Source organism: Mesorhizobium sp. WSM4310 (assembly GCF_007003935.1).
In the GTDB taxonomy this organism is placed as follows: Bacteria; Pseudomonadota; Alphaproteobacteria; order Rhizobiales; family Rhizobiaceae; genus Mesorhizobium.
On the sequence record NZ_VFTA01000020.1, the window covers coordinates 1 to 57,301 of the forward strand.

The 57,301-nt window shown below is 62.2% G+C and carries 50 protein-coding genes; 22 read left to right on the forward strand and 28 right to left on the reverse strand.

The window, feature by feature from the left end; all coding sequences use genetic code 11:
• Positions 1-1,949, reverse strand: a 1,949-nt coding sequence (locus tag FJV80_RS20830) for an Ig-like domain-containing protein (protein ID WP_210251488.1), incomplete at its 3' end; no start/stop codon positions are given.
• A 322-nt stretch (positions 1,950-2,271) separates the two neighbouring features.
• Here FJV80_RS20830 and FJV80_RS20835 point away from each other — a divergent pair.
• Positions 2,272-3,216, forward strand: coding sequence for a transglutaminase-like cysteine peptidase (locus FJV80_RS20835; protein ID WP_142877292.1), 945 nt, complete (start codon positions 2,272-2,274; stop codon positions 3,214-3,216).
• An 85-nt stretch (positions 3,217-3,301) separates the two neighbouring features.
• Here the strand turns inward: FJV80_RS20835 and FJV80_RS20840 are convergent, their stop codons facing one another.
• From FJV80_RS20840 to FJV80_RS20855, 4 genes are read right to left on the reverse strand one after another with little or no spacing between them, the layout of a single operon-like run.
• Positions 3,302-3,943 (reverse strand): ribbon-helix-helix domain-containing protein, encoded by a 642-nt coding sequence (locus FJV80_RS20840; protein ID WP_179296549.1) that lies wholly within the window; start codon positions 3,941-3,943, stop codon positions 3,302-3,304.
• Positions 3,933-5,222 (reverse strand): HlyD family type I secretion periplasmic adaptor subunit, encoded by a 1,290-nt coding sequence (locus tag FJV80_RS20845; protein ID WP_095775447.1) that lies wholly within the window; start codon positions 5,220-5,222, stop codon positions 3,933-3,935. Before FJV80_RS20845 ends, FJV80_RS20840 begins: the two co-directional genes overlap by 11 nt.
• A gap of 43 nt (positions 5,223-5,265) precedes the next feature.
• Complete coding sequence (locus FJV80_RS20850) at positions 5,266-7,398, reverse strand: type I secretion system permease/ATPase (protein WP_142877293.1); 2,133 nt, start codon at positions 7,396-7,398, stop codon at positions 5,266-5,268.
• A 40-nt stretch (positions 7,399-7,438) separates the two neighbouring features.
• On the reverse strand, positions 7,439-8,887 hold the full coding sequence (locus FJV80_RS20855) for a TolC family protein (protein WP_095793678.1): 1,449 nt from the start codon (positions 8,885-8,887) through the stop codon (positions 7,439-7,441).
• A gap of 453 nt (positions 8,888-9,340) precedes the next feature.
• On the opposite strand from FJV80_RS20855, the gene FJV80_RS20860 reads away from it, so the two are divergent.
• A complete protein-coding gene (locus FJV80_RS20860) occupies positions 9,341-9,877 on the forward strand; it encodes a hypothetical protein (protein ID WP_095775451.1) in 537 nt (178 codons plus the stop codon).
• A gap of 88 nt (positions 9,878-9,965) precedes the next feature.
• On the opposite strand, the gene FJV80_RS20865 is transcribed toward FJV80_RS20860, so the two are convergent.
• From FJV80_RS20865 to FJV80_RS20910, 10 genes are all read right to left on the reverse strand, one after another.
• Entirely contained in the window at positions 9,966-10,541 is a 576-nt protein-coding gene (locus tag FJV80_RS20865; protein WP_095775452.1) for a hypothetical protein, read from the reverse strand.
• Complete coding sequence (locus tag FJV80_RS20870) at positions 10,538-11,128, reverse strand: L,D-transpeptidase (RefSeq protein WP_142877294.1); 591 nt, start codon at positions 11,126-11,128, stop codon at positions 10,538-10,540. The genes FJV80_RS20865 and FJV80_RS20870 overlap by 4 nt, the downstream gene beginning before the upstream one ends.
• Positions 11,112-12,275: an AAA family ATPase gene (locus FJV80_RS20875; protein ID WP_142877295.1), complete on the reverse strand. Its 1,164-nt coding sequence runs from the start codon at positions 12,273-12,275 to the stop codon at positions 11,112-11,114. The genes FJV80_RS20870 and FJV80_RS20875 overlap by 17 nt, the downstream gene beginning before the upstream one ends.
• A complete protein-coding gene (locus tag FJV80_RS20880; RefSeq protein WP_246689008.1) occupies positions 12,272-12,868 on the reverse strand; it encodes a TadE/TadG family type IV pilus assembly protein in 597 nt (198 codons plus the stop codon). The genes FJV80_RS20875 and FJV80_RS20880 overlap by 4 nt, the downstream gene beginning before the upstream one ends.
• 46 nt (positions 12,869-12,914) lie before the next feature.
• Positions 12,915-13,442: a TadE/TadG family type IV pilus assembly protein gene (locus tag FJV80_RS20885; protein WP_142877297.1), complete on the reverse strand. Its 528-nt coding sequence runs from the start codon at positions 13,440-13,442 to the stop codon at positions 12,915-12,917.
• A 4-nt stretch (positions 13,443-13,446) separates the two neighbouring features.
• A complete protein-coding gene (locus FJV80_RS20890; RefSeq protein ID WP_142877298.1) occupies positions 13,447-15,000 on the reverse strand; it encodes a pilus assembly protein TadG-related protein in 1,554 nt (517 codons plus the stop codon).
• Positions 15,001-15,072: 72 nt separating this feature from the next.
• On the reverse strand, positions 15,073-15,369 hold the full coding sequence (locus FJV80_RS20895) for a hypothetical protein (RefSeq protein WP_142877299.1): 297 nt from the start codon (positions 15,367-15,369) through the stop codon (positions 15,073-15,075).
• Entirely contained in the window at positions 15,356-16,801 is a 1,446-nt protein-coding gene (locus FJV80_RS20900) for a type II and III secretion system protein family protein (RefSeq protein ID WP_142877300.1), read from the reverse strand. The genes FJV80_RS20895 and FJV80_RS20900 overlap by 14 nt, the downstream gene beginning before the upstream one ends.
• A 56-nt stretch (positions 16,802-16,857) precedes the next feature.
• Positions 16,858-17,868, reverse strand: a complete 1,011-nt coding sequence (cpaB, locus tag FJV80_RS20905) for a Flp pilus assembly protein CpaB (RefSeq protein ID WP_142877301.1) — start codon at positions 17,866-17,868, stop codon at positions 16,858-16,860.
• A gap of 124 nt (positions 17,869-17,992) precedes the next feature.
• Positions 17,993-18,199: a Flp family type IVb pilin gene (locus FJV80_RS20910; RefSeq protein ID WP_142877302.1), complete on the reverse strand. Its 207-nt coding sequence runs from the start codon at positions 18,197-18,199 to the stop codon at positions 17,993-17,995.
• A gap of 539 nt (positions 18,200-18,738) precedes the next feature.
• On the opposite strand from FJV80_RS20910, the gene FJV80_RS20915 reads away from it, so the two are divergent.
• The 11 genes from FJV80_RS20915 (at position 18,739) to FJV80_RS20965 (ending at position 30,334) form a co-directional block, all read left to right on the forward strand.
• Positions 18,739-20,124, forward strand: a complete 1,386-nt coding sequence (locus FJV80_RS20915) for a CpaF family protein (protein WP_142877303.1) — start codon at positions 18,739-18,741, stop codon at positions 20,122-20,124.
• Positions 20,124-21,095: a type II secretion system F family protein gene (locus FJV80_RS20920; protein ID WP_142877304.1), complete on the forward strand. Its 972-nt coding sequence runs from the start codon at positions 20,124-20,126 to the stop codon at positions 21,093-21,095. Before FJV80_RS20915 ends, FJV80_RS20920 begins: the two co-directional genes overlap by 1 nt.
• A 9-nt stretch (positions 21,096-21,104) precedes the next feature.
• The gene (locus FJV80_RS20925) at positions 21,105-22,061 is read left to right on the forward strand and encodes a type II secretion system F family protein (RefSeq protein WP_185975242.1); all 957 of its coding nucleotides are present in this window, start codon (positions 21,105-21,107) and stop codon (positions 22,059-22,061) included.
• A 53-nt stretch (positions 22,062-22,114) separates the two neighbouring features.
• Positions 22,115-22,675 carry a tetratricopeptide repeat protein gene (locus FJV80_RS20930; protein WP_185975243.1) on the forward strand — a complete coding sequence of 187 codons (561 nt, stop codon included), beginning with the start codon at positions 22,115-22,117 and terminating at the stop codon, positions 22,673-22,675.
• Positions 22,676-22,683: 8 nt separating this feature from the next.
• The gene (locus FJV80_RS20935; RefSeq protein WP_142877305.1) at positions 22,684-23,223 is read left to right on the forward strand and encodes a prepilin peptidase; all 540 of its coding nucleotides are present in this window, start codon (positions 22,684-22,686) and stop codon (positions 23,221-23,223) included.
• Positions 23,224-23,720: 497 nt separating this feature from the next.
• Positions 23,721-24,863, forward strand: coding sequence for a hypothetical protein (locus FJV80_RS20940; protein ID WP_142877306.1), 1,143 nt, complete (start codon positions 23,721-23,723; stop codon positions 24,861-24,863).
• Positions 24,864-25,071: 208 nt separating this feature from the next.
• Positions 25,072-26,697: a DUF882 domain-containing protein gene (locus tag FJV80_RS20945; RefSeq protein WP_142877307.1), complete on the forward strand. Its 1,626-nt coding sequence runs from the start codon at positions 25,072-25,074 to the stop codon at positions 26,695-26,697.
• Positions 26,698-26,838: 141 nt separating this feature from the next.
• Complete coding sequence (locus tag FJV80_RS20950; RefSeq protein ID WP_142877308.1) at positions 26,839-28,233, forward strand: multicopper oxidase family protein; 1,395 nt, start codon at positions 26,839-26,841, stop codon at positions 28,231-28,233.
• An 87-nt stretch (positions 28,234-28,320) separates the two neighbouring features.
• The gene (locus FJV80_RS20955; protein ID WP_095790209.1) at positions 28,321-29,634 is read left to right on the forward strand and encodes an NAD(P)H-dependent oxidoreductase; all 1,314 of its coding nucleotides are present in this window, start codon (positions 28,321-28,323) and stop codon (positions 29,632-29,634) included.
• 65 nt (positions 29,635-29,699) lie between these two features.
• Positions 29,700-29,942, forward strand: coding sequence for a type II toxin-antitoxin system VapB family antitoxin (locus FJV80_RS20960; RefSeq protein ID WP_142877309.1), 243 nt, complete (start codon positions 29,700-29,702; stop codon positions 29,940-29,942).
• Entirely contained in the window at positions 29,942-30,334 is a 393-nt protein-coding gene (locus FJV80_RS20965) for a type II toxin-antitoxin system VapC family toxin (protein WP_095775472.1), read from the forward strand. Before FJV80_RS20960 ends, FJV80_RS20965 begins: the two co-directional genes overlap by 1 nt.
• A gap of 13 nt (positions 30,335-30,347) precedes the next feature.
• Here the strand turns inward: FJV80_RS20965 and proC are convergent, their stop codons facing one another.
• The 3 genes from proC to FJV80_RS20980 form a co-directional block, all read right to left on the reverse strand.
• Entirely contained in the window at positions 30,348-31,163 is an 816-nt protein-coding gene (gene proC / locus FJV80_RS20970) for a pyrroline-5-carboxylate reductase (RefSeq protein ID WP_095775473.1), read from the reverse strand.
• Between the two features lie 61 nt (positions 31,164-31,224).
• On the reverse strand, positions 31,225-32,550 hold the full coding sequence (locus FJV80_RS20975) for an O-antigen ligase (RefSeq protein WP_142877310.1): 1,326 nt from the start codon (positions 32,548-32,550) through the stop codon (positions 31,225-31,227).
• Entirely contained in the window at positions 32,519-33,517 is a 999-nt protein-coding gene (locus FJV80_RS20980; protein WP_142877311.1) for a glycosyltransferase, read from the reverse strand. The genes FJV80_RS20975 and FJV80_RS20980 overlap by 32 nt, the downstream gene beginning before the upstream one ends.
• A 171-nt stretch (positions 33,518-33,688) precedes the next feature.
• Between FJV80_RS20980 and FJV80_RS20985 the strand changes: the two genes are divergently transcribed.
• From FJV80_RS20985 to FJV80_RS20995, 3 genes are read left to right on the forward strand one after another with little or no spacing between them, the layout of a single operon-like run.
• The gene (locus FJV80_RS20985) at positions 33,689-34,861 is read left to right on the forward strand and encodes a glycosyltransferase family 4 protein (protein ID WP_142877312.1); all 1,173 of its coding nucleotides are present in this window, start codon (positions 33,689-33,691) and stop codon (positions 34,859-34,861) included.
• Positions 34,858-35,652: a WecB/TagA/CpsF family glycosyltransferase gene (locus FJV80_RS20990; RefSeq protein WP_095775477.1), complete on the forward strand. Its 795-nt coding sequence runs from the start codon at positions 34,858-34,860 to the stop codon at positions 35,650-35,652. The genes FJV80_RS20985 and FJV80_RS20990 overlap by 4 nt, the downstream gene beginning before the upstream one ends.
• Entirely contained in the window at positions 35,649-36,572 is a 924-nt protein-coding gene (locus tag FJV80_RS20995) for a DUF6492 family protein (RefSeq protein WP_095790176.1), read from the forward strand. Before FJV80_RS20990 ends, FJV80_RS20995 begins: the two co-directional genes overlap by 4 nt.
• A 128-nt stretch (positions 36,573-36,700) precedes the next feature.
• Here FJV80_RS20995 and FJV80_RS21000 read toward each other — a convergent pair whose 3' ends face one another.
• Positions 36,701-37,996, reverse strand: a complete 1,296-nt coding sequence (locus tag FJV80_RS21000; protein WP_095793650.1) for a lipopolysaccharide biosynthesis protein — start codon at positions 37,994-37,996, stop codon at positions 36,701-36,703.
• A gap of 200 nt (positions 37,997-38,196) precedes the next feature.
• Here FJV80_RS21000 and FJV80_RS21005 point away from each other — a divergent pair, with 200 nt between their 5' ends.
• The 4 genes from FJV80_RS21005 (at position 38,197) to FJV80_RS21020 (ending at position 44,599) form a co-directional block, all read left to right on the forward strand.
• Entirely contained in the window at positions 38,197-40,656 is a 2,460-nt protein-coding gene (locus FJV80_RS21005; protein ID WP_142877313.1) for a GumC family protein, read from the forward strand.
• 181 nt (positions 40,657-40,837) lie between these two features.
• Entirely contained in the window at positions 40,838-41,737 is a 900-nt protein-coding gene (gene folD / locus FJV80_RS21010; protein ID WP_095775553.1) for a bifunctional methylenetetrahydrofolate dehydrogenase/methenyltetrahydrofolate cyclohydrolase FolD, read from the forward strand.
• A gap of 64 nt (positions 41,738-41,801) precedes the next feature.
• The gene (locus tag FJV80_RS21015; protein WP_095775481.1) at positions 41,802-42,764 is read left to right on the forward strand and encodes a GlxA family transcriptional regulator; all 963 of its coding nucleotides are present in this window, start codon (positions 41,802-41,804) and stop codon (positions 42,762-42,764) included.
• A 170-nt stretch (positions 42,765-42,934) separates the two neighbouring features.
• On the forward strand, positions 42,935-44,599 hold the full coding sequence (locus FJV80_RS21020; RefSeq protein ID WP_142877314.1) for a VWA domain-containing protein: 1,665 nt from the start codon (positions 42,935-42,937) through the stop codon (positions 44,597-44,599).
• Positions 44,600-44,664: 65 nt separating this feature from the next.
• Here FJV80_RS21020 and edd read toward each other — a convergent pair whose 3' ends face one another.
• From edd to zwf, 3 genes are all read right to left on the reverse strand, one after another.
• On the reverse strand, positions 44,665-46,488 hold the full coding sequence (gene edd / locus FJV80_RS21025; RefSeq protein WP_142877315.1) for a phosphogluconate dehydratase: 1,824 nt from the start codon (positions 46,486-46,488) through the stop codon (positions 44,665-44,667).
• Between the two features lie 70 nt (positions 46,489-46,558).
• Positions 46,559-47,215, reverse strand: a complete 657-nt coding sequence (gene pgl, locus FJV80_RS21030) for a 6-phosphogluconolactonase (protein WP_142877316.1) — start codon at positions 47,213-47,215, stop codon at positions 46,559-46,561.
• Positions 47,197-48,669, reverse strand: coding sequence for a glucose-6-phosphate dehydrogenase (gene zwf, locus FJV80_RS21035; RefSeq protein WP_095790171.1), 1,473 nt, complete (start codon positions 48,667-48,669; stop codon positions 47,197-47,199). Before zwf ends, pgl begins: the two co-directional genes overlap by 19 nt.
• 308 nt (positions 48,670-48,977) lie before the next feature.
• Between zwf and FJV80_RS21040 the strand changes: the two genes are divergently transcribed.
• Positions 48,978-49,724 carry an SDR family oxidoreductase gene (locus tag FJV80_RS21040; RefSeq protein ID WP_095775486.1) on the forward strand — a complete coding sequence of 249 codons (747 nt, stop codon included), beginning with the start codon at positions 48,978-48,980 and terminating at the stop codon, positions 49,722-49,724.
• Between the two features lie 102 nt (positions 49,725-49,826).
• Here FJV80_RS21040 and FJV80_RS21045 read toward each other — a convergent pair whose 3' ends face one another.
• From FJV80_RS21045 to FJV80_RS21055, 3 genes are all read right to left on the reverse strand, one after another.
• On the reverse strand, positions 49,827-50,702 hold the full coding sequence (locus tag FJV80_RS21045; protein ID WP_185975244.1) for an SH3 domain-containing protein: 876 nt from the start codon (positions 50,700-50,702) through the stop codon (positions 49,827-49,829).
• Positions 50,703-51,060: 358 nt separating this feature from the next.
• Positions 51,061-52,347: an FAD-binding oxidoreductase gene (locus FJV80_RS21050; protein WP_142877318.1), complete on the reverse strand. Its 1,287-nt coding sequence runs from the start codon at positions 52,345-52,347 to the stop codon at positions 51,061-51,063.
• 116 nt (positions 52,348-52,463) lie between these two features.
• A complete protein-coding gene (locus FJV80_RS21055; RefSeq protein ID WP_179296552.1) occupies positions 52,464-53,900 on the reverse strand; it encodes a glutamine synthetase family protein in 1,437 nt (478 codons plus the stop codon).
• A gap of 143 nt (positions 53,901-54,043) precedes the next feature.
• Between FJV80_RS21055 and FJV80_RS21060 the strand changes: the two genes are divergently transcribed.
• Entirely contained in the window at positions 54,044-54,760 is a 717-nt protein-coding gene (locus FJV80_RS21060; RefSeq protein WP_095793643.1) for an HAD family hydrolase, read from the forward strand.
• A gap of 89 nt (positions 54,761-54,849) precedes the next feature.
• On the opposite strand, the gene FJV80_RS21065 is transcribed toward FJV80_RS21060, so the two are convergent.
• The 3 genes from FJV80_RS21065 to FJV80_RS21075 form a co-directional block, all read right to left on the reverse strand.
• Positions 54,850-55,293 (reverse strand): response regulator, encoded by a 444-nt coding sequence (locus tag FJV80_RS21065; protein ID WP_095775490.1) that lies wholly within the window; start codon positions 55,291-55,293, stop codon positions 54,850-54,852.
• A gap of 241 nt (positions 55,294-55,534) precedes the next feature.
• Positions 55,535-55,777: a hypothetical protein gene (locus tag FJV80_RS21070; RefSeq protein ID WP_006202762.1), complete on the reverse strand. Its 243-nt coding sequence runs from the start codon at positions 55,775-55,777 to the stop codon at positions 55,535-55,537.
• A 56-nt stretch (positions 55,778-55,833) separates the two neighbouring features.
• Positions 55,834-57,183: an isocitrate lyase gene (locus FJV80_RS21075; RefSeq protein ID WP_142877319.1), complete on the reverse strand. Its 1,350-nt coding sequence runs from the start codon at positions 57,181-57,183 to the stop codon at positions 55,834-55,836.
• Positions 57,184-57,301: the final 118 nt, after the last annotated feature.

The window sequence follows — 57,301 nt, forward strand, 5'->3', positions numbered from 1 at the left end:
GCGTTCGCCACGATCGCCGCGCCGCCTTCCGTCGCGGACTGACCGTCATTCACCGCAACCGGTATGTCGTCGTCGACATTGACCTGAACCGTTGCGCTCGCCTGGCTGCCGTCCGTATCGGTGGCGACCACATTGATGCCGGTCAGGTTGATGACGTTCTGCCCACCCGCGTCGGGATGCGGGAAGTTGTCGAGCAGCGTCACATTGACTGTGGCGAACCCGTCGGTGCCCGCCAGGATCGGCAGCGACGATGCGACCAGGTCGATATGGATGGCATCGACGCCGTTGATCGAACCGGTGATCTGCGTCGGGCCGACGAGCGTCCAGACGATGTCGGCGCCGGCAACCCCGTTGACGTCCGCCGTGATTCCGGCGACCGACGTGAACGCCATCCCGGTGATGTTGTCCGAACCGGCATGGAACGATACCGTTCCGCTGCCGTCCTCGACATTGGTCGCGGCCGCGCTGCCGGTGGCATTGACGGTGCCGAGCCCTGCCTCGTCCACGGTGATGATCGCGTTCGTCAGCACCGACGGGTCAACCCCGTCGCTGATGGTGATATTCAGCGTCGTCTGCGAGGTGTCGCCGTCGCCGTCCTTCAGCGTGTAGGTGAAAGTGTCCGTCACCGGCGAAGCGTTGCTGATGTTGGCATTGGCAACGTAGCTGTAGGTCCCGTCCGCGCTCAGCGTCAGCGTGCCGTACTGGCCAACGACATGGAATTCTCCGCCCACCACCGTCGTCGCCCCGGCGCCGGTGACGCCACTCACCGAAGCGCCATCGGCGCCCTTAGTGTCGGCGCCAGCCGGATTGCCGTCGCTGCCAAGCCCGGCAATCACGTTGCCGTTCACCGTGCCGCCTTCCGTAACGCTGTCCGTATCGGCAACCGCCGTCGGCACGTCGTCGATGATAGCGACGGCAAAAGTGGTACTGGCCGAATCGCCGTCAACATCCGTAACCGTGACGCTGAAATTGTCGGGAACCGTGTCGCTGGGATCAAATCCGGTTGTCTGATCGGGATGGGTGACCGAATGGGTGACCGTATAATCGTAGTCGATGTGGCCGGTGTTGGGATCGAAGGAAAGGATCGTGATGTAGCCGAACTGGCCTGGAATCTGCTGGCCGGCAGCGGTGACGGCGACGCCGTTGATGACGATTGACCCGACCCCATCCGGCGCGTTGACACTGATCGATCCGACCCCGGAGGTTTCCGCACTACTCGGCGCGTTGCTACCCGGCGACTGTGACGGGCCGCCGTTGAGGCCGGTTTCACTGGCCGCCTGGTCCGGGGTGAGCAATGACGTGGCCACCACCGAAACCGGCCTGTCGACCAAAGACGGGAACAGCTCGCGATGATCCGGCTGACCGAACGCCAGATCCGTCGGCGGCAATAGCGCCGAGAGACCGAATCCGTCGCCGATACCGCCGGGCGGAATCGAGAAGTCTCCGCCGGCACTCGAGGGTGAACCGCCAGCGCCTGCCGATATCGATCCGTCGGCGCCGAAGGCGACGTCGACATGACTTGCTTCTAACGCCGCGATCAAGGCAACGCGAGGCACTTCGACATCGCCGATGATGAAGGTCGGCACGTTGAGGGCGCCGTCCTTGATGACGATCACCGAACCGTCCGCCTGCTCGAGCACGAGGTTATGGCCGTCGACCTTGATGTTGTCGATCGAGACGTTGGCCGGAAGCTTCACCACATGGTTGGCGTCGGCCACATATTCGTGCGGCGCGGCTGCCGCCGGGGCCTTGGCCTCCGCGGGTGCTTCCGGTTTGACGGGCGTGCCGTTGCCGACATCGACGGGAACCGGTTCAGCGGCGGCCGGGGCGGCCTTTTGCGCCGGGCTGGCCTCCGCGACCTGCATCTGCGCCTGCGACGGCAGGCCGTTATGTTGAGAGTGCTCGTCCCAGGAATGAGAGACGGTGTCCAAATCGTTACTGGTGGTCATAGCCAAACCCCTCCGGCATTTCCCGGAAAGAGACATGGGCCACTTCTACTTTGCAACTGTCCCGCAATCCGTTTCATATATCCTGGTATGCAGGCTTCGGCATTTTTTATGCGTGGTAAACTCGAAACATATAACCTGATATACATTGGCCAATGTGCAATCCGCTTGGCGGGGTCTGGCTTTGGTCGCTTGGTAAACAGAAGTATAAATTTGTATAAAATTTTACACAAAACAACTGACATGAAGTACAGAAAACTTATCCACCTTCATTTCCAATAATTTGAGACGAGATTGGTAGCGTCCACAGTCAAAGGTGGGCGTTATGACAAAAGAAAAATCTGCCCTGGGGGCAACCGGGCTCAAAGCGCTGCTGCTGGCAATCGGCATTTTCGGCCTGTCGCATCCATCGCTCGCCAGCACGTTCCCAGCCGGCGCCGATCGTGTCGATTCGCTGCTGGCGAACGTCGAAACGCCTCCTGCCCTCGGTGGCATTTCGCTGCTGCGGCCGCAGCCTTGGCAGCTGGCCTCGGCCTACAGGATAGGCATGGTTCTCGGCAGCTACGGTCCAGCCGCCAGCGATCAGGAAACCGGCCTTTCGGCGGTGCAAGGCAATGCCGGTATCGATCCCATCCAGACGGCGGCGATCATTCCCGGCGTGTTCGGATCGGTTGCGCTGTCCATGCATAATTTTCCGGTCTCCGCGCGTTGGGCGCCGGTCTACAAGGCAATCGTCGACTGTTCCGCGGGCACTGCGTGCGACGGCAAGAACAGCATCTTCACCGCGATCGTCAACGCCGCCAGAGACAAGCGGTTTGTGGACAAGCTATCCTTCGTCAACTCGAGCATAAATCACGCGATCGCCTACAAGAAGGACAGCGTGGTTTACGGCAAGCTCGACTACTGGGCCAAGCCTTCCGAAATTCTCGAGCGGCGGGCGGGCGACTGCGAGGATTTCGCCATTCTCAAGATGGCGGCGCTGCTGCGTGCCGGCATTCCGGCGCAGAGCATGTCGCTCGTCGTCCTGCAGGATCGCAAGCGCGGTTTCTTTCATGCCGTGCTGTCGGTCAGCACCGGCAGCGGCGTCTTCATTCTGGACAGCCTGAGCAACGTCGTCTCGCGCGACAGCGATCTTCCAGACTACGTGCCATTGTACTCGTTCAGCACCGACCGCGCGTGGATCCACGGCACCAGGCCCGGCGCGGCCCAGGTCGCCGATATCAAGGGCGGACTTGCGACGGTCGCACCTGGCGAGGGCCTGCAGCCATAGCATAGCCAAGCGAAGCACCCGGTTCGGCACGCCTTCGCTCTCGTGTCGTCTCCCCGGAACTGGGGTCACTTTCGGGCGATAGGCACTAGCCGCCGAAAACGAAGGCCATCAGCAACTCCGGTTCGAGCACCGGCGCTCGCACCGCATTCAATTGCCCCCGGTAGCGGCGGTCGCCCGCGCCGATGACGAAACCGGTGGCGACCGGCGTTTCGCCATTGGCGTCGAGCCGCGCGAATATGTCAGCGACATTGAGATCCAGGGCAAGCTTCAGGTCGTGGCGCGCATCTTCGCTTGGCGCGACCGGCAATTGACGCCTGACCAGTTGCTGGAACGGCGCGTTGAAAGTCAGGATCCTCTTCGACGATGAGAGCGCAAAAGCCGGCGACGGGCAGGCGACCAGAATGGCGTTGATCGTCTTGATCGACGCAAGCCTTCGCAAGGTCTGGTTTTCGTCGGCCAGTCCGCGCATGCAGGCCACCCGGATTGCCGATGTCAGGTTTCCTGTGTGGGCATGGCTTTCGGCGATCTCGTCGATCAGCATGCCGATCGTGCATTTGCGGCTTTCGGCCATCTGCTTCAGCGTGGTCCAGAATGCCCGCTCCAAACGAATGCCGCGTCGCGTGCCGCCACGCGCCACAACCCGGAATTCCAGCTCGAAATCCTCAGTCGCCATGGGTGGCAGTAGCCGCTCGCGATCGGCGGCGGGAGAGCTGATGTTATCGTTCACTCATTGCCTCCTCGCGTGCCTTGTTGATCGGCTTCAGCAGATAGGTGAGGATGGTCTTGCGTCCGGTCTTGATATCGACCGAACAGATCATGCCAGGGATGATCGAATAGGTCTTGCCATCCCGTGTCAGCGTCGACCTCTCGGTTGCGACGCGCACCTGATAGTAGGGCTCGCCCGTCTTCTGGTCGACCAGGCTGTCGGCGGTGATGTTGGAGACCTTGCCCTCGATGCCGCCGAAGATCGAGAAATCATAGGCGGTAATCTTGATCAGCGCGTCCTGGTCCGGCCGGATGAAGGCAACATCGCGCGGTGAAACCCGCGCTTCGACCAGCAGGGTCTCGGATGTGGGCACGATGCCGGCCACGACCGCGCCGGGCTGCACGAAGGCGCCGACCGTGTTGATGTCAAGCGTGTTGACGATGCCGTCGACAGGCGAGCGGATGTCCGTGCGCGCCACCTTGTCGGTGGCGCCGCGTATGGTCTCATCGACGACCGAAAGATCGGCCAGCGCCTGGGTCAGGTCGCTCAGCGCCTCCTGTTGCAGCTGCAGGCCGAGTTCGTTGACTTGAAGCTGGGCTTCGGTGATGGCCGCCTTGGCTTTCTTGACGGTTTCACCGGCGAGGTTCAGCTGCCCATGCAGTTCGGTCTGCTCCCGCTCGACGCGGATCTGCTCGGTCCTGGCCATCAGCCCCTTCTTGACCATGGATTCGACCAGCGCCGTTTCCCGGTCGCTGACTTCGAGGTTCTTGGTGAGGCGATCGAGATTGGCGTTGGCTTCGTCCAATTCGTTCAGGCGCTGATCGAGGCGCGACTTGAGGACCGACAGCTTGACCTGGAAGTTGTCACGGCGCGCAACGAGCAGCTTCTGCTCGTTGTCGCAGATTTCCGGCGCGACCTTCTGGATTTCGGCCGGACAGGGAAATGGACCGTCGATATTGCCGGTCTGCTCGAATTTCAGCCGTGCAATGCGCGTCTGGAGCGCCCGTGCCTTGGCCTGTTGCTCGCCGAGGCTGGACGTGTTCATCGTGTTGTCGAGGCGGATGATGAGATCGTTCTTCTTGACGATCTGCCCGATCTTCACGGCAATTTCCTGAACGACGCCCGGCTCGCTGGCCTGGATGATCTGGGTCTTGGAAGCCGGTATGACCTTGCCTTCGCCGCGCGCGATTTCGTCGACCTCGGCAAAGGACGCCCAGGCGACGGAAGACACAAAGAGTGCCCCTATGATGAACAAGGACGCCGACGCGAAAAGCGGCGGCCGGTCTTCCCTTGCAAGCATGTCCTAACCCCAACGCATTGAATGCGTTCAATAAGTCTGTTTTTCAGGTGCTTGTTTTCTGCAGCGCCTGTATCACTTGGTCCTTTGGTCCATCGGCAACGATCTTGCCTTGCTCGATGACGATAAGACGGTCGGCCAGTTCGAGCATGCTGAAGCGATGGGTTGAAATGATCAGCGTCGTGTTCCTGTCGAAAGCCACTTTGAGCTGCTTGATCAGCTGCCGCTCGGAAGCCAGGTCCATCGAACCCGACGGCTCGTCCAGGAAGACGATTTTCGGTCTGGTCAGCAACAGACGGGCAATCGCCATCGTCTGCCTTTGGCCACCCGAGAGATTGGTGCCGCGCTCGCCGACATTCATGTCGTAGCCACGCGGGTGACGGGAGACGAAATCGTCGACGCCGGCAGCCTTTGCCGCTTCGACGATCTGCTCATCGGTCGCCTCCGGACATGCCATCAGGAGGTTTTCCTTGATGGTGCCCGAAAACAGATCGTTGGCCTGCGCGACGATCCCGACCGCGGCGCGAACCTCCGAAGGGTGGTATTGGCGGATGTCGATCCCGTCCAGCAGCAGCTCGCCTGACGTCGGCAGGAAGAGCCTGCCGATCAGCCGGCCCATCGTTGTCTTTCCCGAACCTATGCGGCCGATGATGCCGATGCGCTCACCTGGCTTCACCGAGAAATTCAGACCGGTCAGGACCTCGTTCTCGGAGCCCGGATAGACAAACCCGACATTCCTGAACACCATGGCGCCGTTGCGAATGGGCCGGTTGACGAAACCCACCGTATCCGGGCGATCCTCCGGCTGCGCCATGATCAAGTTCACCATGCGCAAGGAGAGCATGGCTTGGCGAAGCCTGGACAAGGTGATGGCGATCTGGCCGAGTGGAGACACCGCCCGGCCGGCCAGCATCACGGTGCCGATAATGGCTCCGGTGGAGACGTGTCCTTCCGAGAAGGCGTAGGCGCCTGCCACGATCAGGGCGACGGTGACCATTTGCTGGATGGCCTGCGTTATGTTGCCGGCCGCCGCCGAAAGCTGCTTGATCTTCTCGGATGTGTTGGACGCGTTCTTGGAGTGCTCTCCCCATTTTCGCAACAGATACGCCTCGGCCCGCAGCGACTTGATCGTCTCCAGTGTGGAGATGGATTCGACCAGCAGGGCCTGCCGTTGCGAGGCCTCGTTCATGGAGGCCGCGACACGCTTGCCGATGCGCCGTTGCGTGATCAGCCCGACGATCACGGAAGCCACGAAGGCCAGCGCCGGTATGATGACCAGCCATCCGCCAATCGCATAGATGACCAGGAGAAAGACGAACACGAAGGCGGTGTCGATAAACACGCTTATGGTGTTGGACGTGAAGAATTCGCGCACGAATTCATACTGTGTCACCCGATTTGCATATTCGCCTGTCGAGCCTGGCCGCGCCGACAGGGACGAGTTCAGCACTTTCTCGAACAGCAAATAGGAAATGCGCAGATCCGCCTTGCGCCCGGCATAGTCGATGAGGGACGCTCTGGCGGTCTTCAGGAGCAGGTCGAACAGGATCACCGCGGCGATCCCGATCGACAGCACCCACAGCGTCGATATCGCCTTGTTCGGCAAGATCCTGTCATAGACGTTCATAGTGAAGATCGGCGAGGCGATGGCCAGCATGTTGATGAAGATTGCCGCCAGGATAACCTTCGAATAGGTGCGCCAGAACGGACCCATCGTCCCCGTCAGCCAATGTCGCCGCTCGATCTTCGGCGCCGAACCGACATTCATCCCTTCGGCAGTGTTGGCGTATGTGATCGAGAAGGAAACGCCGCCACTGATGTAGCTGGCGGCCAATTCGGATTTCGTGATGGTTACGCGGCCGTCTTCCTGGGGAGCGGTCGTGAATGCGCCGTCCTCCGTTTCGGCCAGCAGGGCAACCGGCAATTGACTGACGCGAAACACGATGGCGGGGAGGTCGATGCGTCCCCGAAGAAACTCGCGATGGCTGAATTCGGTGATTTCGAGGCCGATGCGCTCGGCAATATGCCGGATGGCTTCGATGTCGATATGCATGTCCGACAGCGGCACGCCGGCGAACAGCACCGTTTGCGCGCTCGGCCTGCCGAGATACCCGGCAACGGCCGAGAAGCAGGCCTTGAACGCCTCCTTCGGGGAGAGGATGTTAGGTTGCTGGTTCACGATCTGCCCTTAGGGACTTTCGATCGGTCCTTACATTCGCTTACTTTTTCCTGACCGGTGCCAGGATATCGAATGGCAGGTCGTTCTTCTGTTCCGACGGCGTGCGCGCATAGGTTTCCGTGTCGGCCGTTTCCGGTGCGCCGAACTCGGTCCGCGCATAGGCCGCGGCCTGTTTTGGCGGGCGGATGTCCATCGTTTTCAGCAACTGGCCGGTGGCCGCGAGAAGCCGGTATTGGGCAAAGAGAGAGGCGTAGGATGCTGTGTCGGCCAGTGTCGCCGTGTTGAAACGCGTATTCTGCGCATCCAGCACATCGAGCAGCGAGCGCTGCCCGACCTTGAATTGCTCGCGATAGGACGCGACCAGCTTCTCGTTGGAAGCGGCCTGCAGCTTCAGCGTCTTTGCCAGGTCGGCTTGCCGGAAGCGGCGATCCCACGATGTACGAACGGCTTCTTCGATTTCCCGCAGCACCTGGTGCTGCGCAAGCCGCTGCTCGCTGGTGCGGCGGATCTGCTCTTGTTCATTGGCCTTGTCGATGCCGCCCCTATAAAGGTTCCACCGCAGCACCAGGCGTGCCTGCAGGTCGGATGTGTCGCCATTGTCACCGTCGATGTCATACCCAGCCCGAGCGACGCCTTCGGCGACGACCGAGGGGCCGTATTTCGCGCGAGCCGCATCCACCAGCGAGGCCGCGGCGGCGATATCGCTGTTGGCCATATGGACGCGCGGATTGCTCTCCCGCGCAAGGCCAATCGCATCGTCCAGAGACCTTGGCAGCGCGCCGGAAACATCGACCGGCCTCGATGCATTGGTCAACGGCTTCCCGACGGTCTTGAAGAACCGGATCCTCGAGGCCTCCAGCTCCTCCGACGCTTCCTGCATGCGGGCCTTGGCCGCGAACAGGCGCTCTTCGGCCTGTTGCCGGTCGGCCTCGTTCAACCCGCCGCCAGCAATGCCTTCCTGGATGTCGTGGAGGATTGCTTGGTGGAAGCCCAGGTTCTTCTTTGCCTCTGCCACGATCGAAGCCTGAAGCATGTATTCGAGGTAGTCCTGGACAACCGAGAGTCCGATGAATTCAGACCGCTCCAGCACACGAAACGACGCGCCGTCGACGCGCGAGGCCTGGCGGTTCAATTCGGCCCGCCTTGCGCCGCTGTCGTAGAGCGTCTGCGAAACCGTCAGATCGGTTTCCGCCGGATAAAGTGCGTCATGCTCTATCGAGAGCGCGCGCCGGGAGGAATTGTCGAGACGGCGAGCCCCGGCCGACGCTTCCACGTCGACGCTGGGAAGATAGAGGCCCTTGGCCTGACGCAGCTCGAACTCGATTGCTTCGCGATTTTCTATGGCCTGGCCGATTTCGGGATTGGATTCGACGGCGACCGCCATCGCTTCCTTGAGCGTAAGCGCACTCGCACTTGCGCAGGTCAGCATCGAAGCCGCCATCAAAAGACCAAGGCGCTTGCTCACAGTCGAGATGCTTCTCGTATTCATTTTAACCCGCCCCAACATTTCCCCTGCGCCCTTTTGCCGGCGCTGATCCAAGCCTGACCTTGTCTCAGGCGACTATCCAACAATTTCAAGAAAATATGTGAGTTATTATTAATATAGGGGAGCCTGAATCGCTCATCTGAGCCATAAGGTTGGGAAATGTAGCAAAAATGGCACAAAAATGGGTTGGCTGCGGCTTCAGCCAATCGCCGCCTTTTGTGGAAAAGTCCAGGCGCACATACGGCTCGATGCCGGCAGAATCGTATGAAGCCTGCATGGGCCGGAAGGCAGCCGCGGAAATTTGGCGGCGTTCGGCCAAGATCATGCGACCACGGCATGAACGGCCGATACTGAATTGAGGGCTGCCCGAATGAACTGCCAAGCACGGCCATAGTGGCGCGTTAAGCCTCGCTCAATCTCTGCAATCTATGCTGATGCCAGATTGTAGAGGTTAAAATGAAGCGCAGGCCGATACTACTCTTCGCTTTTCCGGCTTTCATCCTGGTGGTTTTGGCCTGCGAGCGAATGGCGACCATGCTGCTCGGGAGCTATCCCGCCAGCCCCGCCATGTGGAGGATCTGGCTTGAACTGCGCCCCTTATCGGCGATGTTCTGGCAACAGATCGACCCGTATCTCCACGGTTCGATGGCCCTGGATGCCGTCATCCTGGTTGCCGCGGCACTCGTGTTCTGGAGCGCTTGCCGTGTGAGACCGGCGGCCGCCTTCTTCCTGGCCAACCACGTCGCCTTGCTCTTTGCCGGACTGATGATCGCGTCCAGCAGTCATTCGGAGACGGCGAGCACGGTCGCGGCATTTCCGATGTCCAACGGCCTCCAATTCGCCCTGAAGATCGATTTTACCTGGCAGAACAGCCTGGTGCTCGTTCTGGGCTTCGCGGCCTGCGCGTACTGTCACGTCGCGTTCCTTCGCGAGACGCGGCTGCGCGGTGAGGCTCTGGCCCTGCGTCTCATGACTTTGGGACGGGATCTTTAGTCTGGCATGGGGCGTTTCGAAAACGTCCGGACGTCGGCAACTGCATGAGGCTCGGCTCCGCCCGGCTTCACCGGAACCCCGATGCGCCTCAATTGATCTTGCGATAATAGACCTTGCCGTCCGGCGTTTCCGTTCGCTGGTAGGCGGGGTTCGGGCCAGGGGGCGCGGCGGCAACCCTTCTCTTGGGTGGCCGCGGCGTATCGGCAATTGCAGGTTCCGCCGCGACTTCGGTGTCCGGAGAAGCTTCCGCCACGGTACTCGTCGTGACGACGGGCTCCGGTGCGCCCGAGACGTCAGCGTCGCGCGCCGAGGGCAGGTTTTGTTGCAACCGGGCTATGCTGCCGTTGATTTCGTTGAAATTGCCCTGCAATTGGCTGTCCAGCTTTTCGAACCGGCTCTGAAAACCGTTGTTGACCGTGTCGAGCCGGGCGACGATCCGCTGCTCGAACGCGCCGAGCTCCTCGAGACGTCCCTCCACGGTGCGCAGGTCGCTGATGCCGCGATAGAGGTAGATGGCGGCGGTTGCGTTCAGTACGGCAAACAGGGTCAATCCAACGCCGACGACGACCGCCAGCCGCGACCGGCTCGCATCCCTGCCGAGCAGTTGCGGTTCAACCGGCTCGGCCGAGACAGTCGGTACATGCGGGTCGCTGATCGTCGTCATTGAACCACCACCTTGGTGCCAACTGGCACGCGCTTGAAAAGATCGATCACATCCGTGTTGGTAAGGCGAAAGCAGCCCGACGTGCCATCGAATCCCACGCCCGAGGGATCGTTGGTGCCATGGATGCGATAGAGCGTGTCGCGTCCGTCCCGCAGCAGATACAGCGCCCGCGCGCCCAAGGGGTTATAGGGACCCGAGGGCACCAGCTCCGGCAGTTCCGGTTGACGGGCGCGCATTTCCCGGGGTGGGCGCCACTGCGGCCATTCCGTCTTGGCACCGACCTTCACCACCCCGGTCCAGCCAAATCCGTCACGCCCGACGCTGATCTGGTAGCGCAATGCCTGGCCCTGGCGGGTCACCAGGTAAAGTGCCTTCTCGCTCTTGCGGATGATGATCGTTCCCGGCTGTTCGGTGGTCGCGAAGGCAACCGCCTTGCGCAGGCTGGGCCCCATCGCCGGCAGCGGCGGCCGATCCGAAAGCCCCGACCGCGCCTCGGCGAAGCCCGGGGCGCACATCGCCAGCACCAGGCCAAGCACGCAGGTGCCGGCCAGCCTGGGGACGAGGCCTTCTCTACCGGGCAGCGTCATCGAGCCGCTCTTTGAACATCTTCTTCAGATCCTTGTTGAAGCGCGCCCTGCCATCCACTTCGGAGGGCAGGATCGCCCGGTTCAAGGCATCGGTCAAAAGAGCGTTGTCCAGCGCGACCGATTTGATGTGCGGCGCCTTGAATATCTTTTCGAGCTCGCTGCGCGAAAAATGGTTCCCGAACCATTTGCGCTTGTGCTTGTTGGCGACGAGCGTGATGCTGACCGCATTGCCGCGCAGTTCGCGGATCTTCTTGTAGAGCCGCTTGCCTTGCCGCAGCGAAGCGACGTTGAGTTCGAAGACGATGAAGATCTCGTCGCTGGTCGACAGCACCGAATTGTGCCAGGGCGTTTCGATATTGGGCAGGTCGATGACGATGTCGTCGAAGCGGTAGGCGACGAGGTCCAGGAGCCGGAAGACGAAATCGCTGCCGTGCGGCTCGAAGGGCAGTTGCGGCCTCTCGAACGCATAAAGGGTGAGACCGGAGGGGCGCGTGAGCTTGATGACATCCATCAGCTCGACATCCAGCCTTTCCGGCTGATTGATAATGCCCGCCAGATCGAACTGGTTGAACAGATTGAGATAGGCGCCGCAATTGGCGCTCTGGAAATCGAGATCGACCAGGCAGGTCGAAGCCGCGCGCTCAGCCGATTTCGAGGCGAGGAATTCGGCCGCCGAAAGCGCCAGCGTCGTGGCGCCGGCGCCGCCGCTGGCGCTGATGAAGGTGATGATCCGGCTTTTGGTGCCCTGGTTGCCGGTATCGTGGAAGGTCACCGCATTGAGCAGTTCCTTGCCGTCGAGCGGCTTGTGCAGCCAGTCCGAGGCGTTCATGCGCACCAGCACGCGCGTCTGTTCCGACGGCAGCTCATCGGAAACCGCGATCAGCGGCACCGTCGCCCACAGCGCGCGCGCCTCGACGATGCCGGGCCTGCCGAGCAGTTCGCCACCGCCGAGATCGAGGATGACGATGCCGGGACGCGTATCGGCCGGCGGACCTTTGAGAAAATCATCCGTCTCGGAAACCCTGACGTCATAGATCGCCAGCGCATCGAGCCGCGTCGCCACGTCGCGCTTGAAATTCGGATCCGACGAGAACAGCGCCACCTGCTTTCGCTTGGTCGGAGTAACCTTGGTGTTGATGGCGTTCATGGCGCGGTGCTCTTCAGATCTTCGCCCGTGACCGTGCTCAGCATGGAGGGCATTGTGAGGTTGTTGAAACCAAGCAAGGCGCCGAGAAAGAAGAATTGGAATGTCACGCCCTGCAAACTGACGGTTATTGTTGGCACTGGCCCACCCGGACGGGTTTGATAACCCAATCCCGTGGCCACATATCGCACGACCACATTGGCGGGCAGGAGCATCGGAAAGAAATGGCACATGCCCGGCCGTTGTCCTGCGGCGAGTGGGGGGCAGGTGCCGGTGCCCGTCGCGTCTCCGCGAAAGATCTTGTTGAAATTGGCGGCGGTGAATGTTGCTGTGCATCCCGTGCCGACACAGCTGCACGTGCTGGTGGCGCCATTGCACGTAAAGTCGTAGTTGCCTACAGGGATCGGATCGCCTGGTGTTGTCGTCAGTCCAGCCGCCGCGATTTGGGGTGCGATCGGGTCAGAGATTGAAGCCATACGTGCCCCGATTTCCACGGCTTTGGTCGCGGAATTCCATTGATACCAAGCGTAGCCAAAATCCACGAAGCCGAGGGTCAGTATCAGCAACAGGGTCATGCTGATGGCGGCTTCCACCATCGTAGCGCCGTCTTCCTCTTTCCTGAACCGGGCTAATGCGTGCATCTCACCACCCGGTGTATCGTTCTTCGTGGCCGGCCGAAAAGGTGATGGGTCCCAGGCCGAGATAGTTGAGCAAGGAAGCGCCGGTATATGTGAAAGACGTTTCGAGCCGGACCACGCGGACGGTGGCGGTCGCGCTGTGGTAGTTCGCCAAACCAGTATTTGGGTCGACGGTTACCGGGATGACGAGATGGTTGAGATCGACCGTGACGGCTGCCGGCAGCCAACCCGTGACTCGGCTTGCAACCGTGCAATTTCCACCGCAGTTGTAAGATCCTGTGGCAGCGATGTTTTTTGCATAGGCGACGCAGTTGAGCGCCGTGTTGAACGTCTGGTTGCAGCGCGCTGCATAGCGAGCCCCATCATTGAGGCCAGCTTCAATTAGCAGCTTCTGGTGAAGAAGGTTTCCGAATTCGAAAACGCCTGCCGAAAGACTGATCATCAAGGGCGTAATCAACGTCATTTCGACAAGGACCGCGCCTCGCTCCTCGCGACCAAATTTATGGAATAATGACTTCAATACCGTCAGCATCACATCACCTGTAAAGCTGCGGTTCGTCGCGGAGAAAATTGTTGAGCGTGCCCTGGCCGGCGTGGCCGGTCACGTCGACCAGTTCGACGAATATGTCCGCGTCATAGTCGAAACAGGTCGTTCCTTTGCCGGTGCAGCGATCGGTTCTTATGGGTTGCGTGATGAAGAAACTGGCAAACGCCTCAACAGGAAGATTTGGCGTCTTGCCGCTAAGATTGACATTGGGATCCGCCTGCAGTGCCTGGCAGTTGATTATCGCTCCGTAGAGAAGCCGGCGATCAACTGTGGTTACTGCAGGCTGGCATTTGTTCTCGGGCACGCCAGTCTCTTTCGCGGGATTGGGAGACGGGTCGGCGATCAGATTATTACGGATTTCAGAACGATAAACCTCGTAGCGAGTCGGCAGATCGGTTCCGGTGCCCGCAATATCTGAAGGGATTGGCTTTGGATTGGCACTGTTTCCAATGCGGTGATTTATATTCCAATAGGTCGTGAAATTCCAAGTCCCATCTCCCATACGTCCACCTAGATATGGACAGTTTGCTGTAGCGAAACAGTTGTCCAATCCGAGGCTTTGCGTCTTGCCCGCTACGTCAAAATCGAAGTCGCTCAAGCCCGGGCAAGTGTTGCCGCTGTTATTTCGGTAGCCACCTTTGCGGACATTTGATGCAGGTCCAAATTCCGGAGTCTTGAAGGCATTGGGTGTACTTGGTTCTTCCATGCCGAAACGCAGATTTATGGCAGCCTTTACCTTGCCTGCCTTCTGGCCAGTCTCAGTAGTTACACCTCGCTTGCTAAAGCAAGCCTGCGGTTTCGATGACGCAAGTGCGGTCGCCAGATCTTTGGCACCGTTCCCGTCAGTGCTCAGGAAGCCAAAATTGCCGGGAAAATAGGCAGCTCCGCCGCCAACGGTTCGCAGTTGAATGAGCCGCCGCCGGTATCGCCTCTCCGCCACCGCCTGCTGCAGTGTGATACCCCCGGCATTGTTGGTGCCATTGACCATCTCGTATGGATTGCACATGAAGACGGGCGTCAGATCACACACAGCGCTGTTGAAGCCGGCGACGGCCTTGGCTCCGACAGTGAAGCTGTTGCTGGCGCTATTTCCAGAAAGGAACGACGCCGGAAATATCGCCGCGAAACCGGTCGGCGTTACAGTCACTTCTATAAAGCGGGCGAGGGTTGCATCAGTGGTCACGTTTGCGTTGGTGATAGGGTCGCTGTCATTGGCCGGCAGACTGCTCAGATAGCGCCAGGTAATGCCGCTCGACGCCAATGTTTGCTGGTTGCCCTGATCGGAGAAGCGGTATGTATTGTTGACAAGAGTGGCAAGAGCGCTGTCCGCGCGAGTGATCGCATCGGTCCCGCCATCGAGCTCAGCCGCTGCGGCGAGCGCAAATGCATCGGCGCCTTTTTGCAGGTCGTTATGCAGGCTGTTGGCGCGGGACATATCGATGACCAGCAGGGCAAAGCCGATAATCACCGGCAGCATGATGGCGACGAGGATCATCGCTACGCCGCGTTGATCGTTCCAGAAGGCACGAATGGTCCCCAACATGACCTTACTCTCTGCTTTCCTGCGCCAAGGCCCTCGCATGCCCGGCGCCCTCCGCATCCTTCCGTTTTCAGTTCACGGCGTCGTCGTCACACCGGATCCGCCGACATTGACCGTAATCGCCGGCGGCGGCGGTGGCGGCGGCGGATATTTGTAGGCTTGGGCAACAGCGGCAGCGCGCGTGCCATCGCCTTCGATATGCGTGTTCTTCGAAGCCGGGTTGAGCGGGTCGACCGTCTGCAGCATCGAATTGAACTTCTGCGTGTCACCGGCGGCCAAGGTCACCGTGTCGTAATGGTTCAGATAGTCCGCTGCACAGCCCGTCAGCAGGCCGGTGCACAGGATGAGGATCAAGGCGCTATTTCTTGACATAGAGCATCTTGTCCTTCGATTTGAAGTCCAGCATGTGGCCATAGGGGCCGGTGACGCCGTCGCCCGTTTCATATTTTCGGATCATGTCCTTGTTCACCTCGAGCTGGCCCAGCACGAAGAATTCCGGGTCGTTGGCCGGCCGCGTCTTGTCGAATGGCGTTGCCAGCTGCTCGCCGGGTTTCACCGGCCGCACGATGTGCGGCGTCACGATGACGACCAGTTCGGTCTCTTCCTTCTGGTTGCTCGAATTGCGGAACAGCGTGCCGATGACCGGCACCTGGCCGAGCCACGGCACCTGGTCCTGCAGCTTGGTGGTCTTGCTCGACAGAAGTCCGCCGACCGCGAAGCTCTGGCCGTCGCGCAATTCGACGACGGTCGACAGTTTGCGATTGGTGAAGATCGGATCTCCAGCGGTGGTGAAGCCGGTCAGGTCGCTGACCTCCGGCGAAAGCTGGATGTGGATCTTGTCGTCGTCAAGCACGATCGGCGTGAACAGAAGGTTGACGCCGAATTGTTTGTATTCGATCTGGACCTCGCCGTTTTTGTCGACACTGCGGATGGGGACCTGGCCACCGGCGTTGAAGCTGGCCGGTTCGCCGGAAAGCGTGGTGAGATTGGGATTCGCGAGCGTGCGCACCACGCCCTTAGTCTCAAGTGCCTCGATGATCAGATCGACCTTGATGTTGCTGTCGATGACGCGGGTGATCAGTGCTGCAAATGGGTTACTGTTTGAGAGCAGGCCGGAGAGCAGATCGCCGGGTCCGAGCACCACATTGTCACTGTCGACAGCCGCAACGCCCGTCCCTGTTCGGGTCGTGCCCCTGCTGTTCGTGCTCCTGATCGAGACACCAAGGTCGCGGCCGGCGTTGCGCTTGGCTTCCAGCACGCGCACTTCGAGATTGACTTGCTGGCTGTCGTCGACGGTAACTGAGTTGATGATGGCGTCGGGACCATATTGCTGCGCCACTTGCATGATGGCCGCCAGCGTTGCGCCGTCCTTGACATGGCCGCCAAGCCTGACCCTGCCATTGACCGAGCCGATTTCGATACGCGACCGCGGCGCCACCTGGCGGATTGCCTGCGCCATGTCGCTGACGTCGACACCGACCTCGATCTGGATGACGCCTAGCGAGCGCTTTTCAGGTGAGAACAGATTGACTGTTGTGGTGCCGGCGCCCTTGCCGATGACATAGAGCGTACGGTCGGTCATCGGCTGGGCATCGGCAATCTTCTCGTCGCCAACGACGATATCGCCCAGATTGGCGTTCACCTGGATGGTCACCGACTGCGACATCGGCAGGAAGATCTTATGGACGCCGGGATTCGATACGTCGACGAAGCGGTCGGCGGCCTCGGCCGAATGGTTCGATAGCGTTACTACCGCCAGACAGGACAACGCGGCCGCAGCCAACCTTACGCAAAACCCCTGCATCCCCGTCTCCCCACTGCTGCTACCGCTGGCAGCCCCACCTCATTAGCCGCATCTTATCATGGTTGTCGCGGCACGTCATATGTCTCGAGCTTCACACCCCGGAACACGCCTACTGACACATTCTTCGGTGGCTCGGGTTGCACGTATTTGACCACTTCCCGGACTTCCGGAGCCGAGGCAACGGCCGGAGCCGGCTTGACCTTGCCCAACTCGTCAAGGCGGCTCCCAACTCTTTCAACAGCCTGGGTTAGCCCGGCTATCTTGTCTTCGGCACTCTTGCGTTCAGCCGCTGCCTTCTTGTCGAGTTCGGCCTGCCTTTTGGCGACATCGTCAGGCGTATCGCCGGTCAAGTCCGAAAGCGTCACACGTTCAGTCGTCTCGCCCTTGCTGGCCGCCGCCTGGCGCAGCGCCAGCGACAATTGGCCGGCGCCTGCGGCCAATGTCAGCTTCTGCGCATCCTTGGTGCTGGCCTCCACCGTCACGGATTTCACAACGGTCGGGCTGTCCTTGCTCACATCGGCCACCTGGTCGATGGCGAGCACCTTCATGCCCTGCAGCAAGACATCGACGAAACTCTTGTCCGCGCCATCCTCGCCACGCGCGGTGCGCGTCAGAAGTATATCGACCCGGTCGCCCGGGAAGACAAAGCCGGCGACGCCGAGCACGTCGTTCACCCTGATGGAAACGGCTTTCATGCCGTCGCCGAGCACTGCTGAAAGCGTGGCGCGCTGGCCGGGACCTGTGATCTTGGTGGCGAGAATAGGTTCGTTTACACTGATCGTCTGAAGCGCCTGCCTTGTGCCTTCACCGGCCAAGGCATCCTTTGTCGTTTTGAACGCGCCTGCCGGTATCGCGCCTGCCGGCCAGGGAATTTCGCGCAGCTTGTCGGCGCTCAGCGCGTCGCCGAATTTCAGCGGCATTGCCGCGACCACAACCGTGTCGCGTTGCGTGCCGTTCGACTGTGCCATTGCGCTGCGCTGGCCGGCCAGCCAGATATTGACGAGCACGACCGCGAGCACGCCGAATATACTGGCTAGCACGATCATGATGAGTGTGTTGGCGCGCATTTACCCCGAGCCCCATTCAAACAAACTCACCGTAGCGCCAACAGATGGCGCTCAGCCTGAGGTTGCCTTGCGATAAAAGTTTCGCCAGGCCCGAGGATCGCCCCGGGACCTGGCGTATTCTAGTTCAGCAGGTCATGTTTGTACTGTTTGCGGTGTCGGTCAACAGATTGTTGCACAGCGTGGTCCACGAATTGGTGACATACACACCAACGGCGATGATGAACGTGATCGTCGCGGCGGTGATGATGCCGATCAAAATCGAATATTCGACCATGGCAGCGCCGTTTTCATCGTCGCGGAACTGCCGGGTCATCGTCATGAGCTTCTTCATGTCAATTTCTCCCTTTGGAGGTTGGAACCCGACGAGACAGAGCCAAGGATGAACCCCATACCCAAGCATCCCCCGTCATCTCGATCCTAGGTCCCGAGAAATTGCAGAGTCAAACGGGATTAACGGTTCCTTAACTTCCCAATACATGAACCTTCGAGTTGAGCGCGGCCTTAAATTTCAGCAACACATTGATTCGTCTAATTTTTCAAGCACTCTTAACCATTCGTTCACAATTATGTCCTCATGCTAATTGAGCCATGTCTATTTTAGCGGTATGGCATATTCCTTTATATCTAAGGGGTTGTAGCCAATTGTGGGATGGATGTCGGTGTTGGAGCCTGCAAGGGACTCTGGCGCTCCGAGGCTCGGTGCTCCACTCATGTTCGACGGCGTGGGGGCCGGAGACAAAAAAGATATCTTCTAGCGCTGCTTCTTAACTATGTTGAAAGTATTGGCCGACGTGTGGCATCCCGGCGCTTGTGCGTCGCTTGGTTAACGTTTAGTTTCCGCTAATATGTGCTGGAGGGGTATAGGGGATTATGCTGGGGCGGTTCATCAAGGGTGGCGAGGCGCGGGTCGAGCCAAGGGCTGACTCGATCACGGTTCTTCCTGTCGCCCCGGTGCCGTCGCCTGCGGCCGACGTCGGATCGCATGGCGACGATTTCCTGACGCTCAAGGTCGAGCTTCACCGTCACCTTATTGACCGCTTCAATCTGACCGCTCTTGAAAATGCCTCCAAGGACGAAATCCTGAATGAGATCCGTCCGATCGTTCGCGAGTTCGTGCGCAGCCGGAGCGTGCCGCTGAATGCCCGCGAGCTCGATCAACTGACCAGCGACACCGCCGACGAGATGCTGGGGCTCGGTCCGATCGAACCTTTGCTCAAGGACGACTCCATCACCGACATAATGATCAATACGCATGAGCGCGTCTTCATCGAGCGTCGCGGCATGATCGAGGAAACCTCGATACGTTTTCGCGACGAGGCGCATCTGCTCCGTATCATCAACAAGATCGTTTCGAATATCGGCCGGCGCGTCGATGAATCCTCGCCGATGGCGGATGCTCGCCTGGATGACGGTTCGCGCGTCAACATCGCCGTGCGACCGGTTTCGGTCGATGGTCCATTGGTGTCGATCCGCAAATTCTCCAAGAATCCTTATTCGCTTGAGCGTCTGATGGCGTTCAACTCGATTCGACAGCCGATGGTTGATCTGCTGCGCATCGCCGTGCAGGCGCGCAAATCGATCCTGGTTTCCGGCGGCACCGGCAGCGGCAAGACGACCTTGCTGAACGCGCTGTCTAGCTACATTCCATCAAGGGAACGCCTGATCACCATCGAGGATGCAGCGGAGCTGCAGCTGCAGCAGCCGCATGTCGGCCGGCTGGAGACGCGCCCGCCCAATGTCGAAGGCAAGGGCGAGGTTCGCCAGCGCGAATTGCTGAAGAATGCGTTGCGGATGCGGCCGGACCGCATCATTGTCGGCGAAGTGCGTGGTGAGGAGGCCTTCGACATGCTGCAGGCGATGAATACCGGCCACGAAGGTTCGATGACCACCATCCACGCCAACACGCCGCGCGACGCCATATCGCGATTGGAGCAGATGGTCGGCATGGCTGGCATGCCGATGAGCCATGACTCTATCCGCGCGCAGATCGCATCCGCGATCGACATCATCGTACAGACGCAGCGTCTTTCGGACGGCGGGCGGCGCGTCACCTCGATTTCGGAAATCACCGGGATGGAAGGCAATGTCGTCCAGCTCCAGGAAATCTATCACTTCGTCCGCCGTGACGTGACAGCCGAGGGCCAGATTGTCGGCGAGTTTCGCGCCACTGGTGTTCGCCCGCGCTTTGCATCTGAGGCCGCGACCCTCGGGCTTCATTTCGCTAAGGACGCCTTCAATCCGCAGGTACCCATCTAATGCCGACAGGACAGGCGCTAGTCTATTTCATATACGTTGTCGCGGCCGCCTCGGTCATCCTTGCCGGCGAGGCCCTTTACCTTTCGCTCGCCAGTCGGCGCTCGCATAGGGTCGCGGTCAATCACCGGCTGCGCCGCCTGGCCGATGACGCACCTGCGGATCAGGCTCTGCAAAGTTTGCTGCGCGAACGCGGCCTGACGGGTTCAGGAGACTTTATCTCCGGTTTCATCTGGTTGAACAGGCTGTATACCCAATCCGGCATCACCGGAAATCCATTGACTTTCGCGGCGTCGTTCCTTCTGGCTAGTTTGGCGCTGGCGTCGCTTCTTTGGTTCCTGATCGGTCTCTCTGCGCCGGCGGCGCTGTTCGTCTTCCTGGCGGTGGGCTTCGCATTACCGCTTCTCATCCTGCGTCGAGCCTGCAAAAAGCGAATCCTGAAGTTCGCCAGGCAATTGCCAGACGCACTGGATATGATCGTGCGCTCGCTCCGTGCCGGACATCCTGCCACTGTTGCAATAGGTCTTGTTTCCCGCGAAATGCCTGATCCTCTGGGCACCGAATTTGGCATTGTCGCCGACGAAATCACGTTCGGGCTCAGCATGGAGCAGGCGGTGCGGAAACTGTCGGAACGCGTTGGCTTCGAGGGGTTGCAGTTGCTGTCGGTGTCACTCTCGATCCAGAGCAAGACGGGCGGCAACCTTACTGAGATCCTCGCGAACCTCTCATCCGTGCTGCGCGAAAGGCAGAAGCTCAGGATGAAGATCAGGGCGCTTTCGGCCGAGGGCCGGGCATCCGCATGGATTATCTCGCTTTTTCCTGTCTTCATGTTTCTGATCCTGCAGCTCGTGGCGCCGTCCTACTATGGCAAGATCTGGGGCAGCCCATTGATCCTGCCGGCGTTCCTGACATTCGGGCTCTGGGCCCTGCTCGGCGACTACATCATGTATCGCATGGTCGCGTTCGATTTCTAGGAGCGACCAATGAGCCTGCTTTCGAATACCAACGACCTGATCTTTCTGGTCTCCCTTGCCGTATTTGCGGCGGCGGCGGCCTTGTTTCTGTTCGCCGCGCTGGTGTTTCTGCCCGCGATGCAGACGCGCAGGCTGATGACGGGTAGCCTTGTCGGTGATGGACCTGTGGATCGTCGCTCGATCCTGGGACATGACCATATCACCAGAGCCGCCGCGCAAAAGCCGGTCGAAGCGTACTTCAAGTCGATGGAGAAGGAGCGCAACGAGCCTAACGCCCTCGAAGCCAAGCTCTTCCGCGCCGGCTTCTATCACGGGAGCGCGCCTCTCATCTACACGCTTTGCCGGCTGGGCGCCGTCGCCATAGGCTTTGTGGTTATGTACGCCCTCCTGTCGAAGATATTGCCGCAGCGATTGCCGGGATTTTTCGCCTTGGCGGGCGCGAGCCTGATCGGCCTCGGGTGCATCGTCATCCCTAGCATTATGCTAGATCGCTTTGAGAATAAGCAGAAGCAGATCTATCGCCGCGCCTTTCCCGATTTCATGGACATGATGATCACCTGTGCCGATGCCGGCATGAGTCTGGAGGCGGCGGTCGAGCGGGTCAGTCACGAACTGGCGGGAACGCACAAATGGCTCGGCATCCAGCTTACGATCATGAACCTTCAGTTGCGTGCGGGCAAACCGTTACGGGAGGCGTTGCGCGAGCTCGCCGATCGCATCGGACTGGACGAAGCGAGAGCATTGGCTGTGCTGTTTAGACAGTCGGAAGAACTGGGCACCAGCCTTACGGATGCCTTGCGGGTCTACAGTGCCGAAATGCGTGGCCAGCGGGTCCTGTTGGCGGAAGAGCGTGCCAACGCCTTGCCTGTCAAGATGATGATCCCTTTGGGCCTATGCATTTTCCCAGTGGTGATGATGGTTGTCATGCTGCCGGTGATCATTCGTATGAAAGGCATTTTCTTCTAAATGGTTATATGCTTTGGTTCTAAGCTAGAGTCGGCGGACTCTCGGGAGATCAAATGACAGGGCCAATGCGCCTCGCAGCCTTAGCCGCAGCCAGTCTGTTGATGGCGCTTGCCGGTTGCCAAACGAATGGTGCGGACACCACCACCGGTGGCGTCGTCCGCACCAACGAGCCGTCAAAAGGCGACGTCACGTCCTTTGGCGATGCCTTTGACGGGTTGAAGACGGTCAGCGACGTCGAATATTATGCCTCGGACCAGGCCGTCGCCGAAGCCAAGAACCAGTTCCGCGCGGAAAACTACGGCAACGCCGGCGCGCTGTTCTTCAAGGCGACGCAACTGGCGCCCAATGACGGCGGCGCCTGGATGGGTCTGGCTGCCTCCTGCGACCGCATCCACCGCTTCGACCTTGCCGACCGGGCGTATGGCCGAGCCTTCAAGCTGGTTGGCGCGTCACCCGAATATTACAACAATGTCGGTTATTCCTATCTGCTGCGCGGCAAGCTGCAGGATGCACGCGCGAATTTCCTCAAGGCCTATGAACTGGCGCCCAACGATCCGACGGTCGCCAACAATCTGAAGCTGTTGTCGTCCAGCGTGCAAAACATAGAACGGTAGTCACTTCGATGCTGCTCGCCGCTGCGCTCCTATTCCAAGGCTTGGCTATTTTGCTGCTTGCAAGGGTCGCCTGGACGGATTTCACCGTGCAGAAGATCACCAACCGTGACGTATTGCTGTTGCTGTGCCTGGGACTTGGCGCGTTGCAGTTTCATTCCTTGCAAACCGGCTCGTGGCTGGAGATGGGCATCAGTGCGCTTGGCGGTCTGGCCCTGTTCGTCGCACTCTTTCCGTTCTGGCTTTTGCGCAAGATTGGAGCCGGCGATGTGAAACTGTTGAGCGTGACGCCGTTTCTGATCGGCGGAAGCAACCTTGCCGTCTTTTCCGTGCTGCTGCTGGTCTTCGTGATCGCGACGGCCGCGCTGGTCAAGAACCCCCTATTGCTGCCGGCGGGAGTCTTTCGCCATTATGTGCAGCACATGGATCGGCAAGGTGTCGTGCCATTTGGCGTTCCGATTTCGGCGGCTGCCATCTGTGCGATGGCGTTGCAGATGTATCATACCCTGCTGGTCGCAACCAGTTCCGGAATCCTAAACCAGCTAAACTGAAGCTCGGTTCCATTGCACGAGGTAGCCGACAAAACCTCGATTGAATACAGCACATCCGTGCCGAACGGATATCCCTTCAAGCGCGTCGTCGGACACCTGCTGTCTTGATCCATAGTTCGAAACGCTGGCGCCGTAGTTCATAGACCGGCACCAACACCGGTTGCTCGATCGCTACCGGCTTTGGAGAAGCATATGCTGCTACGGTCTTCTCCATCGCCGCCCAGGTCAAAAGGGCGGCAACGACAATCCATCCGATTTGCTCAGAAGATATTCGTTCCAATTGCCACCTGTTCCTCGGTAGAGCGTAATCAATCGTGACCTAATATGATTAGCAAAGCATGAATGTACTCGCGCTGACCTGACATCCCGTTTTGCAACCACCGCGCTCGGTTCGAACTTTGCAAGTGCTGGCTCGACCGCTTGCCGTTCCGAAGCCGAACTTGGATAATGCCCAAGCGGGTCGATGGCTAGACGATCACACAGGGGGAGAAGGCACCATGGCACTTCACCTTTCGGCGGACACCCCAACTTCAGTCGCGGCCGCCCCGCAAAAATATCTGTTTGGCCCGTTCATCGACTTCTTCATGCTTGGCGGAAGCGCGCTTTTCATCCTGCCGGTCCTGTATTTCCTGCCGCTGCGGTATGAAGCCACGGTGACGCTGACGATGTTCTTGCTCTCCCACCTCATAAACCAGCCGCATTTCGGTCATTCGTACCAGATCTTCTATCGCAATTTCGCGCGCAAGGTGCGCGGTCAGGGTTACGGCCGGAGCCTTCAGATCCGCTATGTTCTGGCGGGCATTGTCGTCCCGCTGGCGATGATTGCCTTCTTTGCCTTTGGCGCGCTGACGGGCAACGCCCGCCTGCTCGGCAATGCGACAAACGCGATGGGCTTTTTCGTCGGCTGGCATTACGTCAAGCAGGGTTACGGCATGCTGATGGTGGATGCCGTGCTGAAGCGCAAATTCTTCAGTGATCAGGACAAGAAGGTGTTGCTGTTCAACGGCTACGCCGTCTGGCTGTTCGCCTGGCTCCAGACGAATGTGGTGATCACCCAAAGGCAGTTCTGGGGTCTGGACTATTACACCTTCGCGGTGCCGCCATGGCTCATCACCATCGCCATGTCGATCGCCGCCGCCTCCTCGGCGGCAACGGCCGTTATGTTCATCAACCGCTGGCGCAAACATGGTGGCGCGCTGCCCTATAACGGCGTCGTCGCCTACGTCGTGTCCCTCTATGCCTGGATCCTGTTCGTGACGCTGAACCCGCTCTGGCTGCTCGTCGTGCCGGCGATGCATTCGTTGCAGTATCTGGCCGTGGTCTGGCGCTACCAGACCAATGTCGAGCGCGACCGCGCGGATGCCGTCGAGAGGCCGGCATTGAAGGCCCTGTCCGTTCTCGGACCGCTGTACAGACTGCGGGTGCTGGCGTTCGTGGTCTTCGGCGGAATTCTTGGGGCGCTCGGTTTCTGGCTGGTGCCGATGGCGCTGACGGCCATGGTTCCTTACAACAAGGCCGTGCTCGGCTCGTCGCTCTTCCTCTTCATCGCCTGGATCTTCATCAACGTGCACCACTACTTCCTGGACAATGTCATGTGGCGGCGCGGCAATCCGGAAGTCTCGAAATATCTGTTCCGCTGAAGCGGTCGATTGAAGTCATTCCGGGGCGGGGAAGGTTCGTTCCTGGCGCGAACACGATTCGTTAACCAAGATGCTGTTCATCGACAGGACGAGTTCGAAGGACGGATGCCCGCCTTGCTGGCGAAGCCTGCGTGTCCAGCGTTTGAAAAGAAGGCTCCGCTTGCGGCGAAGTCGTCAAATCGCCCGAAACAAAAACAATGTGCAAGGCATGAACGTGACTGAAAGCGAACAGAACGCGCCCGGCGCCTCCCATCGTTGGACATGGTTGCCGGCCATTGCCGTCGCGTTGCTTTGCCTGTGCGTCACCGGTGCGTTCGCCGAGACGCGCGCCTTGAAGATCCAGCATCTGCATACCGGCGAGAAGGCCGAGATCGTCTTCAAGCGCAACGGGCGCTACGATCAGGCGGGATTGAAGAAGATCAGTTTCATGCTGCGCGACTGGCGCCGCAACGAGCCGACCAGGATGGATCCGCGCCTGCTCGACCTCGTCTGGCAGGCTTATCGTGCCAGCGGCTCGACCGGCTATATCCATGTCGTCAGCGCCTATCGCTCGCCGGCGACCAACGCCATGCTGCGCAGCCGCTCTAAGGGCGTGGCCCGGGAAAGCCAGCACATGGTCGGCCGCGCCATGGATTTCTTCCTGCCGGATGTGCCGCTGAAAAAGCTGCGCGACATCGGCCTCAGGATGCAGGGCGGCGGCGTCGGTTATTATCCCACCTCCGGCTCGCCTTTCATTCACATGGATGTTGGCAATGTGCGGCATTGGCCGGGCATCAGCCGCCAGGAACTTGCCAGGGTCTTCCCGAACGGCAACACACTGCATGTGCCGAGCGACGGCAGGCCGCTGCCCGGCTACGACCAGGCGCTTGCCGCCTACAAATCGCGCAAGGCCGCCGGCACGCCCAACATCGAGCTGGCAAGCGCCGATGGCGGCCAGCGCAAGTCGCGCGGCCTGCTGGCGACGCTTCTGGGCGGGCGCGGCGCCGACGAGTCCGAGGATATCGCCGAAGCAGCACCCGCGCCACGCAAACCGGCCAAGGCCGTTGAGCCCAAGATCGCGGGGCAAGGCATTGCCATCGTGCCGCCGCAGGAGGCCCAGCGGGCGGACATCCAGATGGCTTCCGCCGGTGCGGCCGAAGAACCGCTCGTCGAGCAGAAGGGCAAGTCGCCGGAAGCGATCGTCATGGCCATGGCGCCCAGCGCGGTGCCGTTGCCCGCCTTCGCCCCGCGCGCCGTCGCCACCGCCAGCATTGCGACCCCGCAAAACGCAACGTTGGCGATGGCCAGCGCGTCCACGGTGCGGGCCGAACTCTCCGCGCCCAAGCCGGTGGTGGCCAATGCCGAAATGCCCTTGGGCAAGACGGATGCCGCGAGCGCCGCGCCGGACGTGGTGGCGCTCAACATCCCGTTGCCGACATGGCGGCCGCGGAATGAGGCAAGCGCGATGCGTCAGCCGGAAGCGGTCAAATCCGCCGATGCCGTCGCTGCATTGCTGGCCATGCACCACCCCGATACCGTCCTTGATGGATCGGCCGCTCAGCAGGTTGCCGTCCCGGCACCGAAACCCGAGGATCGTGTCAGGACCAGCCCCAAGGCCGATCGTGTCCAACCACGCCTCGATACCGAGGCCACCGCCGTGATTGCGCCCGTAGCGGGACGCGGCATCCCCGGAGGAACCGGCGCGGCAGCAGCGCCCATCATTGCAGCCAATTTCATCCGCACGGCGCCGGAGCAGGTCTATCTCGACGGGTTTCAGCCGCGGGGACAGACGTCGGATCACCGCCGCTTCACCGGCTCCGCGGTGAAATTCCTGCCCATCGCCAGTTTCAAATAGGGGGCGAACGCTCCCGAGCGGATGCCATCTCGTCGCCATGGCATTGGTGAGACGCGGTGTGCCAATATCGGCATTTGCACTGGTGGCTCGCCTGTGATCCAAGGCGACGATAAATCCCAGGCTTTGCAGTTGGAGCGCTGAATGACCGGATGGACACGCCGCGGGCTCTTGAAAACGGCCGCCATCGCTGGCGCAACCGGAGTGGGGCTTTCGGCCATCGGCAGGCTTGGCAGCCTCGCTGCCGCCAGCCCGGAACCGGTGGTGCTGCAGACGGCCAAGATCCAGGCCTCGCTGATGGATATCGGCCCGACCAACAATGTGCTGACCTACGGCGATGCCGGAATGCCGCCGGTGCTGAGGATGAGGAAGGGCGAACCCTTCGCGGCGCGTCTGGTCAACTCCATCGATGATCCCACGACCATCCACTGGCACGGCATTCGCCTGCCCAACAAGATGGATGGCGTGCCCTTCCTGGTGCAGCCTTACGTCTACACCGGCGATCATTTCGACTACGCCTTCACGCCGCCCGACGCCGGCACCTTCTGGTATCACCCGCATTGCAATACGCTGGAGCAGATGGGCCACGGCCTGACCGGCGTGATCGTTGTCGAAAACCCGAACGATCCGAAATTCGACGCCGAATTCGTCCTCAATCTGCGCGACTGGCGTCTTGGCGACGACGGCCAGTTCATCGACCAGTTCCGGCCGCGCGATGCCGCGAAAACCGGTACTTACGGCACGGTGCGCACCGCCAACTGGCTCGACCAGCCGCACTATGACGCGCCGGCCGGAGGCCTGGTGCGGCTGCGTGTCGCCATCACCGATGTCACGCGCATCTATGCCTTTCGCGTCGACGGCGCCGAGGCGATCGTGATGGCGCTGGACGGCAATCCGGTACCTGAGCGTTTTTCGCCCGATGCCTTGCTGCTTGGGCCGGGGCAGCGCATGGAGCTCGCCATCCGCATGCCCGATCAGGAGGGCGCGGTGGTGAGCCTGCGCGATGTCAGGGGCACCAAGCCCAAAATCCTGGCGACCGTGCGCGCGACGGGCAGGTCGCTCAAGCGGGATGTTCGCGATGTTGCACCGCTGGAGGTCAATCCGGTGGCGGAGGTGGACCTCGCTGCCGCCCAGCATATTTCGCTGGCGCTCAGCGCCACGGCGGAAAACGTCCCGAGCGACGGCATCTGCGGTTCGCTCGGCTACAGTTTCTGGGCCATCAACAAGGTGCCGTGGCCAGGCGATACATCCGATCCGACCGCGCCGCTGGCCGAATTGAAGCTCGGCAAGAGCTATGTCATCGACATGGAGAACCTGACGCCGCAATCGCATCCGATGCATCTGCACGGCATGAGCTTCAAGGTGCTGTCGTCCTCGACGCGGCCGGTGCAGCCGCTGATTTCGGACACCTATCTCATCCAGCCCAATGAGAAGGTTCAGCTCGGCTTCGTCGCCGACAATCCCGGCGACTGGCTGCTGCACTGCCACATCATCGAGCACCAGAAATCGGGCATGACGAGCTACGTCAGGGTGGTCTGAAGCCAGGTTAGAACGGTTTCGTTGGCAAAAGCGGGTGGTTCCCTGCTATTGCCGCATCCAAAATCAAGAACCATGGACATCTCACGCATGACCAATGTCGCCTTGACCGGGCTTGCCCGCGATCTCGCCAGCCGCGCCGCCGAGGGTCGTCCGGTGCGCATCGGTGTTATCGGTTCGGGCGAGATGGGCACCGACCTCGTCACGCAAGGCATGCTGATGCCGGGCATTTCGGTCTGCGCCGTCTCCACCCGGCGCCCGCACACCGCGCGTGACGCCATCCGCATCGCCTATGGCGACGAGGCGATGGCAGTCGAGGCAGACGCGGCATCGAAAGTCACCGCGGCCATCGAGGCAGGAAAGATCGCCGTCACCTCCAACGAGATGCTGGTCACCAATCCGCTGATCGACGTCGTCATCGACGCCACGGGAAAACCCGGCGTCGCCGCCGATTTCGACCTGATGGCGATGGAGCATGGCAAGCATCTGGTGATGATGAATGTCGAGGCCGACGTCACCATCGGCTGCTATCTGAAGCAGCAGGCCGACCGGCTTGGCGTCGTCTATTCGGTCGGCGCCGGCGACGAGCCGTCGAGCTGCATGGAACTGATCGAGTTCGCGTCCGCCCTCGGCCTGACCATCGTCTCGGCCGGCAAGGGCAAGAACAACCCGCTCAACCACGACGCCATGCCCGACGATTATCGCGAGGAAGCGATCCGCCGCAACATGAACCCGCGCATGCTGGTCGAGTTCGTCGACGGCTCGAAAACCATGGTCGAGATGTGCGCCATCGCCAACGCCACCGGCCTGGTGCCCGATGTGCCCGGCATGCATGGCCCGAAGGCCGACCGCGACGATCTCGTCAAGGTGCTGATCCCACGCGAGGATGGCGGGTTGTTGTTGAAAAAAGGCGTCGTCGACTACACCATCGGCAAGGGTGTGGCGCCCGGTGTCTTCGTCATCGTCGAGGCGACGCATCCGCGCATCATCGAGCGCATGGACGATCTGCATATCGGCCACGGTCCCTATTACAGCCTGTTCCGACCCTATCATCTGACATCACTGGAAGTGCCGCTGACTGCCGCCCGCATCGTGCTTTTCGGCAAGCCCGATATGGTGCCACTGCCAAGGCCGGTCGCCGAGGTCTGCGCGGTCGCCAAGCGGGACTTGGCAGCCGGCGAGACCTTCGACGCCATCGGCGAGACCTGCTACCGTTCCTGGACCATGACCGTCGGCGAAGCCCGAGCCCAACGCGCCGTACCGGTCGGCCTGCTCGAGGGCGGCAAGGTGCTGAAACCGGTCAGGAAGGGCGAACTGCTGACCGCCGACAACGCCGCGCCCGACCCGATGACGAAGCTGTTCGCCTTGCGCCGGCTGCAGGACGAGATGCTGTACGGAAAATAGGTCGCTGTGTCGCCGTCATGACAGTGCACTATCTTGTAGTGGCAAATGTCGCCGAGGATCGACTAATGAACCTCCAGATCAGAGACCCGCGTGCGCGTGAGCTGGCACAGCGACTCGCTGCCAAACGCAAGATTTCAATGACCGAAGCGGTTATCGAAGCGCTTGAGTCGGAACTGGAACGGGAAAGCGGACGCATTCCCCTGGCGAAGCGGCTGGCTGCGATCGCCGATGACCTTAAGACCAAAGCCGGCCGCGGCGGCCGGCCTGTGAGCAAGGATGAGATCGACGACATGTGGGGACATCCCTGATGTTCGTCGACACCTCCGTGGTCGTCGCAATTCTTTCGGCAGAAGCGGATGCCAGCGAATGGAGTAACAGGATCGCCGCAGCACCACGCAAGGTTACTTCCGCGCTGGTCGTGCTTGAAGCAGCGATGTGGGTTTCCACCATACTTGCTATCGAGCCGCTGGTTGCGGAAACGGCGATAGACGCGTTTCTGCGCGAAGCCGAAATCGAAATCGTGCCGATCGGCGCCGGCGATGCCAAACTCGCCATCCAAGCGTTTTCAGACTACGGAAAGGGACGTGGGCACCCCGCGCAGGTCAACCTTGCCGATTGCTTGTCCTATGCTTGCGCGAAGAGCTACGGCTCAGTTTTGCTCTACAAAGGCAACGACTTCTCACATACGGATCTCGCTTAGCCGGACATCCGCTCTATTTCCCCAGTTCGATCGACCGCAGCCGAGCCGCCTCGACTGCCTGTGTCAGCAGCTTGGTCAGCCGATCCTCGCCCATCAGCACGCCAAGCGCCGCTGCCGTCGTGCCATTGGGGCTGGTCACCTGCTGGCGCAGCACGCCCGGTTCCTCCTGGCTTTCGGCGGCAAGCGAGGCGGCCCCATAGACCGTCTGCATGGCGAGCAGCCTGGCGGTTGCACCAGGCAGCCCCGCCTTCTCGGCGGCCACGGTCAGCGCTTCGATGAAGTGGAAAATATAGGCCGGCCCCGATCCCGACACGGCGGTCACCGCATCCATCAGGCCCTCGTCGTCGATGGTGGTCACTTCGCCGCTGGCCGACAGCAGGTCGGCGACAAAGCGCTTGGTATCATCGGAGACGAGCGGGTTGGAAAACACCACCATCATGCCCTTGCCGATGGAAGCCGGCGTATTGGGCATGCAGCGCACGACAGGCGCGCGGCCGCCGAGGATGTCCTCGAAGGTGGCGACCGGCGTGCCGGCGGCGATGCTGACGAATGTGGTCCGCCCGTCGCCAAAACGCTTGTAGGCGGCGGTGACGTCGCGGATCACCTGGGGTTTTACCGCGATGACGACGAGATCGGGCACCGCATCGGCTGGAATCTCATTGGCATCCGCTGATGTGGCGCAGCCGAGCGTCGCAGCGCGCTGGCGCAACTCCGCATTGGGCTCGACCACGAAAACCGCCGAGGGCGCGAGCTTGCCGGATTTCAGCCAGCCCGAAAGCATGGCGTAACCCATATTGCCACAGCCGGCGAGAACAAGCCTGATCGTCATCGAAAGCCCTCCGAAGGAAGGCTTTGACATAGACGCTCACGGTTCCCTGGGGAAGCCCCTGTCAGGCCGGGCGGCAGCCAGGCACCGGGATCGGCCGCAGCGACACTTGCCTCAGGCCAAGCACGCCGAGCACGAAGAACAGCCAGACCGGGTCGCCGCGATGGAAGAAGAAGCTTTCGAGGAAAGCGTTAAGCGCGGTGAACAGCACCACCATCATGAAGAAGTCGCCGAGATAGATATTTTCCTTGCGCAGCGGAATGCGCATGTAGTCGCGCAGTGGCGCGATGAGGAAGGTGTAGGCCGCCACGCAAAGGGCGGGGATGCCCATCAACACGGCGATGTCGAGATAGCCGTCATGGCCGTGCACGATGGTCCGGATGTCCCACGGCCGGTCGAAGGGTTGGTCCTGGTTGAGCAGCAGGGGCGTGCCCCAGAAACTCTCATAGCCGTAGCCGGTCCAGGGTTTCTTCGCCAGCATCGAGCCGGCGAACTCCCACAGCGTCGTGCGGCCGGTATAGGTCATGTCGGGAAAATAGATCGCCGCCAGATGCTTCACCGGCGGCAGGAAGACGATGCCCAGCGTGCCGACCGCGGTGGCGATGATCGCCAGTGTAAACAGGATCGGCGTGCCGAGCCGCATGCCCATCAGGCTCGGCAGAACGACGATCAGGATCGAGAACGGCACCAGGCCGGCGGTGGTCTTGGAGCCGGTGTGCAGCATGAAGATCATCGCCGCGCAGAAGATTCCCGCGCCCCACCAGCGTTGCCCGCGCCGGTAGAGGTAGAGGCCGGCGAAACTGAAGCAGGCCATGATCGGGCCGGCGATGTTCTTGTGGGTGAACACGCCGCGCCACAGGCCCGCATGTTCGGGCTCCTGGGAATCGGCCGTGTGCAGCGCTTCGAGCGGAAAGACGATCAGGCCGACGTAGGAAAGGCCCATCACCACCACGGCGGTGAAGATGATGACTTTCGAGAAGGACTCGGCGTCACGCGGCAGCGCCAGGATCGTTGCCATGGTCAGGATGCCGATCATGGTGAAGGACGCGGCGCGCATCGCCGAGGGCGGGTCGGTCGCCAGCACCACCGACAGGAAGAAGAAACCCAGCATCAGCACCCAGGACAGGCTGAACAGCGAGCGCACGATGCGCGGATCGGCAAAGGCCATCAGCGAGAAGATCGAAACGGCGCCGAGCGAACCGAAGCCGAGCTGGTTGACGATGTCGCCGCCGTCGCCGGTGAGTTCGGCGCCTGCGGGCTGGAACGGGCGGAAGGACACCATGATGACGGTGAACAGAAGTGCGGCGATGGCCGTCGCCACGCCGTCGCGCGTGAACGCGTCGCTGAGCGGCGCGCGCTCAGTTTTTCTCGGGCTGGCGATACTGCTCATTGGCATATCCGAATTCGGCCAGAACTCGGCCGAGCGCCACATGGACGGGGTAGATCGCGATCGCCGGCGATCCTGTGCGCGCCAGCCGGATCAGGCCGCGAAACGGCGAAGCGGCCAGCAGCGCCAGGCTTTTCGCCAACACCTTGGCGCCGGCCAGCGGCGTGCCGGCGCGCTTCTTCTTCTCGACCAGCGTCGAGATCACGCCGTTGCGTAGGCTGCGGGCCCGGACCCAGTCGGCCTCGACGCGCCGCGCCGGGACGGTCTCGCGAACCTTGGCCTCGGCACACCAGCCGAGCACAAAGCCCTTCTGCGCCGCCCGGCTGAGAAAGTCGGAATCGCCGCCGCCCATGAAGTTGAATCTGAGATCGAGGAAGGGCGGCCCCATGGCGATCAGCACGTTGCGCCCGACCAGAAGATTGCCGGACGAATAGAGCGCCGGCACGCGTCCCGTCTCGCGGTAGGGCGGCGCGAACACCGGATGGTCGGCCCATCTCGCATGGGCAGCGTCTGCGAAGACAGGCACTTGCGGGCCGCCGACAATATCGGCGCCGAGCGTCTCGGCAGCCGTGCACATGCGTTCCAGCCAGTGCGGATCGGCGATCTCGTCATCGTCGATGACCAGCAGATGCCTGAAGTTCGGAAAGTGCAGGATCGCCGTCTGCCAGCCGGCATTGTAGGCGCTGCAATTGCCGCGCTCATGCGCGATGATGACCATGCCCGGCATCTCGCCGCGCTCGACCAGCGGCAGCACCGCCTTGGCGCCTTCCCGCGCCTCGGCTTCGTTCTCCATGACGATGACGGCAAAGCGCCTGCCGGTCCGCTGTGCGCGCAGCGAAGCCAGCGTTTCCAGCACCTGTTCGGGCCGCTTGAAGGTCGGCAAGGTGACGACCGCTTCGACAGCCTCCACGTTAAGCCGGGGAGACCGTCCAGCGATCGATACCGAACCATCCGATGGCAAAGGGATCATCCGTGTCCAGCCACATGGTAAGTCGCGTTCTGGTAGCACCACGGTGATAAGGTTACGTTAATCACCTTGCACGGAGAGGCCCGTCGGGCAGGGGCTTTCGGCCGTTGATTGTGCTCGCTTAATCAAGGGTTCACCGCGCTTTGCTACCGGCTACACCACAGGATAGGTGAGATGCATCTGCTGTTCGTTACATCGATCGTGCCCGACGGCGCTCTCGCCTCGGGCTACGAGATCGCCAATGCTGCGATCATCGCTGCGTTGCGGCGCGCCGGCGCGCGCGTCACGGTCATCGGTTTCACCTGGCCCGGGAAGGCCGCGGCCGATCCGGAAAACACCGTGGTGCTGGGTGCGATCGACGTGCGCACGGAAAGCGCCTCAGCGCTGCAAAAGCTCGCCTGGGTCGGCAAGGCCATGCTGGCGGGCCTCACCTTCGCCTCGGTCAAGCTGCGTGCGGTGTCCGAGCGCGAAGTGCAGGCCGCTCTCGAGCGGGCCGGGCCGTTCGATGGCTATGTGCTGAATTCCGTCCAGTTCGCCGGCGCCTTCGAAAAGCTCTTCGAAGACAAGCCTTCGATCTTCGTCGCCCACAATGTCGAGCATCTCTCGGCGCGGGAGAACGCGGCTGCTGCCGGCGGCCCCTTCCAGCGCCTGCTGTTCCGCCGCGAGGCAAGGCTGCTCAAGGTCGTGGAAGAGCGTCTCTGCCGCCGCGCGCGCTTTGTCTTCACGCTGGCCGAGGAAGACCGGGCGGCACTCGGCGTCGCTGCCGCTGACCGATCGGCGGTGCTGCCGCTGGTGACCGGCGCCAAGGCGCCAACCCGCAACGGCCCGCGCCGGATCGACTGCGACGCTGCGTTGATCGGCACCTGGACCTGGCAGCCGAACCGCATCGGCCTGGACTGGTTCCTGGGCAAGGTGGTGCCGCATCTGCGGCCCGGTTTTCGCATCCGCATCGCCGGCCACATGCCTTCAGGCGTCACCTCGACGCATCCGGGCGTCGAGTTTGTCGGCCGTGTCCCGGATGCCAGGGCGTTCGTGTGCGGCGCGGCTGTCATCCCGCTGATCAGCACCGCGGGCACCGGCGTGCAGCTGAAGACCATCGAGACCTTCGAACTCGGCCTGCCCTCGGTCGCCACCAGCCGCTCATTGCGCGGCATCGACCATCGCCCCGACAATTGCATCGTCACCGACGATCCAGCCGGCTTCGCCAGGGCCCTGGAGGCTGCGGCCGCCGGCTTCCGGGACGTCGATGGCGGCACGTTCCATCACCAGCAGGCCAACGCGCTGGACGTCGCCATCCGGCTCGGCTTGGAAAAACTCGGGGCCGTCAGGCAGGAGGTGTTCGCATGAATATGCACACCGCCCGCGCCGCATTCGGGCTCGACAGCTTGAAGACGATCCTTGGCATCTCCGTGCTCGCCATCCGTTGGGACGATGCCATCGCCCTGCTCACCCGCCTGATCGCCGAGCGGCGCTTCACCAAGGTCAGTTTCCTCAACGCCCACAATGCCAACATCGCCCATTCAGACCCGGCCTTCGCCGAGGCGCTCGACGATTTCCTCATCCTGCCGGACGGCATCGGCGTCGATCTCGCCGCACGGCTCCTCTATGGCGCGCCCTTTCCGGACAATCTCAACGGCACCGACTTCGTGCCGGCCTTCTTGCAGGCCTCGACGCGGCCGCTGACCGTCGGGCTGCTCGGCGCGACGCGTGTCAACGCCGAGGCGGCGTCGGTCAAGCTGGCGGCCCTTGCCGTGCAGCACAATTTCGTGGTCATTCATGACGGCTATTTCTCCGCCGCGCAGGAGCCGGAGATCATCGGCCGGATCGCGACGCTGCGGCCCGATATGCTGCTGGTCGCCATGGGCGTGCCCCGCCAGGAACTGTGGATCGCCCGCCACATCGACGAACGCCACTGCACGATGCCGGTCGCGGTCGGCGCTCTGCTGGATTTCCTGAGTGGCTCGGTGCCGCGCGCGCCGCTCTGGATGCGCCGCCTGCGCCTGGAATGGCTGTTCCGGCTGGCGGTCGAGCCGGGCCGGCTCTGGCGCCGCTACGTCGTCGGCAATCCGGTGTTCCTGTGGCGGGTCGTCAAGCAGAGATGGTCGCATGGCGCCGAAACGGCCGGAGAGCTCCGTTGAACAAAAGGTTCGTTCCAGACGCTCTCGTCGACCCTGGCCTGTTGCCGAAGACGCCGACGGCGGCGGTGGTGACGGCAAGCTACGCGCCGGATTTCGAGCGCTGCCGCCTGTTGTGCGAGACACTTGACCGGCATGTCTCCGGCGCCGCGCACCATTACATCCTGGTCGAACACCGCGACGTCGCGCTTTTCCGGCAGTTGGAGACTGGCCGGCGCACTGTTGTCGACGAGCGCGACGTGCTGCCGCGCTGGCTGCGCGCCTTCGACGATCCGCTCAGCCTGTTCCGCCGACGTGTCTGGTTCAGCCTGAAAACGCAACCGCTGCGCGGCTGGCACGTGCAGCAGCTGCGCCGCATCGCCATTGCGGCGCATGCCAGGGAGGACGTTCTGGTCTTCTGCGATTCCGACGTCGCCTTCCTGAACGCCTTCGACTGCACCGCCTTCTGGCGCGACGGCAAGGCGCGGCTGTTCCGCCGCGACGGCGTGCTTGCCGATGACGGTCACGACGAGCATCGCGTCTGGTCGCGCAATGCGGGTTCCGCGCTCGGCATCGACCCGTCGCGGACGTCGACCCACGATTATATCTCGACGCTGATCGCCTGGCGCCGCGACACCGTGCTTGCCATGTGCGGCCAGATCGAGAAGGTCCATGGTCGCGCCTGGGTCGAGGTGGTCGGCTCGGCGCGCAGATTCTCCGAATGCATGATCTATGGCCGCTATGTCGACGATCTGCTGGACGGCGCCGGCCACTTCCACGGTTCGGAGGAATTCTGCCGCGTCCACTGGACGGGAGAGGCGTTATCGGACGACGAGTTTCGCCGCTTCGTTGCCGGCATGGCGCCGGAGCAGGTGGCGATCGGCATGCAATCCTTCATCGGCACCGATATCGGCCGCATCCGCCGCTTGATCGGATTGGGTTAGCCTGAGCAGGAATTCAGGTTAGGACGAGCCGAAAACAGTGGCTTCCGAGAACCGGAGCGGAGCGTACTACAGTACGTAAGCACCGGAAGCGCAGGGAGCCGCTGTTTGCAGGCCGGCCTCACCTGAATTCAGATCGCCTTCGCCGGCCTGCGCAGCGCCGAATAAGTCAGCAGCATCGAAGCGAGATAGAGCATCAGGAAGACCATGTTGAGCGACAGTACCAGCTTCGACGTGTCGGCGATGGTGGTCAGCACATAGGTCAAAAGCAGTGCCTTCAGGGCGGCGAGCAAACCGAGATTGAGCGCCCGCACCGCCGTCTGGCCGCGCGCGAACAACAGCTCCGCCTGGTATTCGACCAGATTGCGCAATCCCGGAACGCAGATTGCCAGCGCCACCAGCGGCGCGGCCTCGGAGACGTTCCTGCCGAGGGCGTTGGGGAAGAAGTGCAGCACGATGCCGAGCGCCAGCAGCGCCAGCGTCGAAACGACGAACACGCCGCCCTCGATGCCGCTCTTGACCGCCAGCCGCGACAACAGGTCCGGCGCGCGCATCATGCGTTGCACCAGCATCATCGAGAAGGTGCGGATCGGGATCGCGGTCAGGTCGACCAGCCGCATGATGATGGCATAGATGCCGGCCAGATGCGGGCCGCCGATCGCCAGCACCAGCAGCTTGTCGAATTCCGACTGCAGGTAGAACAGCACTTCCGCGCCGGCGACGTAAATGGAATCGGCAAGCCGCCTGAGATAAAGCTCGATGCGCAGCCGCAGTCTTTGGCGTGGATAGAACCAGCCGAAAGCCAGAAGCAGCGAGGCGGCGTTGGCGCCGATATAGAACCACGACCACGCCCAGATGCTGTGCTGCGCCGAGACCATGAACAGCACCGCGCCAAGCGCCCGCAGTGCCGTTGCCAGGATCGCCAGGATCGCGGCGCGCCCGAATTTGCCCAGCCCGTTGTTGACGATCAGCGCCACCTCGACCGGCCGCCACAACAGCGCTTCGGCAAACACGATCGCCGAAAACACCGACAGCGGCACGGTGCCGGCAAAGAACATCAGGTAGACCCCGAACGAGGCCAACGCCAGGAACGGCAGCGAAATGACGCCGAGCAGCAGGAAGCCGGCTGTGAAGGTGCCGATCAGATTGGGGCGGATGGTGGCGGTGCGGTAGAGCGCCGAGATGAAACCGAAGGCCAGGATCCGCGACAGCATCACGCCGGCCGCCGAGGCGGTGGCGAACATGCCGAATTCGGAGATCGACAAAGTGTTGGCGAGGGCGATGAAATAGGCCAGCGAAAACACCAGCCGCCCGCCGGCGCCGCTGATCGCCGAAAAATAATCGCGCACCAGCCCCCGTCGCTCGGCCACGAAAGTGCCGATCCGGGTGAAACTACGCCTTTGCGGTATGCCGCGAGCTTCGGTCATGCGCCGGAAAGCCATAGGCGGGAAAGCTTAACGTGCCGTTCTGAGGCCCGAAAGCACTGAAATTCCGACACTTGAGGTTATGAAAAGCTTACATGCCGGCATGCCGAAATTAACTTTTTGTTTCCTATGCTTGTTTAGCGTGGCTTAACGAGTAGCCGACCGCCGCTGCCCCAGCGGCCAAAGAGTGAAGCTCCAAGATAATGGTCGACAGGGAAAACCGTGAAGACTGGAGGCGCGAGCGTTCATTGCTGGCGCTCGGCCAGGCCATGCGCGGTGAGGATGACGCATCCCTGGTCTCGATAGGCGATCGCGCAGATTCTGCTTGGCGCGAGGATGCCGCCACGCGCCATCGCCTTGCCCGTTCACGGCGTGAGGTGCGGGCGAACCCAGCGCCGTCTGCCGCCGCCGGAACAGAGCGCTTCCGGACAGAGCCGGAAGCGGCTGCAGGGGACGACGTCTGGCGCGCACAAGAGGACGCCGGCGATCTTCCGCCGGCCATGCCGTATTCAAGGCAATCCGCTGAAGAACCTTCCGGCAGCACTCGCTCGCATGACACGTCCGGATCCCGCCAGGACGATCAACAGTGGAAGCCGCTGATCGATCCGATGCAGGTCGTGCGTGGCATTGCCAGGTCGAAACTGCTGATCATCACCACCACCCTGATCGGTGCCGGGCTCGGCATCGCGATCGCGCTGTCGACACCGAAGAAATATGAAGCCACCGCTGAACTGATCGTTGACCCGCGCGACCTCAAGCTCACCGACCGGGACCTTACCCAGAATGTGGTCGCTTCCGACGCCACGCTCGCCATCGTTGAAAACCAGGTCCGGGTGCTGACCTCGGGCACGGTCTTGAACAAGGTCGTCGATAAGCTCAACCTGGCCAACGATCCGGAGTTCAATGGCCAGGGTGCCGGCGGCCTCGGCATCAGGTCTCTCATTCGCTCGATTCTTCCGCACCAGGACGGCCCGAGCGGCGCCGACGAGGTCCGCCGGCGTGCGCTCGCCGTTGGCAATCTGGCCGAAAGCCTGTCTGTCGAGCGTGGCGGCAAGACTTTCGTCATCACCGTCAGCGCGATCACGCAGAACGGCGAGAAGTCGGCGCTCATCGCCAACACGATGACGGATGTGTTCCTGCAGACCTTCGGTCAGATCCAGTCCGCTACGGCCGGCCGTGCGACCGACGAACTGACGGCAAGGCTCGATGAACTGCGCAAGGGCGTCGAGGCAGCGGAACGCAAGGTCGAGGAGTTCAGAGCGTCCCATGACCTCGTCGACGCACAGGGTCATCTGATCAGCGACGATGAGATGCTGAAGCTCAACGAGCAGCTCTCGGTCGCCCGCGCCCGCACGCTGGAGCTCAATGCTAGGGCGGCTTCGGCGCGCTCGATCGACGTGAATTCGGTTCTCGCCGGCACCTTACCGGAAGAGATCAATTCCAACACGATGAGCGATCTGCGTTCGCAATATGCAACGCTCAAGCAGGAGGCGGACCGTGCCGCCATCCGGCTGGGCCCGCGTCATCCTGAACTCCAGGCGCTGAACGCACAGATTGCCGGGGCGCGCGACCGCATCGCCGGCGAGTTGCGCCGCATCGCTTCCTCGCTGCAGGTCGATCTGAAACGCGCCGTCCAGTTGGAACAGGATCTCTCCTCCCGCCTTGCCCAGCTCAAGGTGCGCAGCGGCGGCGTCAACAGCGATTTGGTGTCGATGCGCGAACTGGAGCGCGAGGCCGCCGCCAAGCGCTCCGTCTACGAACAATATCTGCTGCGCGCCAAGGAGACCGGCGAGCAGAAGGATATCAACACCGCCAACATGAATGTGATCTCCAAGGCCTTCGCACCGCTCGAGGCCAAAGGTCCGTCGCGGGCCGTGATGGCCCTTGCCGGTCTGCTTCTGGGGCTTGCCTCTGGAATTGGCCTCGGTGCCATGCGCGGCGCCTATGAAAGCCTGCGCGAGACCGCCGCATCGCGCTCGCGCCGCGACCGCAAGGCGCCTGTCGAAGATCAGGCATTCCGGGCGGCGCCGCCGCCCGCGCCGCCAATGCCGGCAGCGCCCGTGCCGCCGGTGCCACCCCCGCCGCCAGCACCGCCACCGCCCTTGGCACAGGCCGAAGCCGCTCCCGCCGGACGCCCCGGGCGTGTCGCCGCGATCATGGCGAAATTGCGCAATGTTCTCTCCCGCAAGCCATCCGCCGAACTGGACGATGACAGCGAATTCGCCCCCTTTGGCGACAATGCGCAGCCGGCGGATGCTGCCATGCCCTCAGGCTTCCCGAACCCGGATTCCGCCTTCATGCCGCGGTCGTCGGTCTATTCGCGGCCGCCTTTCCCGCCAGGCTTCGATGCCTCCTATTCCCAGCCGATGGGGCCGCCGTCGCGGTCGCCCCTGATGCCGCCATTGCCGATCTATCCGGCTCCGCCGCCCTATCCCCCTGCAGGTTACCCCTATACCCAGGCCATGGCGCCCAATGCCGGGCACATGCCGTATCCGCCGCAGGCCGCGCCGCCGGCGTATCAACCCCGGCCATCGGTGGAGCCTTCGCCGGTTGAGGAAGGCGCCGAACAGGCGCCGATCGAGGAAATTCGTGCCAGCCTGCGCGAATTCCGCGAGGCGGTCCGCGAACTCACCGAGAGCCGCGCCCGCCGCCGCTACTTCTGAGCCACAAGATACGTTGCCGAGGCCGAACAAAACCATCCCGGTTTTCGCGTAAACGGCATGGGACGGCGCTTTGACGGGATTGCGTGCCGAAATTTTCGTGACAATGCCGCGCTGCATGTTGCCGTCGCCGGGACATTGCGTCTCGAAAGCGGCGTCGCGCGAAACAGGGTTGAGGATGTTCATGGCCGAAGTGATTGACGGAAAGAGCGTTGCCGAGGATGTGGTGCGGACGGTCAAGGCGTTGACCGCCGAGCTGGTCGCCAAAGGCAACGCCAAGCCTGGTCTGGCCGTGGTCATCGTCGGCGAGGATCCGGCGAGCCAGGTCTATGTCGCTTCCAAATCGCGCACCGCCAAGGAATGCGGCTTTCATTCGCTCCAGCACACGCTGCCGGCGGAGACTTCCCAAGAGGCGCTGCTCAAGATCATCGCCGACCTCAACGCCGATCCGGCCATCAACGGCATCCTGGTGCAGCTGCCGCTGCCCGCCCATATCGACGCCGGCAAGATCATCCAGGCGATTGCGCCTCAGAAGGATGTCGACGGTTTCCATTTCATCAATGTCGGCAAGCTCGGCACGGGCGAACTCGACACGGCCTTCGTTCCCTGCACGCCGGCCGGCTCCATGCTTCTGATCGAGCGCGTGCGCGGCAAGGACCTGTCCGGCCTCAACGCCGTCGTTGTCGGCCGCTCCAATATCGTCGGCAAGCCGATGGCCAATCTGCTGCTTGCCGCCAACTGCACCGTCACCATCGCCCACAGCCGCACCAAGGATCTGCCGGCGCTTGCCCGCACCGCGGACATCCTGGTCGCCGCCGTCGGCCGGCCGGAAATGATCAAGGGGGATTGGGTGAAGCCGGGCGCCACCGTCATCGATGTCGGCATCAACCGCATTCCCGCGCCCGAGAAGGGCGAGGGCAAGTCGCGCCTCGTCGGCGATGTCGCCTATGCCGAGGCGGCCGGGCAAGCCGGCGCCATCACGCCGGTGCCCGGCGGTGTCGGGCCGATGACCATTGCCATGCTGATGGCCAATACGTTAGCTTCTGCCTACCTTGCGGCCGGATTGAAGCGGCCCTCCTTCTGAGCCCGGGTTGACCCTGAAAGCGCCAGTTTTGCCGAACCCCACCATTTCCCCGGAACGGCCGGTCATGACTGATCCCGTTCAAGGTGGCCGGCAGTTCGCCTTCCTGCTGGTCGACAAGTTTTCCATGTTCTCGCTGGCCGCGGCGATCGACACCTTCCGGTCGGCGAACCGTCTGCTCGGCCGCGATTTCTATGGCTGGACCACGGTGTCCGCCGATGGCGATCCGGTGATGGCGTCCAACGGCCTGCCGCTCAAGATCGACTATGCCGTCGCCGACCTGCCGCCGGTCGACATCCTTTTCGTTTCGGTCGGCCTGACGACGGAATTTCCCGGCAAGAGCAAGGTTCTGGCGGCGTTGCGCAGCTGGGGCCGGCGCGGCAACGCGCTCGGCGCGCTGTCGGTCGGGTCCTACCTGCTGGCCGAGGCCGGCCAGCTCGACGGTTACCGCTGCACCATCCATTGGGAAAACCGCGCCGGCTTCATGGAGCGCTTCCCCGACATCAACTGCACCGGCAATGTCTTCGAGATCGATCGCAAGCGCTACACCTGCGCCGGCGGCACCACCTCGATCGACCTGATGCTGGAGATCGTGCGCGGCGATTTCGGCTCGAACCTCGCCAATGGCGTCGCCAACCAGTTCCAGCACGAGCGCATCCGCTCGGCCGGCGACCGCCAGCGTGTCGGGCCGGAGCGCGATCTGACCGGCAAGTCGGAGAAGCTGAGGCGCATCGTCGAGCTGATGGCCGACCACCTCGATGAGCCGCTTTCGGCGGTGCAACTCGCCAAATCGGCTGGCCTTTCGGTGCGCCAGGTCGAGCGTCTGTTCCTGCGCCACCTCAACGTGACGCCCGGCCGCTACTACATGCGGCTGCGGCTGGAGCGGGCGCGCGAATTGCTGCGCCAGACCAACATGCCGATCCTCGACGTGGCGATCGCGACCGGCTTCACCTCGCATTCCTATTTCGCCCAGAGCTACCGGCTGCAGTTCGGCCGGCCGCCCTCCGAAGAGCGCCGCACCACCTACTGAGCCGGGCTTCGATCTGGCTTCAAGACGCCTGCTGCCGGGGCGATCCTGCCGCACGAACGCTTTGTCTCCGCTCCGGGGGCCTGAGTGAGACGGCCGCGCCGGGCTTGTGTCCTGAAGCAGCCTCAAATAGCTTCCCTGTGCGGATTAGGGGGCTAACTCAGGAGATTTCGATGGCAGTATTTGCGCGGAGCATCGCTGCGGCGATCCTCCTGTTTTTCATGACGACGGTAGGCTTCGCCGCCAACAAGGTCATCATCATTCTCGACGCTTCCGGCTCGATGTGGGCACAGATCGACGGCAAGCCCAAGCTCGAAATCGCCAGGGAATCGCTGAGGACCGTGCTTCAATCCGTTCCCGCCGACGATGAGATCGGCTTCATGGCCTATGGCCATCGCGAAAAAGGCAGCTGCGACGACATCCAGCTGATCGTGCCGCCTCAGGCAGGCTCGGCAAGCGCCATCACGGATGCCGCCGACAGTTTGAAATTCCTTGGCAAGACGCCGTTGACGGCGGCCGTCAAGCAGGCGGCGGAAGCGCTGAAATACACCGAGGACAAGGCAACCGTCGTCCTGATCACCGATGGGTTGGAAACCTGCGGCGGTGACCCCTGTGCACTGGGCAAGGAACTCAAGGCATCCGGCGTCGATTTCACCGCCGATGTCGTCGGCTTCGGATTGACAGCCGACGAGGGCAAGCAGATCGCTTGCCTGGCCGAAAACACCGGCGGCAAGTACATCCAGGCCTCCGATGAGAAGGCGCTGCAGGAAGCCCTGGTCGAAACCGTCGCTGCCCCGGCGCCGGCACCCGCGCCTGAACCGGCTCCCGCACCGGCGCCTGCCCCCGAGCCTGCCAAGCCGGAATTCAATTTCATGCCGACGGCGGTGCTTGCCGAGGGCGGTGATCCGGTCACCGACGGTAATGCCTGGGAAGTCTACAAGGCAAAGTCCGACGGCACGCGTGGCGACAACGTCACCACCGAATATGGCGCCTACAAAGCCAATCTGGAACCGGGCGATTACGTCATCGTCGCGCGCGACGGCGAGGCCAAGGTGGAGCAGAAGGTCAAGATCGAGGCAGGCCAGGTCGCCAAGCCGCTCTTCACCTTGAATGCCGGCACGCTCATCATTCATCCGCGACCAAGCGCGGGGGCGGATGTTGTCGATGGCGCGGCCGTCGTGATCGACTACCCAGGTGCCGATAATCCCGCGACCTACTATGGGACCACCAAGACCGTGTTGCCGGCCGGCGAGGAGAAAGTGACGGTCACGATCGGCCAGGGCGTGGCTTCCGAGACGATACCGCTCGCTGCCGGCAAGACAGTCGAAAAGGACATCATCGCCGGCGTCGGACATGTCGTTGCCAACGCCTATTATACAGCCGGCGGCGACAAGGCCGACGGTTCGGGCATCGGCTTCAAGGTCGTGAAGGCGAAAAAGAAGATCGACGGAACCCGGGACGAGGTGACCTATGCCTATGGTCCCGACAGCAAGTTCGATCTGCCGCCTGATGACTATGTGTTGATTGCGACGGTCGATCTTGCCGTCGTCGAGCAGCCGTTCAACGTCAAGGTCGGCGAATTTCAGGATGTGAAGGTCGCCATGAATGCCGGCGTGCTGGCGATCACCGCGCCCGGAGCCTCGAAGATTGAGATTTTCGAAACCAAGAAGGACATCAACGGCAACCGCAAGTCGCTTGGCTACGCATACGACCAGAAGTATCAGGCGGCGATACCGGTGGGTGACTACGCCGTCGTCTCGGAGAAATCGGACAACAGCTCGAAGGAAGGCACTGTGACGGTCAAGGCCGGCGAGCGGGCTGAGTTGACGGTGCAATAGGATCGCATGGATAATGTAAAAAGGGCGGCCACGAGCCGCCCTTTTTCATGGATGAGCGGATCACGTCAGGCCGTTCCGAAAGCGCTGGCGCCATGGTCGGCGCGGCCCACCAGCTGCCGGAAGCCGGCGAACAGCTCGCGGCCGAAGCCGAACTCGTTGCCGATGAGATCGGCTTCAGCGGTGCGGCGCAACGCGAACTCGGTCCCCGGCACCAGCACTTCCAGCGTGCCGGCATCGGCGTCGAGACGGATGATGTCGCCTTCATGGATCCGGGCGATCGGCCCGTCCTCGACGGCTTCCGGCGTCACATGGATCGCCGCCGGCACCTTGCCGGAAGCGCCCGACATGCGCCCGTCGGTGACCAGCGCCACGCGCTGGCCGCGATCCTGCAGGATGCCGAGCACTGTGGTCAGTTTGTGCAGTTCCGGCATGCCGTTGGCCTTCGGGCCCTGGAAGCGGATGACGGCGATGAAATCGCCGGTGAGCGTGCCGGCCTTGAACGCGTCGTTCAGGCCCTGCTGGCTGTCGAACACCTTGGCCGGCGCCTCGATGATGCGCCGTTCCGGCTTTACGGCGGAGGTCTTGATGACGGCGTGGCCGAGATTGCCCGCCAGCACCTTCAGGCCGCCGGTCGGCTGGAACGCCTTGTGGAACGGCGCCAGCACCTTTTCGTCGCCGCTGGCCTGCGGCGAGGCCTCGCGCACCACCGAGCCATCGGCGCCGAGCTTGGCCTCGACCGCGTAGGGTCGCAGGCCTTCGCCCCACACCGTCTGCACATCCTCGTGCATGACGCCCTCGTCGAGCAGTTCGCGGATCAGGAAGCCGAGCCCGCCGGCGGCATGGAAATGGTTCACGTCGGCAAGCCCGTTCGGATAGACGCGGGCCAGAAGCGGCACGGCTTCCGACAGGTCGGAAATATCCTGCCAGGTCAGCGCGATGCCGGCCGCGGCTGCCATGGCAATCAGGTGGATGGTGTGGTTGGTCGAGCCGCCGGTGGCATGCAGGCCGACGACGCCGTTGACGATCGACCGCTCGTCGATCATCCGCCCGACCGGCGTATAGGCATTGCCGAGCGCGGTGATGGCCAGTGCCCGCTTCGTCGCCTCGCGGGTCAGCGCATCACGCAACGGCGTGCCGGGATTGACGAAGGAGGCGCCGGGCGTGTGCAGGCCCATGATCTCCATCAGCATCTGGTTGGAATTCGCCGTGCCGTAGAAAGTGCAGGTGCCCGGCCCATGGTAGGACTTGGACTCGGCTTCCAGCAGTTCGGCGCGTCCTGCCTTGCCCTCGGCATAGAGCTGGCGGACCTTGGCCTTCTCGTCGTTGGGCAGCCCGGTCGTCATCGGTCCGGCCGGGATGAACACCGCCGGCAGATGGCCGAAGGTCAGCGCCGCGATCACCAGTCCCGGTACGATCTTGTCGCAGACGCCGAGAAAGACAGCGGCGTCGAACATGTTGTGCGACAGGCCGACCGCCGCCGACATGGCGATCACGTCGCGCGAAAACAGCGACAATTCCATGCCGGGCTGGCCCTGCGTGACGCCATCGCACATCGCCGGCACGCCGCCGGCCACCTGGGCGATGCCGCCGGCTTCGCGCGCGGCCTCCTTGATCAGGGCAGGGAAGGTCTCGAAGGGCTGATGCGCCGACAGCATGTCGTTGTAGGAGGTGATGATGCCGAGATTGGGCACCTTGTCGGCGCCGAGCGCCAGCTTTTCCGAGGGGCTGCACACCGCAAAGCCGTGGGCGAGGTTGCCGCAGGACAGCACCGACCGGTTGGCGGTCTGGTTCGACGCTTCGGCGATACGGCCGAGATAACGTTCGCGGCCCGCCTTCGAACGTTGGCGGATGCGCTCCGTGATGGCTTCGATGTCGCTTCTTGCGGTCATGGCGGTCGGTCCTTTCAGGCGAGGTCCCGGAAACATCCTCCCGCCGTTGCCGGGACCACTAAATCTAAAATCAGGGCGCCCAGAAAACCTCTACGGGCCTGGGAGAGGCGTCGAGCACGGCGCGGATCGGCTTTCGCGGCCCGGGCGCGACCGCGCCGTCGAAGGCGGTGCGCTTGTCCTCGCCCTCTATGTGCAGCGCGATGAAGCCGGCATCGATGATGCGCGCCAGCGTCAGGGTCAGCCGCGGCTCGCCCGCACTGGCCGCGTGGACCGGCAGGATGATCCTGTCCGAGGCTGGGTCGAGCAGCTTGGCCAGATCGTCGGCATCGGGAAAGAACGAGGCGGTGTGGCCGTCCGGCCCCATGCCGAGCACCACGACATCGAGCGGCCACGGCAGGGAGCGCAGTGCGGCATCGTCGGATGCCGCTGCATCCTCGATGCCCGATGCCTCATGGTAGAGCGGCACGAAGCGCGCCGCCTTGGCGGCGTTCTGCAAGAGATTGGCGGCCACCAGCCCGGCATTGGAGCGCGGCGAGGAGGCCGGCACGAAACGCTCGTCGACCAGCGTCACGATCACCTTGTCCCAGGCGATCGGCATCGCCGAAAGGGCGGCAAAGAATTTTGCCGGCGTCGTGCCGCCGGAGACGGCCAGCGCCGCGGCCAGGTGCGGCCGGTCGGGGAAAGCGTTCCAGTTGTAGCTGGCGCCGTTCAATTGCTCTCGTGCCATGTCCGCCCGTCACGTTCGATCAGCGCTATCGAGGCCGACGGCCCCCATGTGCCTGCCGTATAGCCCTGTGCTTCCTGCTTGGCGCCTTCCCAGGCATTCTGGATCGGGTCGATCCATTTCCACGCCGCCTCGACCTCGTCGCGGCGCATGAACAGCGTCTGGTTGCCGCGGATGACGTCCATGATCAGCCTTTCATAGGCATCGGGCGCGCGGCCGTCGAAGGACTGCGCGAAGCTCATGTCGAGCGAGATTTGGCGCAGCCGCATGCCGCCCGGGCCTGGATCCTTGATCATGATGAACTGCTTGACGCCTTCGTCCGGCTGCAGGCGGATGACCAGCTGGTTGGCGAAGATCGGTCCGGCACCGCTGTCACCGAAGATCGAATGCGGGATCGGTTTGAATTCGATGACGATTTCCGAAACCCGGGTCGCCAGCCGCTTGCCGGTCCTGAGGTAGAACGGAACGCCAGCCCAGCGCCAGGTGCCGATCTCGGCCTTGATGGCGACGAAGGTTTCGGTGTTGCTGTCCTTGCCGAGCTCCTCGACATAGCCTTTCACCGGCCCGCCGGCCGATGCACCGGCGCGGTACTGGCCGCGCACCGTGTGCTTCGGCGCCTCGTTGCCGTTGATGCGCTTCAGCGCCCGCAGCACCTTGAGCTTCTCGTCGCGCACGGCGTCGGCGTCCATCGATGACGGCGCCTCCATGGCGACGAGGCAGAGCAGCTGCAGCATGTGGTTCTGCACCATGTCGCGCAGCGCGCCGGCCTTGTCGTAATAGGTGACGCGGTCTTCCAGGCCGACGGTCTCGGCCACGGTGATCTGCACGTGGTCGATATGGGCGGAGTTCCACAGCGGCTCGTAGAGCGCGTTGGCAAAGCGCAGCGCCATCAGGTTCTGCACCGTCTCCTTGCCGAGGTAATGGTCGATGCGGAAGATCTGGCTTTCGTGGAAGTCGTCGCCGACCAGATCGTTGAGCGCCTGCGCCGAGGCAAGGTCGCGGCCGATCGGCTTCTCCAGCACGATGCGCGAATTCGGCGTGATCAGTTTGTGTTCTTTGAGCTTGTGCGAGATATCGCCGAACAGCGCCGGTGCGACGGCCAGATAGAAGGCGCGGATGCTCTCGCTCTCGCCGATCGCCTTCTTGAGCTTGTCAAAGCCGGCGCCATTTGTGGCATCGGCGGAGACATAGGAAAGCCGCGCCAGGAAGGTCTTCAGCTCCTTGGCGTCGATATCGGCCGGCTTGACGTGGTCGGAGATCGCCTGGCTGGCGAAGGCGCGGAATTCATCGTCGCTCATTTTCGAGCGCGATGTGCCGATGATGCGTGTCGGCTCGGAGAATTGATGGTCGCGCTGGCGATAATAGAGCGACGGCAGAAGCTTGCGTTCCGACAGGTCGCCGGTGCCGCCGAAAATGATGAAGTCGAAAGGGTCGACGGGAATGATCTGGCTGGTCATGGTCTGTCCGCTTTGACGCCGGTCGCGAGTACGCGGCTGATATATTCTAATCGATTTAAATTTTCCAGTGCCATGGTGTCACATCGAGGACCAATCGCTGGATATTGATTGGGTCCACATGTGCGCTTGACACTGGCGCTTGCCGGAGGCTTGTCGGTGAACGAAGACTCCGGAAGCTTTCGCAGTTGCAGCATAGAACGTGAATGTGACGAAAGCTAAGGGAGAAATGGCGCCTTGTCTGTCGCGGCATGGGCCGCGCCGGTCAGCCGCCTTATGGTTCCAGGAAGACATCGATGAGCGGGAAAAGCATGCGTCTGGAAAACAAGGTCGCCATCATTACCGGCGCGGCATCCGGCTTCGGCGAAGGCATGGCCAAGCGCTTCGCGCAGGAAGGCGCCAGGGTCGTTGTCGCCGACCTCAACGCCAAGGGGGCGGAGCGCGTCGCCGGCGAGATAGGCGAGGCGGCGATCTGGACGCAGACCGATGTCTCGCTGCGCTCCGAATTCGACGAGATGGTCTATGCCGCCAAGAGCGCCTTCGGCCGCATCGACATCATGGTCAACAATGCCGGTTACACCCACCGCAACGGCGACATGCTGAAGATCGACGAGGAAACCTTCGACCTGATCACCGCTGTCAACATGAAGGCGATCTATCACGCGGCTCTTGCCGTGGTGCCGATCATGGAGCGGCAAGGTGGCGGCGTCATCCTGACCACGGCCTCCACCGCTGGCCTCAGGCCACGGCCCGGCCTCACCTGGTACAATGCCTCGAAAGGTTGGGCGATCACCGCCACCAAATCGATGGCGGTGGAACTCGCGCCGAAGAACATTCGCGTCAATTGCCTCTGCCCGGTCGCCGGCGAAACTGGCATGCTGGAGAAATTCATGGGCGCCGACACGCCCGAGATTCGCCAGACTTTCCGCGCCTCGATCCCGCTCGGCCGGCTTTCGACCCCACTCGATATCGCCAATGCCGCACTCTGGCTGGCATCGGACGAAGCCGCCTTCATCACCGGCGTGGCGCTGGAGGTCGATGGCGGCCGTTGCATCTGAAGCGCATCGTCATCGTGGCGCCGGTCGGTTCGACAGTGCCCGCGACTTCGAGTTTGACTTGTACCGGCAACGTACGGCCTCAGCCGCAAATGCGCCGGTACATCAGCCGCCGGTCTTGATGTAGCTCTTGTAGACCCAGCCTGTCTTGCCGTTGTAGACGATCTGACACCATTGCTTGCAGTTCATCACCTGCACCGAGGTTCTTGCCGGCACGGTGACGATGGCGGCTGCGTTCTTCTTCGGGCCGCTGCGCATGGTCACCGGTCTCAGGATTCGCCCGTTGCCGGCCGCCGCCACCTTTTGTGGCTTGGCCTTGGCCTTGCTGCCATCATCACTCGCCGTCGGCTGCTGTTCGGGCGCCTGTGGCTGCACTTCAGGGATCGCGGCGGTCTTGGCTCCATCCGGATTGCTGCTTGCCGCTGGTGCGGGCGCGGCAACCTTGGCAAGTTCGCTGGCGGCATCGGTATCGGTCGCCGGTGGCGCGAATGCCGCCGCGACAGCCGGCTTGACTGGCGTCGGCTTAGCCTGATTGGCCCCCTGTCTGGGGGCGGCCGCCTGATCGGGTGCCGCCGAAGCGGCCTTCGGCTGCGCTCCCGTCCAGCGGGGATCATTGGCCGCCAGTGCTTGTATGTTTGCTTTCGCCGCCGCCATCGTCGGCGAGACCTGATCGGACTTGCGGGCGGGCTGCGGCACGGTCGCCGCGGCCACCGTGGTTCCGGCGGGGACGATCTTCGTCGTTTTCACCGGAATGGCCGGAATACTCTGTTCCTGGCTGGCGGCTGCCTGCCGCTCGCTCGTCGGCAATGCCAGCCAGAGCGCCACCGCGGCCACGCCGAGCAGCGCGGCGGTGCCCACCGCGGCAATCACCAGATGCGAGTTCGAACGGACTCCCTGCCAGAAGGACGGCCGCATGTCGTATCCAAACTGCATGGCAAAGCGCCGACGTTCCGGAGCACCGAAACTGAAGGGCTCTCTCACTCTCGCCACCTCCATAAGCGGGCCGATGTTCTTTCGATCATTGCCGCAAGTCCGGCGTCTGATCGGCATCGGTCCCAAAAATCAACACGGGCAAGCCCGCAGCAATCCCCGAATAGTCGCCCAGAAGCGCGAACCTTTCGCCCCCGATTGTGGCATCAGTACGCCATTATAAAGGATTCTGCGCCTTTGCCGCCATTTCCGCAATGTGTCGCAAGGGCAATGAATATTACAATATTACATCAGATCGTGATGGCGATTGGACCGAGCACGAGGCGCGTCGCGTCGAACCGGGTCCATGCGACTCACTTCAGGCCTGTATGGTTTCCCTAACCGGGGGGCGCTTTTGGCCAATATTCCCCTAGATCCGGTCGCGCAGCGCGAACCAGTTGAGCGCCAGGAAAAGCAGCGGGGTGCGGAAACGGCGGCCGCCGGGAAATGGCGGAATTTTCAGATCCTCGATCAGTTTCAGCCGGTCGAGATTGCCGGCGACGGTCTCGGCATAGAGCTTGCCGAAGAAGTTCGACAGCATGACACCGTGGCCGGAATAGCCGCCGGCCGAGATCACATTGGGCATCACTTCGCGCACGAATGGTTTCCTCGACACGGTGATGCCGACATAGCCGCCCCAGCCATGGGTGATCTCGATATCTTTCAGCGCCGGATAGAGCTCTACGATCTGGCGGCGAATGTGGATGTGGATATCCTTCGGGTCGTTGACGCCATAGACCTCGCGTCCGCCGAACAGCAACCGGCCGTCCCTGGATTTGCGGAAATAGCGCACCACGAAGCGCGAATCATCGACGGACTCACCGCCGGGCAGCACTTTCGAATCCGCCCCCAAAGGCACGGTCGCACCGATGAAGGAGCCGATCGGCATGATGTGCGCGGCACTCACCGGTTCGAGCGTGCCGCCATAGGCGTTGACCGCGATCAGGCATTTCTGCGCCGTCACGGTACCTCTTGGCGTGGAAACCCTGACCTTGCCGCCAGCGGAAACGATGCTGGTCGACGGCGTCCCTTCGAACAGCCGCGCGCCGGCCTGCGCAGCCACCCGCGCCGTGCCGATCACCAGCTTCATCGGATGGATATGGCCGGTGCCGGTGTCGCGCGTGCCGCCGAAATAGGCGGTCGAGCCGAGCCGCTCCGCCGTCTCCTTCGCATCCATGAAGGAGATGTACGGATAGGAGAAACGACCGGCCATGATCTCGGCATGCGCCTTGTAGTCGTCGACATGGCGCGGCTTGTGCGCCACCGAGAGCTGGCCCGGCATGTAGTCGATATCAATCTGGTTGGCGGCGGCGAATTCGATGAGATGCGCCTTCGCCTCTTCGGCGAGATCGAACAGCGCCTTGGCGCGGGACAGGCCGTATTCGGCCTCCAGATCTTCTGCCCAGGCGCGCTGGCCGGTGCCGAGCTGGCCGCCGTTGCGGCCCGATGCGCCGTCACCGAAGCGATACGATTCGATGAGCACCACATCTGCTCCGGCCTTCGCCAGGTGAACCGCCGCTGACAGGCCTGTGAACCCGCCACCGACAACGACGACATCGCATTTTCGGTCGCCGTCGAGCGCTGGATACTCAGGCCGAGGCCCGGCCGTGTCCTCATACCAGGAGCGGCCGGGAGAAATGGGGGATTGGTAAGACATGGGAACGCCAAAGAATGGTGAATAGCGAATGGCTGTGAGAGACCGCAACCGTCTGCGCTCATCCATCCAGTATGAAGCTACTCACCATTCACTATTCACCATTCAAGCGTCGCCGCTCATACGTTGAGCAGAAGATACTCCCGCTCCCACGGGCTGATCACTTCCATGAAGGTCTCGAATTCCGCCCGCTTGATCGCCGCATAGGTGGCGGCGAAGGATTTGCCCAGCAGCGCGCAGAGTTCCTCGTCGCCCTCGAACAGGTCGACGGCTTCGAGCAGGCTGCGCGGCAGGTCGATCTCGTCCGCATTGGCGGTCGTCAGCACCGGCGGCTCGGCCTTGACCTTCCTGGTGATGCCGATCAGCCCGCAGGCAAGCGAAGCCGCCAGCGCCAGGTAGGGATTGGCATCGGAGGACGGGATACGGTTTTCGACTCGCCGCGCCGCCGGATCCGAACGCGGCACGCGGAACGCCGTGGTGCGGTTGTCATAGCCCCATTTGTTGTTGACCGGAGCCGAGGCCGCCTGCGTCAGCCGCCGGTAGGAATTGACATAGGGCGCGAACATCACCAGCGCGTTCGGCACGTGTTTCTGCATGCCGCCGATGAAATGGAAGAACGCCTCGGTCTCCGAGCCGTCCTCGGCCGAAAAAATGTTCTTGCCGGTCTTCTTGTCGATGATCGACTGGTGGATATGCATGGCCGAACCCGGCTGGCCCTGGATCGGCTTGGCCATGAAGGTGGCGTAGATCTCGTGCTTGAGCGCGGCTTCACGGATGGTGCGCTTGAACATGAACACCTGGTCGGCGAGCTCGATCGGGTCGCCGTGGCGCAGATTGATCTCGAGCTGGCCGGCGCCCTCTTCATGGATGAGCGTGTCGATTTCCAGGCCCTGGCTTTCGGAGAAGTGGTAGATGTCGTCGATCAGTTCGTCGAACTCGTTGACGCCGGCGATCGAATAGCCGGCGCCGCCGCCGATCGCACGGCCCGAGCGGCCGACGGGCGGGGTGAGCGGATAGTCCGGGTCCGGATTCTTGCGCACCAGGTAGAACTCGATCTCGGGCGCCACCACCGGCCTCAGCCCGAGCTTGTCATAGGCGGCAAGCACGCGCTTCAGCACATTGCGCGGCGTGAATTCGACCGAGCGGCCGTCCTGGTGGACGAGGTCGCATATGACGGCGGCCGTCGGGTCTTCTTCCCAGGGCACCACTGTCAGCGTCGACAGGTCCGGCATCAGCTTGAGGTCGCCGTCGTCCTCAGGATAGTGGAAGCCGTTGCCGTCTTCAGGATAGCCGCCGGAAATCGTCGTCATGAAAACGGCCGAAGGCAGCGCCAGCGAGGTGTTGGAGGTGAATTTCTTCGACGGCATCATCTTGCCGCGGGCCACGCCCGCCTGATCAGGCGTGATGCATTCGATGTCCTCGATGCCGCGCCATTCCAGCCACTCGCTGACTTCCTTCCAGTTCTTCACACCACGCAGGTTTTTCACGAAGGCAGGCGTACGCGCTCGTCCTCCGCGGCTCGACGGACGGACTTCCTTTTTTGCAGGCGGCATCATTCACCAGATTGGGTTGCGGATTTCGGAGTATAGCCGTGCCCCACTGTTTAAGGGAAGGGGAGGTGCTGCCGGCATTCCTCGTGCCGGTTGAAAATCACGTCGGCCGGCCTAGGTTCGTACGGCTCGCAACCCGGAAGGCATCGATGCGAAACAACGACGAACTGACGACCATTGGCTTCGACGCAGACGACACGCTTTGGCAGAACGAACAGTTCTTCCGCATGACGGAGAAGCGTTTCGCCGCCATGCTTGCCGATCATGGCGAGGAGAACCAGATTTCGGCGCGATTGCTCGAGGCCGAGCGGCGCAACCTTGCCGTCTATGGCTTCGGCATCAAGGGGTTTACCCTGTCGATGATCGAAACGGCGATCGAGGTCACCGACGGGCGCGTACCGGCTTCGGTCATAGCGCAGATCCTCGAGGCTGGCCGCGAGATGCTGAGCCACCCGATCGAGGTCTTGCCGCATGTTCGCGAGACGGTGGAGAAACTTGCCGGCGCGTACCGCCTCGTGCTGATCACCAAGGGCGACCTCTTCGACCAGGAGCGCAAGCTGGCCGGGTCCGGCCTCGGCGACCTGTTCGACGCGGTCGAGATCGTCAGCGACAAGAATGCCGCGACCTATTCCCGCCTTTTCAGCCGCCACGGTGACGGTCCGGCAAAGAGCATGATGGTCGGCAATTCGCTGAAGTCGGACGTGGTGCCGGCCATCGAGGCAGGCGGCTGGGGTGTTCATGTGCCGCACGAACTCACCTGGGTGCTCGAGCATGTCGAGGCGCCGCTCGCCGAGCCGCGGTTTCGCCAGATATCGGACCTCGGGCAATTGCCCGAACTGGTCCAAACCATCACCGGAGGGAGTTGATCGCGCTTTGCACGTCGCCCAAAAGTGACCTCGGTTTTGGGAGAACGACATGCATGGAACAATGACCTGAAGCGCGTCAGGCGACGCCCTTAGCGGCTTATCAGGCGATCGATCACCGGTTGCAGCCGTTCAGGCGTGATCGGCTTGGCGACCACGACGTCAATCAAATTCGACAGGCCCAGGCTCTCCGGCGTACCGGTCTTGGTTGAAAGCAGGATCACGGGAGGAAACGATTTTCCCGAAGCCCGTCGCAACGTTTCGATGCCGGACATCAGGGTGTCGCAGTCCTTGTTGTCCGCGCCGCCATCCAGAACGATCACGCCTGGCACCAGTGTTCGCAAGGTCTTCGCCGCCATGTCGGGCGATTCCGAGATTGGCTTGAGCCCGGATCGCTCGACGATCTTCGACACCACCACGCGATTGATCGGCGATTTCCCGACAACAAGCACTTGCGAGGGACCGCGGATCGTCTCGGTGCTTGAATCCTGGGTCACCAGATTCGGATGTTTTGTGGTCTCGCCCTTGTTAGTCACTGGGCACCCAGGTCGGCCAAGAAACTCGCCCCTATTTCAATGCAGAGTTGAATCTGGTCGACAATTGGCGTGAGATCGCACCCCATGTCAAGTTGAAATAAAAGGCTTCCGAAAACGCCTCCTGCGACAGTGGAGTCAAGCAACAGTACTGTACTGCCCTGTCCACGGATCGGTTGCATAAAAATATAATTCACCTGCGCATACACTGCGCAGGTGAAGGGCCGGTTGCAACGATTTCCGGTCAGCCATGGCTCTGCTGTGTGACGATCACCGGGATCAGCAGGTCGCCCCAATTGCCGTCGCCGCCATGGTGCCTCGCCGAGCGCACCAGCTCCACCGAGACGCCGGCCTCGACTGCCTTCATCACCGACTGGTTGAGCCTGTGCAGATCGTTGGCCAGCATGCGGATTGTTGCCTGCTGGTCGACGCTCATCGTGGTCGATTGTTCTTCTGCCCGTTCCTTGACGCGGCTTATCGATGCCATTGGTCTTCTCCTGTGTCTGAAGCCCTGTTGGGCGTTTCCCCGGTGTTTCTGATCCGCTATTCGGCGGCCGGCCTGAACTGTGCGTGCTCGGTCGATTCATGCATGGCGGTGGTTGACGATTTGCCGCCGGTGATTGCCATCGACACGGCGTCGAAATAGCCGGTGCCGACCTCGCGCTGATGCTTGGTCGCGGTGTAGCCATTGGCTTCCGCCGCGAATTCGGCTTCCTGCAACTCGGAATAGGCCGCCATCTGCCGTTCCTTGTAGCCACGCGCCAGTTCGAACATGCCATAGTTGAGCTGGTGGAAGCCGGCGAGCGTGATGAACTGGAACTTGTAGCCCATGGCGCCGAGTTCCCTCTGGAATTTGGCGATCGTCGCGTCGTCGAGATTCTTCTTCCAGTTGAACGAGGGCGAGCAATTGTAGGCGAGCAGCTTGCCCGGATGGTGCTTGCGCACGCCCTCGGCGAATTTTTTGGCCTGTACGAGGTCCGGCTTCGAGGTCTCGCACCAGATCAGGTCCGCGTGAGGCGCATAGGCGACGGCCCGCGCGATGCAGGGCTCGATACCGTTCCTGACATGGTAGAAGCCTTCCACCGTGCGTCCGGCATCGTAGTCGACGAAGGGCTGGTCGCGCTCGTCGATGTCGGATGTCAGAAGCTTCGCGGCTTCGGCGTCGGTGCGTGCCACGACCAGGGTCGGCGTGCCCATCACATCCGCGGCCAGGCGCGCGGCGTTGAGGTTGCGGATATGCGCGGCAGTCGGGATCAGCACCTTGCCGCCGAGATGGCCGCACTTCTTTTCCGACGCCAGCTGGTCCTCGTAGTGGACGCCGGCGGCGCCCGCCTCGATGAACGCCTTCATGATCTCGAAGGCGTTGAGCGGCCCGCCGCAGCCGGCTTCGGCGTCGGCGAAGGGCTGGTCGCGCTCGTCGATGTCGGATGTCAGAAGCTTCGCGGCTTCGGCGTCGGCGACAATGGGCGCGAACCAGGTCTCGACCGAAAGCCCGTTGCCCTCCGAGGTCTCGATCTGGTCGGCACGCTGCAGCGTGCGGTTGATGCGCTTGACCAGCTCCGGCGCGGCATTGGCCGGATAGAGCGACTGGTCGGGATACATCGCCGAGGCGGTGTTGGCGTCGGCGGCGACCTGCCAGCCCGACAAATAGATCGCCTTCAGTCCGGCGCGGACCTGCTGCATCGCCTGGTTGCCGGACATGGCGCCGAGCGCGTTGACGAAATCCTCCTCGTGGATGAGCTTCCACAGCCGGTTGGCACCCATTTCGGCGAGACTCTGGCGGATCTGCACCGAGCCGCGCAGCCGCTTCACGTCCTCCGGCGAATAGGGACGTTCGATACCGTCGAAGCGACCTTCCGGCGCCGAGGGAACGAGATTGTAAAAATCGGTCATGAGTCACTCCGAAGGATTGCTGGACTTTGTTCACGCGCCGATCTTCTGGCACATCTGGATGTGACCGAATTTACATTGCGGCGCGAAATCAGCCAGAAAAATCAGGCTATGTGGCCGA

Excerpts from the sequence above, each read along its gene's own strand:
- FJV80_RS20885 (WP_142877297.1), bottom strand. The coding sequence starts at position 13,442 with ATGCTGACGGTATTGAAGTCATTATTCCATAAATTTGGTCGCGAGGAG.
- FJV80_RS20900 (WP_142877300.1), bottom strand. The coding sequence starts at position 16,801 with ATGCAGGGGTTTTGCGTAAGGTTGGCTGCGGCCGCGTTGTCCTGTCTG.
- cpaB (WP_142877301.1), bottom strand. The coding sequence starts at position 17,868 with ATGCGCGCCAACACACTCATCATGATCGTGCTAGCCAGTATATTCGGC.
- FJV80_RS21070 (WP_006202762.1), bottom strand. The coding sequence starts at position 55,777 with ATGGCATCGATAAGCCGCGTCAAGGAACGGGCAGAAGAACAATCGACC.
- FJV80_RS20880 (WP_246689008.1), bottom strand. The coding sequence starts at position 12,868 with ATGGTGGAAGCCGCCATCAGCATGACCCTGTTGCTGATACTGACCCTC.
- FJV80_RS20975 (WP_142877310.1), bottom strand. The coding sequence starts at position 32,550 with ATGAGCAGTATCGCCAGCCCGAGAAAAACTGAGCGCGCGCCGCTCAGC.
- FJV80_RS20935 (WP_142877305.1), top strand. The coding sequence starts at position 22,684 with ATGCTGCTCGCCGCTGCGCTCCTATTCCAAGGCTTGGCTATTTTGCTG.
- FJV80_RS20860 (WP_095775451.1), top strand. The coding sequence starts at position 9,341 with ATGAAGCGCAGGCCGATACTACTCTTCGCTTTTCCGGCTTTCATCCTG.
- FJV80_RS20855 (WP_095793678.1), bottom strand. The coding sequence starts at position 8,887 with ATGAATACGAGAAGCATCTCGACTGTGAGCAAGCGCCTTGGTCTTTTG.
- FJV80_RS21055 (WP_179296552.1), bottom strand. The coding sequence starts at position 53,900 with ATGATGCCGCCTGCAAAAAAGGAAGTCCGTCCGTCGAGCCGCGGAGGA.
- FJV80_RS21075 (WP_142877319.1), bottom strand. The coding sequence starts at position 57,183 with ATGACCGATTTTTACAATCTCGTTCCCTCGGCGCCGGAAGGTCGCTTC.
- FJV80_RS20930 (WP_185975243.1), top strand. The coding sequence starts at position 22,115 with ATGACAGGGCCAATGCGCCTCGCAGCCTTAGCCGCAGCCAGTCTGTTG.
- FJV80_RS20845 (WP_095775447.1), bottom strand. The coding sequence starts at position 5,222 with ATGCTTGCAAGGGAAGACCGGCCGCCGCTTTTCGCGTCGGCGTCCTTG.
- FJV80_RS20910 (WP_142877302.1), bottom strand. The coding sequence starts at position 18,199 with ATGAAGAAGCTCATGACGATGACCCGGCAGTTCCGCGACGATGAAAAC.
- FJV80_RS21015 (WP_095775481.1), top strand. The coding sequence starts at position 41,802 with ATGACTGATCCCGTTCAAGGTGGCCGGCAGTTCGCCTTCCTGCTGGTC.
- FJV80_RS20920 (WP_142877304.1), top strand. The coding sequence starts at position 20,124 with ATGCCGACAGGACAGGCGCTAGTCTATTTCATATACGTTGTCGCGGCC.
- FJV80_RS20990 (WP_095775477.1), top strand. The coding sequence starts at position 34,858 with ATGAATATGCACACCGCCCGCGCCGCATTCGGGCTCGACAGCTTGAAG.
- pgl (WP_142877316.1), bottom strand. The coding sequence starts at position 47,215 with ATGGCACGAGAGCAATTGAACGGCGCCAGCTACAACTGGAACGCTTTC.
- FJV80_RS21005 (WP_142877313.1), top strand. The coding sequence starts at position 38,197 with ATGGTCGACAGGGAAAACCGTGAAGACTGGAGGCGCGAGCGTTCATTG.
- FJV80_RS20960 (WP_142877309.1), top strand. The coding sequence starts at position 29,700 with ATGAACCTCCAGATCAGAGACCCGCGTGCGCGTGAGCTGGCACAGCGA.
- FJV80_RS20875 (WP_142877295.1), bottom strand. The coding sequence starts at position 12,275 with ATGAACGCCATCAACACCAAGGTTACTCCGACCAAGCGAAAGCAGGTG.
- FJV80_RS20965 (WP_095775472.1), top strand. The coding sequence starts at position 29,942 with ATGTTCGTCGACACCTCCGTGGTCGTCGCAATTCTTTCGGCAGAAGCG.
- FJV80_RS20870 (WP_142877294.1), bottom strand. The coding sequence starts at position 11,128 with ATGACGCTGCCCGGTAGAGAAGGCCTCGTCCCCAGGCTGGCCGGCACC.
- zwf (WP_095790171.1), bottom strand. The coding sequence starts at position 48,669 with ATGACCAGCCAGATCATTCCCGTCGACCCTTTCGACTTCATCATTTTC.
- edd (WP_142877315.1), bottom strand. The coding sequence starts at position 46,488 with ATGACCGCAAGAAGCGACATCGAAGCCATCACGGAGCGCATCCGCCAA.
- FJV80_RS20915 (WP_142877303.1), top strand. The coding sequence starts at position 18,739 with ATGCTGGGGCGGTTCATCAAGGGTGGCGAGGCGCGGGTCGAGCCAAGG.
- FJV80_RS20925 (WP_185975242.1), top strand. The coding sequence starts at position 21,105 with ATGAGCCTGCTTTCGAATACCAACGACCTGATCTTTCTGGTCTCCCTT.
- FJV80_RS20835 (WP_142877292.1), top strand. The coding sequence starts at position 2,272 with ATGACAAAAGAAAAATCTGCCCTGGGGGCAACCGGGCTCAAAGCGCTG.
- FJV80_RS21060 (WP_095793643.1), top strand. The coding sequence starts at position 54,044 with ATGCGAAACAACGACGAACTGACGACCATTGGCTTCGACGCAGACGAC.
- FJV80_RS20980 (WP_142877311.1), bottom strand. The coding sequence starts at position 33,517 with ATGATCCCTTTGCCATCGGATGGTTCGGTATCGATCGCTGGACGGTCT.
- FJV80_RS21050 (WP_142877318.1), bottom strand. The coding sequence starts at position 52,347 with ATGTCTTACCAATCCCCCATTTCTCCCGGCCGCTCCTGGTATGAGGAC.
- FJV80_RS21020 (WP_142877314.1), top strand. The coding sequence starts at position 42,935 with ATGGCAGTATTTGCGCGGAGCATCGCTGCGGCGATCCTCCTGTTTTTC.
- FJV80_RS20940 (WP_142877306.1), top strand. The coding sequence starts at position 23,721 with ATGGCACTTCACCTTTCGGCGGACACCCCAACTTCAGTCGCGGCCGCC.
- proC (WP_095775473.1), bottom strand. The coding sequence starts at position 31,163 with ATGACGATCAGGCTTGTTCTCGCCGGCTGTGGCAATATGGGTTACGCC.
- FJV80_RS20890 (WP_142877298.1), bottom strand. The coding sequence starts at position 15,000 with ATGTTGGGGACCATTCGTGCCTTCTGGAACGATCAACGCGGCGTAGCG.
- FJV80_RS20865 (WP_095775452.1), bottom strand. The coding sequence starts at position 10,541 with ATGACGACGATCAGCGACCCGCATGTACCGACTGTCTCGGCCGAGCCG.
- FJV80_RS21040 (WP_095775486.1), top strand. The coding sequence starts at position 48,978 with ATGCGTCTGGAAAACAAGGTCGCCATCATTACCGGCGCGGCATCCGGC.
- FJV80_RS20950 (WP_142877308.1), top strand. The coding sequence starts at position 26,839 with ATGACCGGATGGACACGCCGCGGGCTCTTGAAAACGGCCGCCATCGCT.
- FJV80_RS20955 (WP_095790209.1), top strand. The coding sequence starts at position 28,321 with ATGACCAATGTCGCCTTGACCGGGCTTGCCCGCGATCTCGCCAGCCGC.
- FJV80_RS20945 (WP_142877307.1), top strand. The coding sequence starts at position 25,072 with ATGAACGTGACTGAAAGCGAACAGAACGCGCCCGGCGCCTCCCATCGT.
- FJV80_RS20895 (WP_142877299.1), bottom strand. The coding sequence starts at position 15,369 with ATGTCAAGAAATAGCGCCTTGATCCTCATCCTGTGCACCGGCCTGCTG.
- folD (WP_095775553.1), top strand. The coding sequence starts at position 40,838 with ATGGCCGAAGTGATTGACGGAAAGAGCGTTGCCGAGGATGTGGTGCGG.
- FJV80_RS20985 (WP_142877312.1), top strand. The coding sequence starts at position 33,689 with ATGCATCTGCTGTTCGTTACATCGATCGTGCCCGACGGCGCTCTCGCC.
- FJV80_RS21000 (WP_095793650.1), bottom strand. The coding sequence starts at position 37,996 with ATGACCGAAGCTCGCGGCATACCGCAAAGGCGTAGTTTCACCCGGATC.